Below are 55,147 nucleotides of genomic sequence, written 5' to 3'. Positions count from 1 at the left end.
CTGGCGGGCGCGAAGTACCCGTGGGGCGACGCCGAGGTCGACGAGGGCGGATGGCGGGCGAACATCTTCCAGGGCTCGTTCCCCGACCGCAACACGGCGGAGGACGGGTGGGCGACCACGGCCCCCGTGCGCAGCTTCGAGCCGAACGGCTACGGGTTGTGGCAGGCCGTCGGCAACGCGTGGGAGTGGTGCGCCGACTGGTTCAGCCCGCGCACCTACGCGCAATCGCCCACCGATGCACCCACGGGGCCTCGCCTCGGCACCGAGCGCGTGCTCCGCGGAGGCAGCTACCTGTGCCACCTCTCCTACTGCAACCGCTACCGGAACTCCGCGCGCTCGCGCAACACCCCCGACTCCTCCATGGGTAACGCCGGCTTCCGGACGGTCGCACTGTGAGCGCCCGCTTCCCCGACTCCGTCTACACCCAGGGCGGCGAGCCCGACGCGCGCTTCACCCTGGCCAACGAGCGCACGTTCCTCGCCTGGATCCGCACGTCCCTCGCCTTCATCGCCGCCGGGATCGCGCTGGAGCTGCTGGGGGCGGAGCTGCACGCCGCGCTGCGTCTCGCCGCATCCCTGCTCCTGATCCTCGTGGGCACGGCGACGCCGCCGCTGGCGTGGTTCGGGTGGGCGAAGACCGAGCGCGCGCTGCGCCGGCAGGAGCCGCTGCCGGCCGCTCCGCTGGGCGCGGTCCTCGCGCTCACCGCGAGCGTGGCCGGCGCTTTGCTCGTCCTCGCGATCCTGCTTCGATGACGCTGTTCGACCCGGGGCTCCAGCCCGAGCGGACGGAGCTGGCCTGGCGGCGCACCGCACTGGCGATCGGCATCGGGTCGCTGCTCGCGGTGCGACTCCTGCCCGCTGCGATGGGCAGCCCGTGGTGGGCGCTTCCCGGCTTCGCGGGGATCCTGCTCACCGCGGCGCTGTGGCTCGGTGCGCGCCGTCGCCACCGGGCCGTCGCGCGGGCGTTGGCCGCCTACGGCGACCGCGCCGCGCTCCCCGGCGGCGCGCTGCCGGCGATGCTCGCGACGCTCGTGGCGCTCATCGGAGCGGGCGGGGCCGCCACCGTCGTGGCGCACGCCGTCTCCGCCGCCGGCTGAGGCGGAGGGTCAGCGCTGTTCTGCCACCGCCCGCAGCAGGTGGAGGTTGCGCTGCGCGATGAGACGCCGGAGGTAGGGCACCAGCACGAGCCGTTCGGCGAGCCGACCGAAGACGGGCGAGCCCACCGTGATGGTGTCGGTCATGCGGGTGCCGCCGTCCAGCTCCACGAAGGCGTGCTCGTGGCGGAAGATCCGGAACGGACCGCGCACCTGCTCGTCCACGAACCGGTGCGGCCGGTCGCACTCGGTGATGCGCGAGGTGAGGGTGAACCACACCCCGAAGTGCCGGGCCCGCCAGGTCACCGTCTCGCCGAGCGCGATGGAACCACTCGTGACCCCGGCGATCGCCCGCTCCCGGGAACCGGACATGGATGCCACGTGGGCGTCGATGTCCAGGGAGATGTCGAAGAGCCGCTCGGCCGGCGCATCCGAATCGGTCACGAGCGTGAAAGTGGAGGGCACCCGCTGATCATCTCAGCCGGCGGCTGAGGCTGCGGCGCCTACTTCTCGGTGTCGTCGCCGGCGTCTACGACGGGCGCGTCGGGGGCGTCCTTGGCCGGACCCACGCCCACCGGCACGCCGGCTTCGGGGTGGTTCAGGTCGAACGCGGGACGCTCGCTGCGGATCCGCGGGATCGACGTGAAGTTGTGGCGCGGCGGCGGGCACGACGTGGCCCACTCCAGCGACCCGCCATAGCCCCACGGATCGTTCACGGTGATCCGTGGGGCCTTACGGGCGGTGATCCACACGTTCAGCAGGAACGGGATCATGGACGCGCCGAGCAGGAGGGCGCCGGCCGTGGAGACCTGGTTCTCCCACGTCCACCGGTCCTCGGGGGCGTAATCGGCGTACCGGCGGGGCATGCCGTCCATCCCCAGCCAGTGCTGGATGAGGAACGTCACGTGAAACCCGATGAACAGCATCCAGAAGTGGATGTAGCCCAGGCGCTCGTTCAGCATCCGGCCCGTCCACTTTGGCCACCAGAAATAGAACCCGGCGAACATCGCGAACACGACGGTGCCGAACACGACGTAGTGGAAGTGCGCCACGACGAAGTACGTGTCGGAGACGTGGAAATCCAGCGGCGGCGAGGCGAGAATGACGCCGGTCAGACCGCCGAACACGAACGACACGAGGAAGCCGAGCGCGAAGACCATGGGTGTCTCGAAGGTCACCGATCCGCGCCACATGGTGCCGATCCAGTTGAAGATCTTCACGCCCGTGGGCACCGCGATGAGCATCGTCATCAAGGCGAAGAACGGCAGCAGCACCGCCCCCGTGACGAACATGTGATGCGCCCACACCGCCATCGACAGAGCGGCGATCGCGATGGTCGCGTACACGAGGGTCTTGTAGCCGAAGATCGGCTTGCGGCTGAAGACCGGGAAGACTTCCGAGACGATGCCGAAGAACGGCAGCGCGATGATATAGACCTCTGGGTGCCCGAAGAACCAGAACAGGTGCTGCCACATCAGCACGCCACCGGCGGCCGGATCGTAGATGTGCGCGCCCAGAACACGATCCGCCGCCGCCGCAAGCAGGGCAGCCGCCAGTACCGGGAAGGCCAGCAGGATCAGGATGCTGGTCACGAGCGTGTTCCACGTGAAGATCGGCATGCGCCACATCGTCATGCCCGGAGCGCGGAGGGTGATGATCGTGGTGATGAAGTTCACCGCGCCCAGGATCGTGCCGAACCCGCTCATGCCTAGGCCGAGGAACCAGAGGTTGCCGCCCACGCCTGGTGAGAAGCTGGCGTTCGCGAGTGGCTGATAGGCCGTCCACCCGAACCCGGCGGGCCCCTCAGCGGTCAGATACCCCGCGACGGCGATGAGCGACCCGAACAGGAACAGCCAGAACGACAGGGCGTTCAGGCGCGGGAAGGCCACGTCGGGTGCGCCGATCTGCAACGGCATGATGGCGTTGGCGAAGCCGGCGAACAGCGGCGTCGCGAACATCAGCAGCATGATCGTGCCGTGCATCGTGAACAGCTGGTTGTACTGCTGCTTGGTCGGCACGATCTGCATGCCGGGCTCGAACAGCTCCGTACGGATGATGAGCGCCAGCAGACCGCCGAACAGGAAGAACATCAGCGACGCGATCAGGTAGAGGTACCCGATCGTCTTGTGGTCGGTGGAGGTGATCCATCGAACGAGGATGTTGCCCTTCTGCTCCACGCGCGAGGCGCTGAGCAGGGCTGCCTGCCGCGGCGGAATCGGCGCGGCTGCCGGTGCCTCGGCGTCGACTTGAGTCATGCGCACGCTCCCTCCGCCACTGGTGGCGTCGCGGCGAGAGTAGGCATCCCTCCCTCGCGCGGACTACGGGGTTGCGGCCAACCGGACGCGGGGGTACAAGCAGGCGCCGCTGGGCTCAGGCCGGCGGGACGATGACGTCGCGGACGAGCGCGTCCAGCTGCGCGTCGGCCTCGAGGAACTGGCGGAGCGTGTTGCGGGCGGCGCCGAAGTCGGCGAACTCCGACGGCGCCATCCCGTCGACCTCGTACGCGCGGCGGAACTCGCTCAGCCGCTGCAACTCTTCGAGTACCTCTGAGGCCACCGGCACATCGATGCGGTTCTCGGCGGGGATCGCGTTCTCGTTGATGCGGGCCTGCCAGTCGAACGGCGGCGAGACGACGAGGTCGCCGCCCACCAGCTCCGCCCACTGCAGGTGGTTGCGGAACGCGGCCGAGAGGATGCGGCTGCGGTAGCCCCGCTGGGTGAACACGGCGTGCGCGTGCTTGAGCGCGGCGACGCCGGCCCAGTCCAAGACGCCGGGCGTCACGAGGATGCGGTTGTCCGCCGCCCACTTCTTCAGCCAGTCGTCCAGGCGTCCGCCCATGATCGTGACGACGTGGCCGAACTCCTGCTCGGGCAGCCCGTCGGCGGCGCGACGGTCGAGGGCGCGCTCGAGGGCGGCGCCGACGGCGACGGCCTGGGGCACCGTGAAGCTCAGGGTCGCGTTGATGCTGACCCCGCGGTAGGCGGCCTCCTCCATCGCGGCGATGCCGGTGGCGGTGGCGGGGATCTTCACGATGATGTTCTCGGCCAGCTGCGCGAACTCCACCGCCTGGGCGACGAGGGCATCGGCGTCGCGGTGCAGGCGCGGATCGGTCTGGATCGACAGGCGCCCGTTCCGCCCGCCGCTCTCCGCGAACGCCGGTTCGAGCTGGCGCGCGGCGGCGATCGAGAGCTCCTTGACGGCCTGCCAGCCGAGCTCGGACTCGCCCCACGTGGGGTGCTCGGCGGCGAGCTCGCGCAGTCGCGGCACCCACACGTCGGGGTTCTTCTTGATCGCGGCGAACGCGATGACGGGGTTGCACGTCGCACCGACGGCACCGAACTCGATCGAGCGGCGGAGCTCAGCGGGGTCGGCGGAGTCGTTCCACAGCACGGTGGGCGTGGTCGCGGCGGCGCGGGCGAGGGAGGCGAGGTCGTTCTCGAGGATCGTGGACATGGCGGTCATTCCCTTCCGGAAGCGGGTGCGGGGACGGCGAGTTCGCCGGTGACGTACTGCGCGCGGCCGAAGCCGAACGACCAGTCCTGCGGGCCGTTCTCGACGTAGCCGATGAAGATGTCCTGGCCCGCGACCCCGACCGGCTCGAGCCGCGCGGCGATCGCGGCGTACAGGCGCTGCTTGGCCTCATCCGTGCGCCCGCGCTGCGTGAAGATCTGGATGACGACGGGGTCGGTGCGGTCGAAGCCGAGACCGGCGTCCTCCGCGATGATCGTCGCGGCCGGACGCGCGGTGATCACCTGAAAGCGGTCGCGCTCGGGGATGCCGTAGACCTCGACGATCGCGTCGTGGATCGCCGTGGCGATCTCACGCGGATTGGTGCGGGCGTCGCTGTGGTCGATGCGGACGAGGGGCATGGGATCTCCCTTGCTTCAGGCTTTGTCCTATCATATGCACATTGACCCTCATGTCAACACTCCCCGCCGCCCCCGGCCGTTGCCCGCGAGAGCGCACCCCACCGGCGAGACCGCGGCCTTATGTCGGGGTTTCGCCGGTGGCGTGCAGTCTCGCGGAGGAGGGCTTCAGCCGAGCGACGCCGTCGTGCCCCGGACGACGAGCGAGGGCTCGAGCGTGCGGCGGACATCGACCGGATCCTCGCCCGCGAGGCGCGCGCGCAGGAGCTTGCCCGCCTCGCGGCCCACGCCCACGCTGTCGTCGTCGACGGTGGTGAGGTCGATGAGGCGCGTCTGGGCGAGGGCGGTGTTGTCGTAACCGACGATCGAGAGGTCGCGCGGCACGTCGCGTCCGAGCTCACGGGCGGCGCCGAGCGCACCGATGGCCATGACGTCGTTCGCGGCGAAGATCGCCGTGACGCCCGGGTGCTCCCGCAGCAGGGCGAGCGAGGTGTCGTATCCGGCACGCTCGGTGGCGGGCCCGCGGTACGCCGTCGCCCGCGCGAGGGCCTCGGCATCCTGCATCGTGGCCAGGAAGCTCTCCCGCCGGGTCTGTCCGGCGCCGCCCACGACGGAGAGGTGGCCGATCTCGCGATGCCCGAGCGCGAGCAGATGCTCGGTGGCCAGGCGCGCGCCAAGCACGTCGTCGTTGCCGACCGCGTCGACGCCGTCGGGGACGTCGGCCCTCGTGCCGGCGATGACGAACGGGGGCGCGGTGTCACCCAGGAGCACGTGGGGGACGTCGCGCGCGACGATGATGCCGTCGGCGCGCATCGACAGCAGGCCCTCGACGGGATCCTCGACGCCGGCGGCCGTCGCGGTGTCCACGACGCTCAGCCGGTAGCCGCCGGGGCTGAGCACCTCGTCGAGCCCGCGCAGCAGGTCGACGAACCACGGGTTGGCGTAGTCGTCGATCAGCACGCCGACCAGGCGCGTGCGCCCCGCCGCGAGCGCGGCCGCCGCGCGGCTCGGCCGGTAGTCCAGGTCGCGGATGGCGCGCTCGACGGCCTCCCGCGAGGCCGCGCTCACGCCGCCCGCGCCGCGCAGGACGAGCGAGACGAGGGATTTGGACACGCCGGCAGCCTTCGCGACGTCGTAGATCGTCGGCCGGCTCGTCGCCATCTCAACTCCTCCGAACGGACGTTTGACAGGACATATGCACAAGAGTAGCCTCCCCGTATGGAGCGCTCCACTGGAGTCTCCCACCGCGCCGGCGCGATCGGAGCGGACCCACCGCACTCCCCGGGAGAAACCATGAGCACGACCGACATCGGCGTCGCCGTCATCGGCGCCGGCATGGCCGGCAAGGCCCACGCCGCCGGCTACCGCACCGCCCCCACCGTGTACGACAGCACGCTGCCGCCCGTGCGGCTCGTATCGATCGCCGACGCGTACGCCCCTCTCGCCGAATCCGCCGCCCGGCGCTTCGGGTTCGAGCGGTTCGACACGTCGTGGCAGGCCGTGGCCGAGGCCGACGACATCGACGTCGTGAGCGTCGTGGTGGCCAACGCGCTGCACCGCGAGATCGTCGAGGCGCTGCTGGCTGCCGGCAAGCACGTCCTGTGCGAGAAGCCGCTCTCCGACACCCTCCCCGACGCGCGCGCGATGGTCGCCGCCGCGGATGCTGCATCCACCGTCGCCCGCATCGGCCTCACCTACCGCCGCTCCCCCGCCGTCGCCCACATCCGCGACCTCGTCCGCTCGGGCCGGCTCGGGCGCGTGCTCAACGTCAGCGGCCACTACTGGACGGACTACGGGTGCAACCCCGACTCCCCCATCGGCTGGCGTTACAAGGGCCCGAACGGATCCGGCGCTCTCGCCGACGTGGGCAGCCACCTGACCTACCTCGCCGAGTTCGTCGCCGGGTCGGAGTTCGCCTCCGTCCGCGGCGGCACGCTCAGCACCGTCATCCCCACCCGCCCCAAGCCCCTCGGCGCGGTCGTCGGGCACGAGGGCGGCGCCGTCTCGGCCGAGCGCGAGGATGTCGAGAACGACGACGTCGCGGCGTTCTCCGGCGAGTTCGCCGGTGGCGGCACCGCGACCCTGCAGGTCTCGCGCGTGGCGGCCGGCCACGCCAACACCCTCGTCTTCGAGGTGTTCGGCGACAAGGGCTCGGCGCGGTTCGACTTCCGCCACCCCGGCCAGTTCGAGCTCTTCCTCCCCGAAGCCGACGACGCCGGCTACCGCACCGTGACGCTCGGCCCCGCGCACCCGTACTGGCGGGGCGGCCTCGCGATGGATGCGCCGGGCGTGGGCGTCGGGCAGAACGAGGGTTTCGTGTTCCAGGCGCGGGCGTTCCTCGAAGAGGTCGCCGGCATCCCCGAGTCCGCGTCACTGCCGCGCAACGCCGGCTTCGACGACGGCCTGCACAACATGCTGCTGATCGACGCCGTGGCCCGCTCCGCCGCGCTCGGCGGCGGCTCCGTTCCCGTTCCCGCGACGACCCCCGTCGCCATCTGAAAGGCCCGACATGCGACTCGGTCTGTACAACGCGATCCTGCACGATCGCACCCTCCCCGAGGCCCTCGAGGTCATCACCGACGCGGGGCTCACCGGCATCGAGCTGAACACCGGCGGGTTCCTCCCCGCCGTGCACGTGCCGACCTTCGACGACATCCTCGTCAGCGACGCCGCCCGCGACGATTTCCTCGCCGTCTTCGAGGGGACGGGCGTGGAGATCGCCGGCCTGAACGCCAACGGCAACCCGCTGCATCCCACCGCCGCGATCGGGGACACGCACGCCGACGACGTGCGCCGCTCGATCCGGTTGGCCGAGCGCCTCGGTCAGCACCGCGTCGTGACGATGTCGGGCCTGCCCGGCGGCGAGCCGGGCGCCACGCGCGTGAACTGGATCGTCAACGCGTGGAATTCCGCCGCGCTCGACGTCCTGGACTACCAATGGGACATCGCCGCGCCCTTCTGGCGGGAGATGGACCGCTTCGCCGCCGACCACGACGTCAAGGTCGCCCTCGAGCTGCACCCGCAGAACCTCGTGTTCAACTCCGCCGACGTGCACAAGCTTCTCGAGCTCACCGGCGCCACGCACTTGGGCGTCGAACTCGACGCGTCGCACCTGTTCTGGCAGCATATGGACCCCGTCGCCGTCGCACGTCACCTCGGCCCGCTCGTGCTGCACGCCGCCGCGAAGGATGTGCGCATCAATCCGCAGTGGGCGAAGCTGAACGGCGTGCTGGACAACTCCTTCCGGCGCCTGTCGCCCGAGGAGCCGCGCACGAACCTCGGCGGCGACGAGTGGGCCAACGAGTGGCCGACCGAATCCGCGTGGGACTTCGTCGCCCTCGGGCGCGGGCACGACGTGGCGTACTGGACGGAGTTCCTGCGCGCCCTGCACGAGATCGACCCCGACATGTTCGTCAACATCGAGCACGAAGACGTCTCCCTCGGCCGCGTCGAAGGCGTGCGCGAAGCCGCCGAGGTGCTGAAGGCTGCGGATGCCGCGCTGCTGGACTCCCTCGTCCGATGACCAGGCCCCTGAACATCGGCCTCATCTCCGTCGGCTGGATGGGGCGGCTGCACTCGCGCGCCTACCTCGCGACCGCGCACCATTTCCCCGAGCTGCCCGTGCGTGCGGTGCTGCGCACGGCCGCCGACCCCGACGAGGGCGGTCGGCGCCACGCCGTCGACGCGCTGGGGTACGAGCGCGCCGTCGCGGACTACCGCGACCTGCTCGCCGACCCCGAGGTCGACGCCGTGTCGATCTGCTCGCCCAACTTCCTCCACCGCGAGATCGCGGTGGCGGCAGCGCACGCGGGCAAGCCCTTCTGGATCGAGAAGCCCATGGGCCGCAGCGCCGCGGAGTCGCGCGAGATCGCCGAGGCCGCCGCATCCGCGGGTGTCGTGACGTCGGTGGGGTTCAACTACCGCCACGTCCCAGCGATCGCGGAGGCACGCCGGCTCGTCAGATCCGGAGCCCTGGGGACCGTCACGAACGTGCGTGCGAGTTTCCTCGCCGACTACTCCGCCGATCCCGGCGGCGCCCTGACGTGGCGCTTCCTGCAGGACCGGGCGGGGTCGGGCGTCGTGGGCGATCTCCTCTCCCACGGCATCGACCTGGCGCAGTTCCTGGTCGGGCGGATCGCGAGCGTGACCGCCGCGGACGGCACCTTCATCGCCGAGCGCCCGCTCCCCTCCGCCGGCGCGGCCGGCCACTTCTCCCGCGGTGATGCCGGCGGGCCGATGGGCGCCGTCGAGAACGAGGATTACGCCGCCGTCATCGGCCGCTTCGACTCCGGCGCGATCGGCGTCTTCGAGTCCAGCCGCATCGCGGTGGGCCCGCACGCCGAGTACGTCGTGGAGGTCTACGGCACGAAGGGGTCGCTGCGGTGGGACTTCCAGCGGCTCAACGAGCTGCGCCTGGCCGATGACCGCGCCGGCTACCGCACGATCATGGCGCATCCCGGGTATGGCGAGTTCTCGCGGTTCCAGCCGGGACCTGGTACGAGCATGGGCTTCGACGACCTCAAGACGATCGAGGCGTCGCTGTTCCTGCGCTCGATCGCCGAGGGGCGCCAGCTCGCCCCCTCCGCCGCCGACGGGTGGGCCGCCGCCGAGGTCGCCGACGCGGCGATGGCCAGCGCCCGCCACGGCGCGTGGGTGCCCGTGCCCGCCGTCACCGGCAGCACCACCTTCGACACCGTCTGAGCGGCAACGACAGAACCGCCCGCACCCCGAGGGGCGCGGGCGGTTCTGTCCTGTGCGCGGGGTCAGGCGCGGACGCGGCCCTTGACCGTGTAGATGGCACCGGTCGTCACGTCCTCCTCGAGGGCCTCGAGCGTGCGCCCGCGGGTCTCGGGGATGAACCGCCACACGAACAGGAGAGCCAGCGCGCCCACCACGGCGAACAGGAAGAAGGTGCCGGTGATGCCCACCGCATCCACGAGGGAGAGGAAGTACAGCGACAGGAACCCGTTGGTGATCCACAGCATGAACACCGAGACGCCCATGCCGAGGCCCCGCATGTGCAGCGGGAAGATCTCCGACAGGTAGACCCACACCGCGACGTTCAGGAAGGTCTGCATCGAGCCGACGAACACGATGACCAGGAACAGGATCACGAACGGGCGGATGGGGTTCCCCACCTGCAGGGTCATCGAGGCGATGCCGATCAGCAGGTGGCTGACGGTGGTCAGCGAGAACCCGATGATGAAGGTCTTGCGGCGGTCCAGGCGGTCCATCATGGCCAGCGCGATGAAGGCACCGACGACCGCGATGACGCCGGGGGCGACGTTGGCGATGAGGGCGGCGCTCTCGTCGAAGCCCGACTCGATGAGCACCGTCTGACCGAAGTACATGATCGAGTTGATGCCGGTGAGCTGCTGAGCGATGCCCAGGCCGATGCCGATGAGGAGGATGCGCAGGAGGTTCCGGTTGCTGAACACCGCACGCCAGCCGAGCTGGCCGGCTTCCTTCTCCTCTTCGGTGACCTTCGTCAGGTCGCCGAGCTCGGCGATCGCGCGGTCTTCCGAGCGCACGGTCTTCAGGACGGCGAGCGCCTCGTCGTTGCGCCCCTTCTCCACGAGCCAGCGCGGCGACTCGGGCACCCGCAGCATCCCGATGAACAGGGCGACGGCCGGCAGCGCGCAGATGGCGAACATGATGCGCCACACGCCTTCGATGTGGTCGAGGGTGTTGCCGATGATGGCGTTGATGACGAAGGCGGCCAGCTGCCCGACGACGATCATGAGCTCGTTGCGTCCCGCGAGCGAGCCGCGGATCTCGTACGGCGCGATCTCGGCGAGGAAGACCGGCACGACGGTGGATGCGCCGCCCACGGCGAGTCCCAGGAGCACGCGGCCGAGGACCAGGACCCCCAGGTTCGGGGCGACGACGACGAACACGGTGCCGACGAAGAACAGCACGGCCAGGAGGATGATCGTCTTGCGCCGGCCCCATCCGTCCGACAGACGCCCGCACGTGACGGCGCCGATCGCGGCGGCGAAGATGAGCGAGGACGTCGCGACCCCCTCCGTGAAGGGGTTCAGGCCGAGCTCTTCCGCCATCGGCCGCAGCGCGCCGTTGATCACGCCGGTGTCGTAGCCGAACAGCAGACCGCCGAACGTGGCGATCAGCGCGACGACACCGAGGCGCTTCCGGTGGGGACCGGACCCCAGCGGGGGGAGTTTCGACTCCGACAGACCGCCGGCGGTATGGGAAGTAGCCATCAGGGACTCCTTTGTCGGGTTCGCGGGCGGGGGCCCGCTGTTCACCATTGGGGGTATCGTGCCAGATGTCAGTATGTCCTGTCAAACATACATTATGAGTTCCCGCAGCCGCGACAGCTGGAAATGCGCGGATTCGTCGGCGTTCTCGTCCTCGGCGAACACGTTCGAGACGATGAGCGCGTCCTCGCGGTCGAGGTAGCCGATCGCGCGGAGCGTGCCGAACAGCTCGTCCCAGTCGACGTCGCCGTCGCCGATGTTGAGGTGCTGGTGCACGCGGGCGGTGTTGCCGGGCGGGTTGGAGATGTAGCGCAGGCCGTGCGAGCGGCGGTGGTCGAACGAGTCGGCCGCATACACCGCGCCCAGCCGGTCGCCCACCATCGGCAGGAGCGTGGCCGCGCGGTCGCCGTAGTGGAAGGTGTGCGCCGCGACGTAGACGAATCCGACCCGGTCGCTGTTCAGGCCCCGGAGGATGCGCCAGGCCTCCAGCCCGTCCTCGACGAAGTCGTCGGGGTGCGGGTCGAAGTTGAGCGTCACGCCCTCGCGCTCGAGCACCGGGAGGAGCTGCTCCATCGAGCGGTAGAAGGCGTGCTCCGACTCCTCCGCGCGCTCGGGGCGGCCGGAGAACTCCGTGTTCACGACGGGCGCCTCCAGTTCCGCGGCGATCCGGATGTACCGGGTGGTGTGGAAGACCGCCGCCTGCCACTGGTGGTCTTCCGGCCCGCCGAAGCGCTGCACCGGGAGCACCGAGGTGATCGTCACGCCGGCATCGCGCGCGCGCTTCTTCAGGGCGGCGATCATGGCGGAGTCGACCTTCGGGTGGTGGAAGTGGCGACCGAAGTCGGGGCTCGGGGTGAGCTGGACGTACTCGTAGCCGAGCCGCGCGACCAGGTCGGGGAATTCCAGCAGGGGCACCGTGTCGTTGTACGGCGTCGGATCGAGGGCGATGCGGACCATGGTGACTCTTCCCGGGTCAGGCGTAGAAGGCGGGGCGGGCAGGGGCTTCGACGGGCACGATGCCGCCCTCGAGCGCGCGGACGCCGGCCTCGCACGCGAGCGCGACGAGATACCCGTCCCACGCGTTGGGGCCGTCGACGAGGGCGCCCTCGTGCACGGCGTCCACCCACCGCTGGATCTGTGCGTCGTAGGCGGCGGCGAAACGGGTCGTGAAGCTCATGTGATCGGCGATCGAGAACGACCCTTCGCGCCACGTCTGCAGGCCGGAGGGCTGACCGATGCGGGCGAGGCCCTTCTCGAACACCGCCTCGGTGTCCACCTGGTAGCCGAACTGCACGCTGACGTTCATCTCCACGTCCACGAGCACGCCGTTCTCCAGCTCCATGAGGACGAGGATCGGCTCGCGCAGGTGCTCGGGCGAAAGGCTGTTGCGCCGCGGATGCTTCACCTCGACGCTGCGGATGGGCGAGCCGGCGAGCCACGGCACGACGTCGAACTCGTGCACGACCGAGTCGGTGATGAGCATCGACTGGGTGTAGCTCTCGGGCACCGACGGGTTGCGGTGCGCACAGCGCAGCATCAGAAGTTCGCCGGACTCCCCGGACTGCACGAGCGCGCGGAGGGCCGCGTACTCGGCGTCGAAGCGGCGCATGAAGCCGACCTGGATGTGGGGGCGATCCAGTTGCTGCTCGCGCTCGAGCACCTGCCACGACGACGCGGAGTCGGGCGTGAGCGGCTTCTCGCACAGGATGGGCAGTCGCGCCTCGAGCGCCGGCATGAGCACGGGCTCGTGGAAGGGCCCGGGCACGGCGATGAGCACGGCATCCACGGCGCCCGCGGCGATGGCATCCTCGATGCGGGCGAAGGTCGCCGCGCCCGGCGCGTTCGCCGCGGCCGCCGCGGCGCGCCCCGCATCGGGCTCGACGACGGCGGAGACGACGGCGCCGGAGATGCGGTGGGTGATGCGGGCGATGTGGTCGGCGCCCATCTGGCCGGCGCCGACGACGCCGATGCGGAGATCGTTGGTCATGGAGTTGCCTTCCGGGAGGTCAGTGGACGCGGGCGAAGTGCGTGCAGCCGAAGATGTGCTCGCGCGTGCGCTGGGCGATGGGGAACGGGCGGTCGACGTCGCAGCCGTACATGTCCTGCTCGACGATGGCGAAGATGTCGGAGTCGATGGCGGCGACGGCCTCGATGATGGGGGCGAGATCGGGCACGCCGTACGGCGGCTCGATCATGATCCCCTGGGCCACCGCCTCCGCGAACGGCACATCGTTCTTCAGCACGTCGAACAGCAGCGAGGTGTCCACCTGCTTCAGGTGCAGATAGCCGATGCGGTCCGGCCGCTCCTGGATGAGCTTGACGTTGTCGCCGCCGTAGTACGCGAAGTGGCCGGTGTCCAGGCACAGGTTGGTGTACCGCGGGTCGGTCTCGTCGAGGAACCGCACGACCTCGCGCGTCGTGCCGACGTGGCTGTCGGCGTGGGAGTGGAACTGCTGCGCGACGCCGAACTCCTCCAGGAGGGCCTTCCCGAGCCGGTCGTGGCCGGCGGCGAGCTTGGCCCACTGCTCGTCGGTGAGGGTGCGGGATTCGAGCACCTCGCTCGTCGCGTCGCTGCGCCACAGGTCGGGGATGACCACGAGGTGCTGCGCGCCGAGCTGGGAGGCGAGACCGGCGACGGCGAGGGCCTGGTCCCACGCGCGCTGCCACTGGTCCTCGCCCTTGTGGAATCCGGTGAACACGGTGCCGGCCGAGAGCTTCAGCCCGCGCGCGCCGAGCTCGTCCTCGAGCTGGTGGGGGTCGGTGGGCAGGTACCCGTACGGGCCCAGCTCGATCCACGTGTAGCCCGCGGCGACGACCTCGTCGAGGAACCGCTGCCACGGCACCTGCTTCGGGTCGTCGGGGAACCATACGCCCCAGGAGTCCGGCGCGGTGCCGATGCGCAGGCCTGCGCCGGAGTTCACGACGATGTCGGCGTCGGCGGGGATGGTGTCGGTCATGGTGTTCTCCGGTGCAAGGGGGTGGTCGGGGTGATCAGCCGAGGAGGGGCTTCTGGGCGGCCTGCTGCGCGACGTATTCCTCGCGCGCGTGCCGGGTGGATTCGAGCGTGGACACTTCGGCCACGGGCACGTCCCACCAGCCCTCGCCCTCGGGGGCGTAGACGAGCGGGTCGCTGTTGATGTGGATGAGGGTCGCGCGCTCGGAGGCCTTCGCCGTCGCCATCGCGGCCTTGAGGTCGTCGAGAGCCGAGGCGCCGGGCTCGATCTCGAGAACGTCCATGCCGTAGCTGCGGGCGTTCATCGCGAGGTCAACGGGGAGGATGTCCTCGCCCTGGAAGTTCTTGGCCGCCGGGTCGTACTCGCGGTACAGCGTGCCGAACCGCTCGGAGCCGACCGTCTCGGAGAGGTGCCCGATGGAGGCGTAGCCGTGGTTCTGGATGAGGACGACGATGAGCTTGATCCCCTCGGCGACGGCGGTGACCAGCTCGGTGTTGAGCATGAGGTACGAGCCGTCGCCGACCATCACGATGACGTCCCGGTCATCGCCGTCGGCCAGCAGCCCGCGCTTGGCACCGAGACCGCCGGCGATCTCGTAGCCCATGCACGAGAACGCGTACTCCACGTGGTAACCGAGCGGATCGCGCACGCGCCACAGCTTGTGCAGGTCGCCGGGGAGCGAGCCGGCCGCCTGCACGACGACGTCCTCCGGGGCGCTGGCGGACTGCACGGCGCCGATGATCTCGGGCTGACCCGGCAGCGGGCGACCGGTCGGGGCGAACGCCTCGTCCACGAGCGCGTCCCATCCGGCCTTCTCCCGGGCGACGCGCTCGGCGTGCTCGGCGGGGACGGCGTAGCCCCCGAGGGCCGCGGCGAGGGCTGTCAGCGCCTCGCGCGCGTCGGCGATGACGGGCAGCTGTGTGCCGTGCTTGTACGCGTCGAAGCTGGCGACGTTGATGTTGACGAAGACGACGTCGGGGTTCTGGAACGCCGTGCGCGAGGCCGTCGTGAAGTCGCTGTAGCGCGTGCCGATGCCGATCACGACGTCGGCGCCCGCGGCGAGGCGGTTGGCGGCGAGCGTGCCCGTCGCGCCCACGCCGCCGAGGTTCTGCGGGTGGTCCCACGCGAGGGAGCCTCCGCCGGCCTGCGAGGTGCCGACCGGGATGCCGGTGGCCTCGACGAGCGCGCGGAGCTGCTCCTCGGCGCCGGAGTAGAGCACGCCCCCGCCGGCGACGATGATGGGTGCGCGGGCAGCGCGGATCGCGGCCGCGGCACGGGCCAGCGGTGCGCGCTCGGGGAGCGGGCGGCGGATGTGCCATTCCCGATCCTGCAGGAACTCCACCGGCACATCGATCGCCTCGGCCTGGACGTCTTCGGGGAGGGCGATCGTGACGGCGCCGGTCTCCACCGGGTCGGTGAGGACCCGCAGAGCGGCCAGCGCGATGGAGTAGAGCTGCTCGGGCCGCTGCACGCGGTCGAAGAACCGCGACAGCGGCCGGAAGGCGTCGTTGACGGTCAGGCCGATGTCCCACGGCTGCTCGAGCTGCTGCAGCACGGGGTCGGCCACGCGCGTGGCGAACGTGTCGCTGGGCAGCAGGAGTGCGGGGAGGCGGTTGGTCGTGGCCAGCGCCGCGGCGGTGAGCATGTTGGCGGCACCGGGGCCCACGGATGCCGCCGAGGCGAGCGTCGCGCGACGCCGGTGCATGCGCGCGTAGCCGACGGCCTGGTGCACCATGGCCTGCTCGTTGCGGGCCTGGTAGTACGGCATCAGGTCGGGCTCGTCGACGTTGGCCTGTTTGAGCGCCTGGCCGATGCCGGCCACGTTGCCGTGGCCGAAGATCCCGATCATGCCGGGGATGGTGCGTTCCCGGATGTCGCCGTCGACGGTCCATTGGTGACCCAGGAACTCCACGAGCGCCTGGCTGACCGTCATCCGCTTCGTCGCCGCCATCAGTGCTGGCCTTCCGTGTCGTGTCCGAGGGGCAGCCGGGGGTCCATCCTCTGCCCGTTCCAGGTGTCGCGCACCCACGCGTGCGCCGGGTCGTCGCTGATCAGCCACTCCCGCTCCGGATCGGGCCCGGCCATCACGTTGAGGTAGTACAGGTCGTACCCCGGGGCGGCCACGGCGGGGCCGTGATACCCGAAGGGCACGAGCGCGATGTCGCCCGTGCGCACCATCGCGTTGATGTCGATCTCCCCCGCCGGGGAGGAGTAGGTGCTGAACATCCCGAACGCCGCGTCACGGGGAGCCGCCGCATCCGCCACCGGCGCCGCCTCGAAGTAGTAGATCTCCTCCAGGCGCGACTCGGAGCCGGGAACGTGCTCGTCGTGCTTGTGGGGCGGGTAGGACGACCAGTTCTCCGCCGGGGTGAGAACCTCGCACACGATCAGGCGTGCGGCGTCGAGGGCCGGGGGCGTGCCGAAGTTGTGCACCTGGCGGCTGGACGCGCCCGCCCCGCGCAGTTCGACCGGCGTGGACGCGGCGGGGATGTACTGCCAGGGGCGCGTCTCCGAGGTCGGCGCCTCGGCCACCGCGACACGGCCGGTGCCGGTGATCTCGGCGGTCGTGCCCGTCGGCAGGTACAGCACGTCGGTGGGGCCGGCGAACACCGACGGGCGTCCGTGCAGCCGGGTCTCCTCCTCGCCGGGGTGGTGGTGGTGCGTCACGCGGAACTCGCCCGAGAGGGGGACGATGATGCGCTCGACGCCGCGCTCGGCCAGCGCGACGGCGTCGCCCTCTGCGAGGTCGGCGACGCGGATGCCGGTGTGCTGCCACCCGGGGGTCGCCGCGTCGACGACCGATTCCCAGTCGCCCTGCGCGAGGGAGCCGCGGCGGTGGAACCAGCGCTGGTCCGTCGGGGTCATGTCGTGCTCTCCGTGGGGGTCAGTCGTTCTGGGGGAAGCCGAGGTTGATGCCGCCGTGGTCGGTGTCGTGGCGGGTGGCGGGGTCGATCCAGCGGGCGGTGACCGCCTTCTCCCGCGTGAAGAAGTCGAACCCGTGCACGCCGTACGCCTTCGCGTCGCCGAACAGCGACTGCTTCCATCCGCCGAACGAGTGATACGCGACCGGGACCGGGATGGGCACGTTGATGCCGATCATCCCGACCTGGACCTCGTTCTGGAATCGGCGGGCCGCTCCCCCGTCGTTGGTGAAGATCGCGGTGCCGTTGCCGAATTGACCGGAGTTGATCAGGGCCACGCCCTCGTCGTAGGACTGCACGCGCACGACCGAGAGCACCGGCCCGAAGATCTCCTCGGTGTACGCACGGGAGGAGGTCGGGATGTCGTCGATCAGGGTCGGGCCGAAGAAGAACCCGTCCTCGTGACCTGCCACGCTCAGGCCCCGGCCGTCCACGACGATCTTCGCGCCGTCGGCCTCCGCGATGTCGACGTAGGAGGCCACCTTGTCGCGGTGCACGTCGGTGATGAGCGGCCCCATGTCCGGCTCGACCCCGTCCACGCCCGCACCGTTGCCGATGCGCAGCGTGCCGATCCGCTCGCTGATCTTCGCGATCAGATCATCGGCGATCGGCTCGACCGCCAGCACGACGCTGATCGCCATGCACCGCTCCCCTGCCGCCCCGTAGCCCGCGTTGACGGCCTGGTCGGCGACGAGGTCGAGGTCGGCGTCGGGGAGGACGAGCATGTGGTTCTTCGCGCCGCCCAGGGCCTGCACGCGCTTGCCGTGCCGGGAGGCGGTCTCGTAGATGTACTGCGCGATCGGGGTCGACCCCACGAACGAGATCGACTGCACCACCAGAGACTCCAGCAGTCCGTCCACGGCGAGCTTGTCGCCCTGCAGCACCGTGAACACGCCGTCGGGGAGGCCGGCCTCCTGCCACAGCTTCGCCAGCCAGAGGGCGGCCGACGGGTCCTTCTCGCTGGGCTTGAGCACGACGGCGTTCCCGGCGGCGATCGCGACGGGGAAGAACCACATCGGCACCATCGCGGGGAAGTTGAACGGGCTGATGATGCCCACGACGCCCAGCGGCTGCTTCAGGGAGTACACGTCGATCCCGGTCGAGGCGTTCTCGCTGAAGGCGCCCTTGATCAGGTGCGGGAACCCGGTCGCCAGCTCCACGACCTCCTGGCCGCGCAGGATCTCGCCCATCGCATCCGAGACGACCTTGCCGTGCTCGGCCGTGATGATCTGCGCCAGCTCACCCTTGCGGGCGTTCAGCAGCTCACGGAACGCGAACATCACCGCCTGCCGCTTCGCGATCGAATACCCGCTCCACAGCTCGTATCCGCGCTGCGCCGACGCCAGCGCCGCATCGATCTCGGTCTGGTCGGCCAGCGCCACCTCGGCCTGCACGGCGCCGGTGGCGGGGTTGTAGACGGGAGCCGTGCGACCGGAGGTCGAGGGGCGCTCGGCGCCGTCGATCCAGTGCGAGAGAACGCGGACGGCGGACTCCACGTCGTTCGCGGGGGCGGTCTGTGTCGTGCTCATGGGGCTCTTCCTTCGGTGTCAGAGGCTGGGGTGGACGAGGCCGGCGGCGATGTCGACGGCGGCGGCGACGTTCCCGTCGGGCGGATAGAGGAGCGTGCGGCCGACGGTGAGGCCGCGGACGCCGGGGAGGCTCAGCGCGTCCTCCCACGCGGCGAAGGTCTCGTCGGGGTCGACGCCGGAGTCGCCGCCGAGGAGGAGGGTGGGCATGGTCGTGGCGGCCATGACGCGCTCCATGTCGTCGACGACCGGCAGCTTCATCCACGTGTACGCGCTGGATGCGCCCAGGCCCGACGCGATCGCGATGGAGAGGATGACGGCCTCGGGCGACAGGTCGTTCACGATTCGCCCGTCCACCCACCGGCTCAGGAACGGCTCGAGCATGATGGGCAGCTCCGCCGCGGCGGCCTGCGTGACGGCGTCGGCCATCGCGGCGAGGGTGGCGGCGGTGCCGGCGTCGTCGAGGTTGACGCGGATGAGGGTCTTGGCGACGTCGATGCCGGCCTCGACCATGCGCGGCACGTCGTACGCGGTCATCCGGTCGTCCATCTCGAACGACGCCCCGCGCAGGCCTCCGCGGTTCATCGAGCCGACGATGATCTTGTCGTCGAGGAGGCCGAGGGCGGCGAGGTCGTCGATGATGTCGGGGGTGCCCAGCACCCCGTCCACGCCGGGGCGGCTGAGGGCGATCGCGAGCCGGTCGAGCAGCTCGTAGCGGTCGGCCATCGCGACGGGGTTCTGCCCGACGGCGAGCGCGCCGCGGGCGGGGTGATCGGCGGCCACGATGAACAGGCGCCCGTCTCCGCGCAGCAGCTCGCGACGGCGGCGGCTCGCGAGCGTGTCGCGGATCGTCCGCGGTGACGACGCGCGCACGTCACGGAGGCGCTCGAACGCCTCGGGTGCCAGGAACCGCGGACCCATCAGCGCTCTCCCCCCTCGATCAGCGCGACGACCTCGTCGTGCGTGGGCATGGCGGTGGAGCACTCCAGCCGGGATGCCACGATGGCACCGGCGACGTTGGCGAAACGCAGCACGCGCTCCAGGTCCCACCCTTCGAGCAGTCCGTGGCACAGGGCTCCGCCGAACGCGTCGCCGGCGCCGAGGCCGTTGACGACGTCGACGGGGTACGGGGGCACCTCGACCGTCTCGCTCCGGGTCTTGGCGAGCACGCCCCGAGGGCCCTGCTTGACGATCGCGAGCTCGACACCTCGGTCCAGAAGGGCGTCGGCCGCGCGCGAGGGCTCGGTCTCGCCCACGGCGATCTCGCACTCCTCGCGGTTGCCGACGGCGACCGTGGCGAATTCGAGCGCGTGCGACACGTGTGCGCGTGCGTCGGGCGGATCGGCCCAGAACATGGGGCGGTAGTCGAGGTCGAAGATCGTGCGTCCCTCGGTGCGCGCCTGCAGCGCGGCCACGTGCGCCGCTCGGCTGGGCTCCTGCGTGAGACCGGTGGCGGTGAACCACAGGATCTTCGCCATCCGCACGGCGTCGAGGTCCAGCTCGGCCGCCTCGAGGGTGAGGTCGGGCGCCTTGGGCTCGCGGTAGAAGTAGAGCGGGAAATCGTCGGGCGGGAAGATCTCGCAGAAGGTCACCGGCGTCTGCAGCGTGGGGTCGACCCGTACGTACCGGTTGTCCACGCCCAGGCGGTCGAGCTCGCGCAGCAGATAGCGGCCGAACGGATCATCGCCGACGCCCGAGACGAGCGCGGTGCGGTGGCCGTACCGCGCCGAGGCGACGGAGACGTTGGCGGCACTGCCGCCGAGGTACTTGCCGAAGGTCTCGACGTCCTCGAGGCCCACGCCGGACTGCAGCGGGTACACGTCGACGCCGAGCCGGCCGAAGGCGAGCACATCGAAGGGGGCAGGGGTTTCGGTCATACTCCGCTGTACAACTCTCCGCGGGCCGGCAACCGGATCCGCATCGTCGGAATGTTTGTCCTGACAATAGCACAAGGGAGCGCCATCGCAACCCACATCGCCGCCGGGGAGGACATGGACGCGCCCATGTACGATTGTCGCGTCAATAGACGGAGCATGGGGGTTCTGTATGGCCGACGACGTGGTGCAGTTGGACGAGCTGCTGGCGACCCTGGACCGCACGGGCCCTGTGCCCCTCTACTTCCAGGTCTCCTCGGCGATCGAGCGCGCCATCCGCTCGGGCGACATCGCCCCCGGTGCGCGCCTGGAGAACGAGATCGCGATCGCCCAGCGGCTGGGCCTGTCCCGTCCGACCATCCGGCGCGCGATGGAGGAACTGGTCGACAAGGGCCTGCTCGTGCGCCGCCGCGGCATCGGGACGCAGGTCGTGCAGGGCCAGGTCACCCGCCAGGTGGAGCTGACGAGCCTGTACGAAGACCTGCAGAGCTCGCACCATGCGCCCGGGACGCGCGTGCTCGAGCACGAGATCCGCCCCGCCGACGCGGCCACCGCCGCCGCCCTGAGCGTGCCCGCCGGCTCCGACGTCGTGTATCTCCGCCGTCAGCGCTCCACCGACGGGGTGCCCGTGGCGGTCCTGGTGAACTATCTGCCGCCCGATTTCGCCGACATCACGACCGAACAGCTCGAGGCCAAGGGCCTCTACCAGATCATGCGCGCCCGCGGCGTGACCATCCGCGTCGCCAACCAGCGCATCGGCGCCCGGCGCGCCCAGGGCGACGAGGGCGAGCTCCTCGACATCGACAAGGGCGGGCCTGTGCTGACGATGGAGCGTGTCGCGTACGACGCCTCCGGGCGCGCCGTGGAGTTCGGACACCACTGCTACCGGCCCGACATGTACAGCTTCGAGACCACCCTCGTCGCCAAGTAGCGGCCGATCGGCGGCAGCCGCCATAGCGGCACGACGTCCACCCGTCCAGTGTGCGGACTCATCCAGGTGCGACGGCTAGCGTGACCCCATGCCCGACACCTTCCGCCGCACCCGATGACCTCCGAGCGCACGACCTGGCGCGCGGATCAGGGCCGCCTCGCCTTCCGCGTCCACGCGAACCCCGCGCAGGCGACGAACCGCCCGCCCGTGGTGCTCGTGCACGGCATCGGGATGTCGCACCGCTACTTCTCGCGACTGCAGGACGTGCTCGGCGAAGGCCACGCGGTGTTCAGCGTCGATCTGCCCGGGTTCGGGGGCCTGCCCAAACCGGGCACCGACGTCGACATCCCGACCATGGCCGCCGCGCTGGCCGGCGTCGTCGCCGGGCTGGGGGTGGGCCCGTGCGTGCTCGTCGGTCACTCGATGGGCGCCCAGTGGGTCGTCGAGCTGGCGGCGCAGCGGCCCGACCTGGTCTCGCACGCCGTGGTCATCGGGCCGGTCTCCGACTCCGAGCACCGCTCGGTGGCGGCGCAGTCGCTCGCGCTCGGGCTGGACTGCCTGGGCGAGCCGCCCCTGGCCAACGCGATCGTGTTCACCGACTACGTGCGGTGCGGCATCCCGTGGTACCTGACTCAGGTGCGCCACATGATCGCCTACCCGATCGAGGAGCGCGTGGCCGATCTGCGCGTGCCGCTGCTCGTGCTCCGCGGAGAGCGCGATCCGATCGCCGGGATGCGGTGGTGCCGGATGCTGCGCGACCGGGCCGGCGAGGGCGACTTGGCCGTCATCCCCGGCAGCCGCCACGTCGCGCAGTTCTCCCGTCCCCGCGCCGTCGCCGACGCGATCACGACCTACGCGGGCGCCGTGGCGGGTCTCAGCCGGTGATCGGGCGCGCCGCCCGCGACGCGGCATGGTGGGTCGCCGACTATGCGTACGCCGCGACGTGGCAGGCGCGCGCCTTCCTCAATCGCACCGATCCCGCGACGTTCCGCTCCGGATCCGAGGTGGCACTGGTGCTCCTGCCCGGCGTCTACGAGACGTGGAAATTCCTGCAGCCCCTCGCCTCCGCTCTGCACGAGCGCGGGCACCCGATCCACATCGTCGACCTGCTGCAGCGCAATCGCCGGCCCGTCACCGAGATGGCCGTGCACGTGACCCGGTACCTCGACGATCACGATCTGACCGACGTGGTGCTCGTCGCCCACAGCAAGGGCGGCCTCGTCGGCAAACAGGTCATGATCGGCGAGGCCGGCTCCCGCGTGCGCGGGATGGTCGCGGTGGCGACCCCCTTCGGTGGATCGCGCTATGCGCGCATGATGCTCTCGCCCACGCTGCGCAGCTTCTCCCCCCGCGATCGCACGATCGTCGCGCTCGCGCAGCAGCTCGAGGTGAATGCGCGGATCACGTCGGTCTACGGGGCGTTCGACCCGCACATCCCGGAGGGGAGCAAGCTGCCGGGCGGGCGCAACGTGCAGCTGGAGACCGGCGGCCACTTCCGCATCCTCGCGCACCCGCGCGTGATCGCCGAGGTGGAACGGATGTCAGCTGCTGCCTGACGGACGCCGCTCGCTCTCGGCCTCGCGGTCGTGCTGCGCCGACTTCTCCTGCAGGAACCGGCACAGGTCGGCCGCGCGCTGCAACTCAGCGCTGAGCTCGTCGAGCTGGTCGGGGGCGATGACGCTGTCGTGCGGACGCGCCTGCAGCGTGATCTCCCAGTGGTAGTCGCCCGGAGCGATCGGCTGCATGAACATCTCCGTGGTGGCGTTGACGAGCCGGACGATGACGAGCCCCGTGTCCCGGCCGTCGCTGCCGTCCTGCAACGCCACGTGAGCGTGGATCTCGTGTCCCTCGGCGCGGAACTCGTCCAACCAGTCCTGCAGCACTGCCTGTGTGCGGTAGGGCATGTCGTGTGGCCTTTCTCAACGGCTCGCCAGACCCCGTAAGGCGATGTCCGATGTGATTTTCGCACGTCCGCACCCGTGCTCGAGACCACGCCCGATCGCGCACCTCAGCCGCCGAGACACCGCCTGCAGCGCGGCGGCGCGGGGCGTCAGCGACGGACGAAGACGCGCCGCAGCATGCGCACCACGATCCAGCCGCCCAGCACCCACGGACCGGCCACGAGGATCGGGTCGATCCACGCGTGCCGCAGGTCGACGCGTCCGCGTCGCGACGCGATGGGGCGCAGGCGCGGCTCGGCGAGGATGCCGGTCTCGGTGATCGGGTTGTCCGGACGCAGCGTGAACAGCGACCGAACGTGCGCGCCGAAGGCCTCCACGCGGTCGCCGAGGACGAGGAGCAGCCAGTGCGCGGCGCGGCCCTCGCTGTAGCGCGCGTAGGCGTACCGTCGGATCGCGCCGGAGACGCCGTGCAGGGGCTGCGCCGTTCCGTACACCGCGGTCAGGTGCGCGTGCTCGATCGACCGTTCCCGCCGGGGGTCATCCCCCTGCCGCTCGGGCTCGGTCCAGTGGGCGCCGGTAGCGCCGGGATCGAAACACTCCTTGGGAAAAGACGGCCGGTCGGCGGGGTCGAGGTCGGCGCCCCATCCCGGGATGCGCGCACGCAGTTCGTCGGCGCTGGGAGGGGTGATGGGTTTGTCAGGTGTGTAGGGCATGAATCCTCCGTCGCGGTTCTCACGCGCCCGGCACGATGACCGGCTTGATGCAGTCATCGAGCTTGGACGAGAACATGTGGTATCCCTCGGCGATCGCGTCGAGGGGGATGCGGTGGGTGATCATGTCGCCGGGCGTGATCCGCCCGGCCTGGATGTGCTCGAACAGACGCGGCCACTGTCGCTTCACCGGTGCCTGGTTCATCCTCAGGGTCAGCCCCTTGTTCAGAGCGTCGCCGAACTTCACCGCACTGAACAGCGGCCCATAGGCGCCCATCACGGAGATGTTGCCGCCCTTGCGCACGGAGTCGATCGCCCAGTTCAGGGCGACGGGCGACCCGCCCTGGAGCTTCAGCTTGGCCGAGGTGATGTGCTGCGTGAGGTGGCCGTCGGCCTCCGCGCCGACCGCGTCGATCGCGACATCGGCCCCCAGGTGGCCGGTGAGCTTCTTCAGCAGCACCACGACGTCGTCATGGCGGGCGAAGTTGTGGGTCTCGGCGAACGCGAACTCGCGCGCCTTCGCCAGGCGGTAGTCGAGGTGGTCGATCACGATGACGCGCCCCGCACCCATGAGCCACGACGACCGCGCTGCCGCGAGCCCCACGGGACCGGCGCCGAACACCACGACGGTGTCGCCCTCGGCGATGTCGCCCAGCTGCGCACCGAAGTACCCCGTCGTGAAGGCGTCGGTGAGCATGAGCGCGTCGTCATCGCTCATCCACTCCGGGATGATGGTCGGCCCGACGTCGGCGAAGGGCACGCGCACCAGTTCGGCCTGACCTCCGTCGAAACCGCCGGCGGTGTGGGAGTACCCGTAGATACCGCCGAGGGCGGTGGCGTTGGCGTTGACGTTGTGACAGTTGGAGTAGAGCCCTCGCGCGCAGAAGAAGCACGTGCCGCAGAAGATGTTGAACGGCACCATGACGCGGTCGCCGGGCTGGAGCGTCTGCACCGACGAGCCGACCGCCTCGACGCGTCCGATGAACTCGTGTCCGAAGGTGTGGCCGATCCGGGTGTCGGGGATCATGCCGTGGTACAGGTGCAGATCCGATCCGCAGATCGCCGCCAGTTCCACGCGCACGATGGCGTCATTGGGGTGCTCGATCCGCGGATCGGGCTTCTCTTCGACCCGCACTTTGTACGGGCCGCGGTACACCATCGCCTTCACAGGCTCCTCCTCCTGCCCGCCGGAACGGTCGGGCGCGGTACGTCAGGGACGATCGTCGGCAGCGGTGTCGTCGCCGTCGTCATGCGCGTCGAGCTCGCCGGACTTCTCCGTGATCTCGTCGTCGCCGACGTCGCCTTCGGCCTGGCTGGGCTTGTCGGGCAGGGAATCGCTCATGTCGCTCTCCTCCGTTCGCGGCACCGCCGATGCGGCGCCACCACTCCACCTCATCGCGTCGGCCACGATCACCGAAGGGGGTTGACCCGGACGACTCGGATGAAGAGGATGCTCTGCTGGTCAGCCGGTGGCCTCGTCGATGAGCGCCTCGAGGAGGGTGGCCAGCCGCTCGGCCTCACCTGCGCCCGACGCGGCGAGCGCCCGCTCGAACGCGGCGTCGAACCGCGTGAGCGAGGACCAGGGCTCGGCGGACAGGTCGACGGTCACGGTGAGCCGGTTGACGCGACGGTCATGGGGGTCCACCTCACGACGCACCGCCCCGCGCTGCTCGAGGCGGTCGACGAGAGCCGTGACGCCGGCGGAGGTGATCCCGAGGTACTGCCGCAACGAGGTGGGCCTGGCCCGGGGGTGGCTGGCGATGAACAGCAGCGCCCGCGCGTCGAGCTCGTTGACGCCCAGCTCCTGACGTGCCTGGGTCAGCGACGCCTGGCGCGCCTCGACATAGCGAAGCAGGGCCCGACCCAGGGCCGACGGCTCGCCGACGCCGGCATCACCCGCTCCATCGTCGTGGTCGCTGTCCGAAGCCATGCGGGAAGACTACCGAGGTAGGCCCACTATTACGAAATGCTATCTAAATATTCTAGATATCTATACACTGATGGGTGGGGAACAACCGAAGGAGCTCGCAATGGGCCATCTGTACTACGGCGGCTCATTCGAGCCCATCGACATGTCCGACCGCCTGCTCGCGCACGTCAAGGTCGTCATCGCGACGAAGTTGCGCCGGGGGGAGAGCTTCACCGTGTCGTGGCGCCACCCCGAGCAGGGGCGCTCCACGATCTGGCTCCACCCCGCCATCGAGCTGCGGTTCGTGTTCGCCTCACCCGAGCCCGAGATGCTCGACAGCGCGCTTCTGCAGCGCTTCGCGAACGAGGCGGCCACGGCCGCGGGACTCGTGCTCGACCTGTCCGACGCATCCCTGTCCTCTCCCGTTCCCGAGGGCGGCTGACACCCTCTCCCGCCCAGCGCAACCCTCTCCGCCGGTTCGGCGGGTCCGGATAGCGTGACGACACGGAGAAGGGGGACGGATGTCTCGGAACACACGAGTACTGCGCTGCAGCCCGGAGGACGTCTTCCGGGTGCTCGAAGACGGCTGGCTCTTCCCCGCATGGGTCGTGGGAGCCTCGCGCATGCGTGAGGTCGGCGAAGACTGGCCGCACAAGGGCAGCCGCCTGCATCACTCCTTCGGCACGTGGCCGATGCTGCTGGACGACGCCACCGAGGTGCTCGACTACGACCCGCCGCGCCGGTTCGTGCTCAAGGCCCGCGGATGGCCGATCGGCGAAGCCCGCGTGACGATCCACGTGAAGCCGCACCCCGACGGCGCGCTCGTGCGCATCCAGGAGGAGGCGGTGGCCGGTCCGGGCGCGCTCATCCCCGCACCGATCCTCGACGTGCCTCTGCAGCTGCGCAATCACGAGACGCTGCACCGGCTGGCCTACCTGGCCGAGGGGATGGCGGAGCGGACCGCGGACACCACCGCCCACGAGGAGGACTCGTCCACGCGCGAGGACTCCGACGCGCGATGACCGCCCTCGACGCGGTCGTCGTCGGCTCCGGCCCCAACGGGCTCGCCGCCGCCGTGACGCTCGCCCGCGCGGGGCTGTCGGTGCGCGTCTACGAGCGGGCCGATCACATCGGTGGGGGCTCCGCGTCGGCGGAGTTGACCCTGCCGGGGTTCGTCCACGACATCTGCTCGGCGGTGCATCCGCTGGCCTTCGAGTCGCGCTTCTTCCGCGAGTTCGGGCTGACCCGCCGCGTGGACTTCGTCGTGCCCGACGCCTCGTACGCGCAGCCGCTGGACGGCGGCACGGCGGCGGTGGCCTACCGCGACCTCGAACGCACCGCGCAGACCCTCGGCCGCGACGGCGACGCCTATGTGCGCCTCATGCGCCCGCTCGCCGAACGCGCGAGCGAGGTCGCGGACTTCACCGGCGGGGCGCTGCTGCGCGTGCCGCGGCATCCGCTGGCTGCCATCGTCCTCGGCCTCCGCGCGCTCGAGCAGGGCACGCCCGCGTGGAACGCGCGCTTCGCCGAGGACGCCGCGCCCGCGCTCATCACCGGCGTCGCCGCGCACACGATCCTGTCGCAGCCCAGCCTGGCCGCCGCAGCGGCGGGGATGGTGCTGGCCACCTACGGGCACGCCCTCGGGTGGCCGATCCCGGTGGGCGGCAGCCAGGCGATCGTCGATGCGCTCGCAGCGGACCTGCGTGCCTTCGGCGGCGAGATCGTGACCGGCCACGAGGTGCGCTCGCTCGCCGAGCTCCCGCCGGCACGCGCCGTGATCCTGGACGTCACCCCCGACGCACTGCTCCGCATCGGGGGCGACAGGCTGCCGGGGCGCTATCGCGCTGCGCTGGCGTCGTTCCGCTTCGGCGGAGCCGTCGCGAAGGTGGACTTCGCGCTGTCGGAGCCCGTGCCGTGGGCCGACCCGGCCGTCCGCACCGCCGGGACCGTGCACGTCGGGGGCACCCGCGCCGAGATGGCGACAGCGGAGAACCTCGTCAGTCGCGGGCGGCTGAGCGACCGGCCGTACGTGCTCGTCTCCCAGCCGTCGGTGTTCGATGAGACGCGGGCACCCGCCGGCGCCCACACGCTGTGGACCTACACGCACGTGCCGGCCGGGAGCGACGCCGACCGCGAGGAGGCGGTGATCGGTCAGATCGAGCGCTTCGCACCCGGCTTCCGCGACACCATCCTCGCCAGCCATTCGCGCACCGCGGTGGAGGTGGCGGCGGCCAACCCCAACTATCCCGGCGGTGACATCGCCGCGGGGGCGCCCACCATGTGGCAGCTGCTGCGGCGCCCGACCCTCTCCCCCGATCCGTGGCGCACGCCCGCCCGCGGGGTGTACCTGTGCTCGGCGTCGACCAGTCCCGGGCCCGGCGTGCACGGGCTCGCGGGCTGGCGAGCGGCCCTCAGCGCCCTGCGCCACGAGTTCGGCACCCGTGCGATGCCGGACCTGTCGCCGCGGTGACGGAGTCCGACTTCTCCCGCGCTGTCAAGCCCCTCAGGAGTGTCGGAGGCCGATCGTACGGTGACATCACACCCAGAAAGGACTGTTCGATGACGATCGCAGACAACTGCAGCGCCCCGGCCCACGGCGCTTCGGAGGGTCGAGTCGTGCTGGTCCCGATCGGCGCCGAGGACTGGCTCATCCACGACACCCACTACCCCGAGAACGACGCACGCCGGCTCGTCGCGTGCGTGCGCGAACGCGGCCTCGACCACATCGACGTGCTGTGGCTGCAGGGCAAGGGGCTGCCGTCGCGCTTCCCGCGCATCCAGGACGCCCTGGATGCCGCCACCCGCGCCGTCACGAGCCGTTCGTCGCGGCTGTGGTCGCGCGCGGAGGCCGGGCGGAGCTGACGCCGCCGCCCTCAGGCGATGCGCGTGCCCGGTGGCAGCGTGCGCGCCGGCGTTCGCGTCCGCTGCCAGCCCCACGCGAGGAGACCCGCGGTGATCGCGAGCTGGACGGCGAGCCCCACGAACCAGCTCGGCGCCGTGCCCGCCATCTGCTCGCTGGGCAGCGGCCCGCCCTGCTGCCACATCGCCGTATCGCAGTAATCGGTGCGCACGTCGGTCTCCGGGGCGATCTGGGCCGAGCGCACGGCCCAGGAGATCTGGCCGAACAGGTCCTGCGGGTACCCGTCCGGTGACAGGTTGGTCGGCGTCGCATCCGCCAGCACGACGAAGGGGTTCGCCGCGAGGATCCACCACACGTGGTCGGTGCGCGGCACTTCGCGCGTGTAGGACTGCCATGAGGAGCATCCGCTGAGCGGCTCCTCCACGCAGCCGTACTCCTGCGGGTCCTCTCCCGGCCCGCACGGCGGGCCGGCGTCGGCGTAGTAGCGCTCCGTCACGGTCACCTCCACGGAGGAGGTGACCGCGCCCAGGCCGAACGCGATGAGCGTGCCCACCGTGAGGGCCGCGACCACGAGGTAGGTGGTGGCGACCGAGAACAGCGGGCGGGCGATGACCGCGCTCAGCCCCACGCCGATGCCCGCCACGACACCCACTTCCAGGACGAGGATCGCCAGGGACGTACCGATGGTCGCCGGCTCCATATCGCCGGCGAGGGTGGCGACGACGAGGAACGGCAGGGCCACGGCGAGGAACGCCAGCCCAGCGATCCACGCCGCCAGGAACTTCCCCAGCACGATCTCCCCCGTCGTGGCGAGGGTCACCTGCATCGGCGCGAGCGTCGCGGCATCCCGGTCCCCGTTGACGCTGTTGCCGCTGAGGGTGGGCGAGACCAGCAGGACCAGCAGCAGCACGAGGAAGATCTGCAGCGAGAAGAGCCATCCGCCGCTGCCGGCCGTCAGCGCGGCGGCCGCGACGGCCAGGCCCGTCACGATCAGCAGGATGAGCGCGAACACGCCCAGGAGCACGTACCACGCGACCGAGCGGAGGCGCTGCGTCAGCTCGAGGCGGATGAGGGCGCCCAGCCGCGACAGGTTCATTCGGCGCCTCCCCGCAGGTCGAGGAACGTATGCTCCAGGTCGCCGGTGGCCGGCGCGAACTCGGTGACGTCCAACCCCGCGCCGATGAGGGCCTGCAGTGCCCGAGCCGCCTCGGTGTCGGAGGCGAACGGGGCCAGCACGTCGCGCCGGTCGACCGAGAGGTCTTCGGGCGCGCGCCCGAGCGCCGCCGCCACGCGCGCGCGGTCGTCGGCATCGGGCGGGGACTCCGGCGCAGCATCCGCCGGCGGAAGGAGCCGGATGCGCCATGCCCGGCCGCGCCCGGCGGCCTGCGCCACCCGGTCCGCGGCCACCGTCCGGCCCTCGACGAGGAACACCGCATCATCGACGACTTCCTCCAGCTCCGACAGCACGTGGCTGGAGAGCAGGATCGTCCGGCCGTCCGCGGCCAGGCGGCGCAGGAGCAGGCGCAGTTCGATGCGCGCCTGCGGATCCAGGCCCGATGCGGGTTCGTCCAGCAGCAGGATGCGCGGGTCGTGGACGAGGGCGCGCGCGAGGGCGAGGCGCTGCTTCTGTCCGCGCGAGAGCACCCGGGCCGGCGAATCGGCGAGGTGCTCGAGGCCGACGTCGCCCAGCAGCACCTCGGCCCGCTCCTGGGCGGCCGTGCTCGGCAGGTCGTACAGGCGGCCGGTGACCACGAGCGTCTCCCGGACGGTCAGGGTCGGCCACGCGCCGAGCGTGTCGGGCATCCACCCCAGGAGTGCGCGGGCCCGCGCCGGTTCGGTCACCGGGTCCACGCCGTCGAGGCGGATGCTGCCGGCGTCGGGGGCCAGGAGGGAGGCGAGCAGGAGCAGCAGCGTGGTCTTGCCCGAGCCGTTGGGTCCGACCAGCCCCGTGACGCGGCCCGGCTCCGCACGGAGCGTGACATCGCGCACCGCCTCGACGCGGCCGAACGACCGCCGGACGTTGTCGACGGCGATCCCCCCGGACGCTGACATGGGCACAGCATAGGGGGCACGCGCGGCCGACGACGCGCGCACCGCGCTCACGTGTCGAAGAATCGCCGCCCGAGGTCGGGGTGGTCAACGAACGCGCCGTCGACGCCGGAGTCGCGGATGAGCGCCCACTCCGCCTCGTAGTCCCCGAACGCGGCCGCACCGCCGCGCCGCCGGAACTGCGGGAGGAGGAACGCGTTCTCGGGCCGGCACGTCCACGTGTACACCAGCAGACCGCGGTCCTTCGCGTCGCCGACGACGCCGCCGCCGGGCGCATGGGGGCGCCGGCGAGGGGCGAGGATCATGCTCTTGTCCACGCTGATCCCGTCCACGCGCCCGATCAGTTCGTCGAGGCCCGCCGGCGCCGCCTGAGCCGCGTAGGTGGGCGCTGCCGTGCCGTGCTGCGCGATGAGGTCGTACGGGCTTCCGGCCGCCTCCAGGAGGTATACGTAGGTTCCGGGCAGGCCACGCTCCCGGAGCCGCGTGAGCACGGTGGATTCGAAGGCCTCGAACACGATCGGCAGTTCGCCGCGCGACCAGCCCGCCGCATCCAGTTCCGCCGCGATGAGGCCCACGACGTCGAAACCGAGCGTCTCGAAGTAGGTCGCGTGCTTGATCTCCAGCACGACGCCGATCTCCCGGCCCTGCTCGAGGGAGGCCGCGCGCACGAGATCGAGCACGTCGCGCAGGCGAAGGACCGGCTGCGTCCCGTCGAAGGACGCGCTGGCCGGCCGGATCTTCGGCAGGCGCTCGCGGCAGCGGAGCGTCGCCAGCTCCTCCCATGTGAAGTCCTCGGTGAACCACCCCGTCAGGCGCTCGCCGTCGATCGTCTTGGTCGTACGGCGCGAGGCGAACTCCGGATGCTGCGCCACATCCGTCGTCGAGCCGATCTCGTTCTCGTGCCGCACCACCAGCACGCCGTCGCGGGAGACGACGATGTCGGGCTCGACCGCATCCGCCCCCATCGCCAGCGCGAGGTCGTACGAGGAGCGGCTGTGCTCGGGGCGATATCCCGGCGCACCGCGGTGACCGATCACGAGCGGGGAGGACCGGGTCACGCCTCCAGGCTACGCGCGGGGCCGCCTGAGGGACCTCATGTCGCGCTCATAGCGAACCCTCAGCGCACCACTGCCGGAGCCGACACGCCGTCGGCTATCGTTGATCCACAGCACAGTGCTGTGATCCCGAAGATTCTTTGGAGTGTGAGAGCAAGTGGCCCTCAACAACCCGGCCTTCAACAACCCGGCGTTCCAGGACTCCCGCGGCGCTTCGACGTACCCCGGCGGCCCTGCCGCGACGCAGTACGCGCCGCCGCCGGCCGCCGAAGCCGCGCAGCTGGACGGCATGTACGCCTCGCCGCCCGCCGGCGCGCGCGAGACCGGTCGCATGACGGTGGAGGACACCGTCCACAAGACCCTCGCCCTGTTCGGCGTGCTCGTGGTCACCGCCGTCGTCGGCTGGCTGTGGACGATGGCCGGCGTCACGCCCACCAACCCGAACCCCTCGATCGCCCCGTGGCTGATCGGCGCGCTCGGCGGTTTCGTGCTCGCGATGGTCAACATCTTCAAGAAGCAGCCGTCGGTGCCGCTCATCGTCGCGTACGCGGCGTTCGAGGGTCTGTTCGTCGGTGGCATCTCGGCCTTCTTCGAGTTCATCTACCCGGGCATCGTCTTCCAGGCGACCCTTGCGACCCTCTCGGTCGTGGGTGTGACGCTCGCCCTGTTCGCCAGCGGCAAGATCCGCGCGTCGGCCAAGGCGACGAAGATCTTCCTCATCGCGATGGTCGGCTACCTCGTGTTCAGCCTCATCAACGTGGGTCTGATGCTCTTCAACGTCCCGATCGCCGGCGGCGCCTTCGGCCTCCGCTCGATCGAGGTCATGGGCATCCCGCTGGGCGTCATCATCGGCCTGCTCGTGGTCGTCATGGCCGCCTACTCGCTGGTGCTCGACTTCGACCAGATCCAGCGCGGCGTGCGTGCCGGCGCTCCCCGCAAGTACGCGTGGGTCGGGGCCTTCGGCATCATGGTCACCGTCGTGTGGCTGTACGTCGAGATCCTCCGCATCCTCGCGATCCTGCGCGGCAACGACTGATCCACCTCTTCCCGTAGGGGGTCGCCCATCCGGGCGGCCCCCTACGTCGTTTCCGCACGGGTGCTTCTGCTGTGGGCGGAATGGATGGCGACGCCGACGGAGCCCGCTCTAGCCTGACGGCATGGCCGAGCTGCTCCCTCTCCCCCGCACCCCGCGAGACCCCGAGCCACTGTGGCGCGAGGCCCTCGGCGACCTCCTCCGCCGCATCCGCCACGCGCGCGGAGAGCGTCTGGCCGACACCGCCGCCCGCGCCGGCGTCTCCCCGCAGTACCTCTCCGAGGTCGAGCGGGGACTCAAGGAGCCCTCCAGCGAGATGATCGCCGCGATCGCCGGCGCCCTGGACCTGACGCTCGTGGAACTGACCGCGACGATCGCCGGCGAGCTGCGGGCCACCGCATCCGTCTCCGTCGGCGCGCCGGGCGCCTTCGTCCTCGTCGCCTGACCTTCCGCGCCGCGGCCCGGGCGGGTGCAACCCCTGGCCGGAGCATCCGCCGCGCGGCTAACCTCGCGGCATGAGTCCGTCGAAGACGCCCGCCGAGACCCTCGAGGTGGATGGCCACGAGGTGCGCATCACGAGCCCCGACCGCGTCGTGTTCCCGGGGCCGGGACTGACGAAGCTCGACATCGTCCGCTACTACCTCGCCGTCGCCGACGGCGCCCTGCGCGGCGCGGGCGGGCGGCCCATGGTGCTCAAGCGCTTCGTGAAGGGCATCGACCAGGAGGCGTTCTTCCAGAAGCGCGTGCCCGAGAACCACCCCGGCTTCATCGGCACCGCGACGCTGCACTACGCCCGCGGCACCGAGGCTGAGGAGACGGTGGTGCGGGATGCGGCGGGCCTGGCGTGGGTCGCGAACCTCGGGTGCCTCGATCTGAACCCGCACCCCGTGCGCGCCGAGGACCTCGATCATCCCGACGAACTGCGCGTGGACCTCGACCCCATGCCGGGCGTGGACTGGTCGCAGATCGTCGACGTCGCCTTCATCGCGCGCGACGTGCTCGAGGAGTACGGCCTGACGGGGTGGCCGAAGACCAGCGGATCGCGCGGCCTCCACATCCTCGTCCGGATCGCGCCGCACTGGGACTTCCGCCAGGTGCGCCTGGCGGCCGAGACCCTTGCGCGCGAAGTCGAGAACCGCGCTCCGGGCCTGGCCACCGCGCGATGGTGGAAGGAGGAGCGAGGCGAGAGCGTGTTCGTCGACTTCAACCAGAACGCCAAGGACCGCACGGTCGCATCGGCGTACTCCATCCGTCCACTCCCGGATGCACGGGTGTCGACGCCGCTCGCGTGGGACGAGGTCCGCACCCGGCGCCCGGAGGAGTTCACCGTGGCCACGGTGCTCGAGCGCTTCGCCGACATCGGCGACCCCCATCGCGGCATCGACGACGCCCCCGGCACGCTCGATGGACTCCTGCGCCTGGCCGACGAGCTCGGGCCGGCGGAGAAGCCGCCGCGCGGAACGGATGGCTCGGGCCGCCGTGCCTCGACGATGCCGCTCATCGAGATCGCCCGCACGAAGACCAAGCCCGAGGCGCTCGAGCTGCTGGAGCGGTGGAAGGCGGAGCATCCGGAGGTCGCGGGGATGCTGCATCCGGCCGATGTGCTCGTCGACGGCATGCGCGGCTCGAGCTCGCTGTGGTACCGCGTGCGCGTCAACCTGCAGCACGTGCCCGAGGCAGAGCGGCCCGAGCAGGGCGCGCTGCTGGCCGACTACGACCCCTGGGCCTGATCCGGCACCGTCCCCAGGCCGGCGAGGATCCGGTCGAGGCCATACGCGAATGCGGCGTCGAGGTCTCCGCCCATGCGGAATGCGCCGGCCAGCTCCATCGTCAGGAATCCGGTCGCCCATGCCGTGACGAGCCGCGCCGCCTCCAGTGCGTGCTGCTCGCCCACGGCACCGGCCGCCGCCCGCACGACCGCCTCGCCCACCGCGTCGACCGCCGGGCCGGCGGCCATCGGCGTGAGGAAGAGGCGGAACCCCTCCGGATGCTCCGTCGCGAACGCCCGGTACGCCAGCGCCAGGGCGTGCAGGGACCTGTCGGATGCGGTGAGCCGCCGGCTGAGGTCGTCGGCCGAGGCGCTCGCCACCAGCGTCAGCAGCGCGTCACGATCCCGCACGCGCTTGTACAGGGAGGGTGCGCGCACGCCCACGCGCGCCGCCACGGCCTGCATCGTCACGCGCGTAGGGCCGCCCGTCTCCAGCAGTTCGCGGGCGGCGGCGACGATCTCCTCGAGCGATGTGCGTTCCGGTGTCGGCATCGGCCCCTCCTCATGGCTATGGATATAAGCTATCATGGCTACACCGCATAGCCATCAAACCCCGGATCGGACGGATCATGCGACTCGCGCCCCACCTCTCCCGCATCGGCAACGACATCGTCGCCGTGCATCTGATCGACACCCCCGACGGCGTCACCGTCATCGACGCCGGCCTGCCCGGGCACCGGCGCGACCTCCAGCACGAGCTGCGCGCACTCGGGCGCACCGTCGCCGACGTGCGCGGGGTGGTCCTCACCCACGGCGACAGCGACCACCTCGGCTTCGCCGAGCGGCTGCGGCGCGACTCCGGCGTCCCGGTGTACGTGCACGCCGCCGATGCCGAGCGCGCGCGGGGCGGCGACAAGCCGAAGCTCACCCTCGGCCCGCTCCGCCTCGGGCCGACCCTGGGCTTCTTCGCCTACAGCCTGCGCAAGGGCGGGATGCGGACCCGGTACGTGCGCGAGGTGGTCGAGGTCGGCGACGGCGACGTGCTGGATCTTCCCGGGGCGCCCCGCATCGTCGCGCTGCCCGGACACTCCCTCGGCAGCATCGCCGTGCACTCCGACATCGCGGATGCGGTCTTCGTCGGCGATGCGCTCACGACCCGCAGTGTGCTCACCGGACGCACCGGCCCGCAACCGGCGCCGTTCACGGATGACCCGGCGACGGCCCTCGCCTCCCTCGACCGGCTCGCCGCGCTGAACGCGTCGTGGGTGATCCCCGGCCACGGTGCGCCGTTCCGTGGCTCGCCCGCCGAGGCGGCGGCCGCCGTGCGCGCCGCGGCCCAGCCGCCGCGCGCCGCGGCCTAACGCGACAGCACGATGTCGGCGAGGCCGTAGGCGACCGCATCCGCCGCCGTGAGGATGCGATCGCGGTCGGTGTCGGCGCGGAGGCGCGCGGGATCCTTGCCGGTGTGCCGCGAGAGGATCTGCTCGACGTCGCCGCGCACGCGCACGAGCTCGTCGGCCTGGAGGATGAGGTCGGGGATGGCCCCGCGGCCCTGCCCGGCCGGCTGGTGCAGCACGACGCGGGCGTGCGGGAGCACGGCCCGCTTGCCGGCCGCACCGGTGGCCAGCAGCACCGCGCCCACCCCGACCGCCTGCCCCACGCACGTGGTGGCGACATCGGGCCGGACGTGCTGCATCGTGTCGTACACCGCGAGCATCGCCGCCGGGTCGCCGCCTTCGCAGTTGATGTAGAGCTGGATGTCGCGCTCGGGGCTGTCGGCGTCCAGGTGCAGCAGCTGGGCGATGAGGGCGTTGGCCACCCCCGCGTCCACGCCGGTGCCGAGGTAGACGACGCGTTCGGCGAGGAGGTGGGAGTAGACGTCCATGATGCGCTCGCCGCGCGGGTGCTGCGCCACCACGTTGGGGATCGTGTAGCTGCTCATGCCGCCACCTCCGCCCCGAGCCCGGGGACGCGACGGCGCCCGGGGACGACCTGCGTGAAGTCGGACACGACCCCGTCGATGAAGCCGTACGCGACGGCTTCGGATGCGGTGTACCAGCGGTCGTGCAGGGAGTCCTCGAAGATGCGCTCGGGGCTCTGGCCGGTGTCGTCGGCGATGAGACCCAGGACGGTGTCGCGCATGTGCCGGAGGTCGTCGGCCTGCACCTCGACCTCCACGGCGGACCCGCCGATGCCGGCCGAGCCCTGGTGCATGAGGATGCGCGCGTGCGGGAGCGCGCGACGCTTGCCCGGCGTGCCGGCCGAGAGCAGGAACTGGCCGGCACTGCAGGCGAGACCCAGGGCGAGCGTCGCGACGTCGTTGGGGACGAGGCGCATGACGTCGCGGATCGCGAGCATCGACGGCACCGAGCCGCCCGGGGAGTGGATCCACAGGGCGATGTCGGTCGCCGCGTCGTCGGCGGCGAGGGCGAGCATCTGGGTCGCCAGGAGCGTGCCGTTGTCGTCGTCGAGGGGCCCGTCCAGGACGAGCACCCGTTGGGCGTACAGGTCGCGGCGCGCTTCCGCGCCGAACAGCGGGATCTTCGCATCGTTGGTCATGTCCGACAGCCTCACCCCGCGGGCGCCCCCTGTCGCCCACATCCGCCCCGGGCGGATCCGCCACCGGCGGCGTGGGGCGGGCAGGACTCAGGCGCGGCGCGAGGGGCGGGCGAGCACGTCCGTGACGGCGGCGGCGAGCGCGGCCATCGCGTGGGCGGGGTCCACGGCGCGGGAGGAGGCGACCGCCTCGGCGGCGAGCCGCTCGCGCAGCGCCGCATCCGTCAGCATCCGCACGAGGGCATCGACCAGGGCGTCCTCGTCGCCGTCGGGCACGAGGATGCCGCCGCCGGAGGCGAGCAGGTCGCGGGGGCCGTACCGCACGTCGTACACGACGGCGGGGCACCCGTGCACGAGCGCTTCGGTGAGGGCCAGCCCCTGCCCCTCGAACGCCGAGGTCTGCAGGTACACGGATGCCTCGTCCAGCACGCGGCCGGGGTCCTCCGTGACTCCGCGCAGCACGACGTGCGCCGTCAGTCCGAGGTCGTCGATGACGCGCTGCAGCCGCTCGCGCTCCGCCCCCTCGCCGTACACGTCCAGGCGCGCGTGCGGCACCGCCGCGACGACCCGGGCGAACGCGCGGATGGCACTGTCCACGCGCTTTCCGGGCGCGAGGCGCCCGAGCATCACGACGCGGCCGACCTCCCGCTGCGCCGGCGGGACCACGGATGCCGCGGCCGCGACGCCGTGCGGGGCGACCACGTGCACGTCGGAGAGCCCGAAGCGCGCCTGCACGTCGTCCCGCTGCGACGCGGTGAGCCACAGGACGGCGTCGAAGCGCTCTGCGAGCGTGAACCATCGCGACCACAGCGGGTTCAGCGGAGCATCCGCGTCGAACGGCGGCTCGAGGTGGATCGTATGGATCCCGTGCACGAGGCGCACGCCGGGGTCGTCCCATCCGACGAGCAGCTCGCCGAGCTGCCGTGATTCGCACACGACGACGACCGGCTTGTCCGCCGCGGCGCGCAGGCCGGCGGCGACGTGTGTCAGCCATGCGCGGTACAGCGCCCCGAAGCCGTCGATCACGCCCGCGATCGATCCGTCGCGCTCCCGCACCACGACCGGCGCCGTGCTGATGTGCCAGTCGGGGTCGCCCGCCACCACCGGCAGCTCCAGGACCGCGGTCCCGTCCGCTCCGGCCACGACGCGGTAGGCCAGCGCGGGGTCGGCCTCGCCCGGATGCGCCGCGGCCCGCAGCCACTGCGCCGCGCCGCCGGCGGGGCCGGATGCCTCGTCGAACAGGTTGCGCAGCCGCGCGGGGTCGTCCAGCAGCCCTCTCCGCGCGAACTCCGCACGATGCGCGTCGTGATCGGAGCGCGTGCCCGGGTCGACAGTGAGCAGCACGGGACCCTGCCCCCCGTCCACGCCGGCGTCGGCCATGTGCCGAGCACGCTGGAGCGCTGCGATCGTGTAGCCGCCGTCGAGGCCGGGGATCAGCCGGCTCGACAGGCTCACGTACCACGCGTCGGGGAACTCGCTCACGTCCCTATCCTCTCCCAGGGGGCGGGTCGGGGTCGCCCACGCCTCTGTCAATCGCGGCGTGACCGCGCGGTCCGCACCGATACGCTCGGGGGAAGCACCGCGGGCACGGACGCCGCGGCGATGACAGGGGGACAGCAGGATGGGCACGGCACAACGATCGGTATTCGGCGCGGCGCTGGCACTGGCACTCGTGCTCACCGGATGCACCGCGGCGCCCGCCCCCGACCCCGGCCCCACCGACGCGCCGGCCGCGACCGACGAGGTCGTCGAAACGATCACCGTGACCGGTTCCGGCGGAGAGATCGAGGTCGCGCTCCATCCCCTCGTCCGGATCGATGACCACCTCGTCCTCACCGCCGACCTCACCGCGGTCGAGCTTCCCGAAGGGAAGGAGTCCATCTCCCCCAGTGCATGGTTCGACCTGGAGACGGTTCCCGGCGTACCGGTGGCCGGCGGCGCCCTGCGGTTGATCGACCCGGCCGCGGGCAGCATCCATCTTCCCGCCGTCGATGCGGCCGGCGCCCCGATCGGCAGCGTGGTCACGCGGTCGCTGAGCGTGAGGGCCGAGCCGGTCCGGCTGCAGCGGGTCTTCGCCGCTCCCGAAGAGGCGGATGCCGCGGTGGGGCTCGTGCTCCCCGGCGCCTACCTCGATGCGTTCCCGGTCGTCGACGGCGAGCCACCGGAGACCGAGGACGACCTGGCCCTGGACGACATCGACCAGGCCCCGATCGTGCCGCTGGAGAGCACCACGCGCGAGCTGGACGGGGCGGTGCAGGTCACGCAGTCGAGTGAGACGCTGCAGATCAGCCTCAGCGGCGATGTGCTGTTCGCCTTCGGTTCGGCCGAGCTCAGCGCGGATGCCGCGACGATCCTGGGCAGCGTCGTCGAGACCCTCGGCACCCGCGAAGCCGGCGTGGTCGACATCGTGGGTCACACCGATGATGTCGGCGACGATGCGTCGAACCAGGCGCTGTCGGAGGCGCGCGCCGCGGCGGTCGCCGGCGCCCTCGGCAGCCTCCTGGAGACGGGCGACTTCGAGCTGCGCCCCTCGGGCCGGGGTGAGAGCGAGCCGGTGGCCGCCAACGACTCCGACGCGAACCGGCAGCTGAACCGACGCGTGTCCCTCACCCTCACCACCACGCAGGTGAGCGAGACCGAGGTCGCGGCCGACGGGCAGCTGCCGCCGTTCGAAGACGGGCCGGTCGCCCCCGGCCCCGACGGCGTGGCGCTGGACATGGGCGCCGCCGGTACCTTCCAGATCGCGGTGCCTTCGGCGCGAAGGGTGGACGGGATGCTGGCGGTCGTGGTCGAGGCCACGCGCACCGACGACGGCGCGTACCGCCTGGGCACGGTCGCCAACCTCTCCCCCGGGCCGTGGAGCTACCGCGGAGCGGGTACCGACGCGCGGCTCTACCCGTTCGCACCCCGGCTCGTGGTCGGGACGAGCGCGGTGTATCCGCTGGACTACCCGATCGGCGCGGAGGAATCAGACATCCAGTGGCGCCTGGCCGGCCAGACCGATGCGCGCGACGGTGCGTCGAGCGGGCAGACGCTGCGCTTCCTCGCCCTGTTCCCCGACGTCCCGGATGCCGACGCCCTGACGCTGGAGACCGACGGCGGGGCGGCGTGGGGGACGATCTATCGACTCACCGACATCCCGATCGAATGAGCGGGGGTCACTCCCACTCGATGGTTCCCGGCGGCTTGGACGTGACGTCCAGCACGACGCGGTTGACCTCGCGCACTTCGTTGGTGATGCGGTTGGAGATGCGCGAGAGCACGTCGTAGGGCAGGCGCGTCCAGTCGGCGGTCATGGCATCTTCGCTGGAGACCGGGCGCAGCACGATGGGGTGCCCGTACGTGCGGCCGTCGCCCTGCACGCCCACCGAGCGCACGTCGGCGAGGAGCACGACAGGGCACTGCCAGATCTCGCCGTCCAGGCCCGCCTTCGTCAGCTCCGCGCGGGCGATGGCGTCGGCGTCACGCAGGATCTCGAGGCGGTCAGCGGTGACCTCACCCACGATCCGGATGCCGAGGCCGGGGCCCGGAAAGGGCTGGCGACCGACGATCGCCTCGGGAAGGCCGAGCTCGCGGCCGATCGCGCGCACCTCGTCCTTGAAGAGGGTGCGCAGCGGCTCGACGAGCTCGAACTGCATGTCCTCGGGAAGGCCGCCGACGTTGTGGTGGCTCTTGATGTTGGCCGTGCCCGAGCCGCCGCCGGATTCCACGACGTCGGGGTACAGCGTCCCCTGGACCAGGAAGCGGATGGGGTCGCCCTCGGCGGCCGCCTCGGCGAGCAGGTCGGTCTGCACGTTCTCGAACGCCCGGATGAACTCGCGCCCGATGATCTTGCGCTTCTGCTCGGGGTCGCTCACCCCGGCGAGGGCGCTGAGGAACGTCTCGCGCGCGTCGACGGTGATCAGGCGCACGCCGGTGGAGGCGACGTAGTCGTTCTCGACCTGCTCGCGCTCACCCTTGCGGAGGAGGCCGTGGTCGATGAACACGGCGGTCAGCTGGTCGCCGACGGCCTTGTGCACGAGCGCCGTGGAGACCGCGGAGTCCACCCCGCCCGACAGCGCCGACAGCACACGGCCGGTGCCGACCTGGGCGCGGATCTTGTCGACCTGCTCGGCGATGACGTTGCCGCTGTTCCAGTCGGCGGGGAGGCCGGCGGCGCGGTGGAGGAAGTTCTCCAGCACCGCCTGGCCGTGATCGGTGTGCTTGACCTCGGGGTGCCATTGCACGCCGTAGAGCTTGCGGGTGTCGTTTGCGAAGGCGGCCACAGGCGTCGCGGCGGTGCGCGCGAGCACGTCGAAGCCCTCGGGTGCGCGGGCGACCTGGTCGCCGTGGCTCATCCACACGTTCTGCTCAGGCGGCTGCCCCTGCAGGAGCGTCCCCTCGGTCACGACCGTCGCATCCGTCGCACCGTATTCGCGCAGGCCGGTGTGGGCGACCTCGCCGCCCAGCGCCTGCGCCATGACCTGGAAGCCGTAGCAGATGCCGAGGGTGGGGACGCCGAGGTCGAACACGCCCGCATCCAGCGACGGCGCACCCTCCTCGTACACGGACGACGGGCCGCCGGAGAGGATGATGCCGACCGGGCTCTTGGCGGCGATCTCCTCCGCCGTGGCGGTGTGCGGGACGATCTCGCTGTAGACGCCGGCTTCGCGCACGCGCCGCGCGATCAGCTGCGCGTACTGCGCGCCGAAGTCGACGACGAGGACGGGACGCTGGGAGGTCTCGGTCTGTTCGGTCACCGGGTGCCTTTCGGGGCGGGTTCGGCGGATGCCGGGATGGATGCGGCGGCTGCGGCCGCCTCGCGCTCATCGAGGTAGGTGCGCACCTGCTTCGCGGTCCTGCCCTCGAGGATGAAGGACAGCAGCGGCACGACGCCGCCGAGGGCCAGGAGGAGGAACCGGCGCAGCGGCCAGCGCATGAGGCTCCACAGCCGGAAGCACGCGAAGAGGTACACGACGTAGAACCAGCCGTGCGCGACGAGGATGAACAGCGAGATGTTCGCGCCGTCGCCGGTGGAGATCATCTCGCACGTGTTGGTCTGCGGCAGGAACAGCGACCACCACTCGCACGTGGGCCCGGCGATGACGGTCGCGAGCCACAGCGGGCCGCCCGAACCGCCCGCGAACAGTTCGAGGTGCAGCGGCGTGTACTTCAGGATCATCTCGGCCAGGAGCAGGAGCAGTCCGATACCGGTGATGATCGAGCAGATCTGGTAGAACTTCAGCGCTCCGCGGATCGCCGGAAACGTGGCGAGTTTGGGGGCTGCGGGCATGGCGGCATTCTACCCGGGCGACCTGTGTGCCCCCGACGAGCGCACGTGCGGCACAGCGCTCGGGCGCGCGTCAGGGGGCGGCGGCATCCTCGAGGTCTTCGACCTCTTTCTCCCACGCGTCACGAGCGAGCCGGTACCACATGTAGAAGGCGAACCCGGCGAACACCGCCCACTCGGCGGCGTAGAACAGGTTGAGCCAGTTCACCGCGCCGCCCTCCTCGGGGGCGGGAGAGGAGATCTCCTCCAGGCCCCCCAGCGCCTCCCACGAGGTGACGTACGGACGATAGACCGACAGACCCTCGATGTCGTGCCACCGCGAGAGCAGCGCCGGCGGCGACATCCGCGTGATCTCCTCCGGATCGGCGCCGGGCGGCGGGAGCGCCGGGCCCTCGTCGGAGATGAGGCGCCCGCTGATCTCCACCAGCGCCTCGGGGTCTGCGGCGGCTTGCTCCGACAGCGCGGATGCGGCGGCTTCGGCACTCGCGCGGTCGGCGGCCCATCCCACCGCGACGGCGACCGACGTCGGCTCGGGGGTGTCGGCCAGGCGCAGCTGCCCGGTCACCCAGTACCCCTCCACGCCGTCGTTCACGCGGGCGGAGACGACGAGGAAGTCGCCGGGGATCCACCGCCCGACCGTCTCCACGCGCTGACCCACGAGCGGCTCCGGCAGGTACTCGCCGGGCTGGGCGACGTCGGCGAGCGGCCGCACCTCCTCGGTCATCCCCGGCGGCGGCGGGGAGGTGTCGATGGCGTTGCCCAGCTGCCACTGCCCGAGCCACGCGAACACCCCCGCCACGACGAGCGACAGCGCCAGCATGCCGAGCCACTGCGGGCGCAGCATGACTTCGCGCAGCGTGGGCGGGAACGCGTCGACGGGCTCGGCGGCCGGGTCGGCGCGGACCGGCTCGTCGCGGGGCGGGACCTCGGACATCAGGAGCCGTATGGGGCGACGACCACCTCGACGCGCTGGAACTCCTTGAGGTCGGAGTACCCGGTGGTCGCCATCGACTTGCGCAGCGCCCCGATGAGGTTGGCCGTGCCGTCGGAGACGGGGGCCGGCCCGTACAGGATCTCCTCGAGCGCGCCGATCTGGTCCACGCGCACGCGGCGTCCGCGCGGCAGCTGCGGGTGGTGCGCCTCGGGGCCCCAGTGATAGCCGCGGCCCGGCGCATCCGTCGCCCGCGCCAGCGCGACACCGAGCATGACGGCGTCGGCGCCCATGGCGAGCGCCTTCACGATGTCGCCGGAGGTGCCCACGCCGCCGTCGGCGATGACGTGGACGTAGCGTCCGCCCGACTCGTCGAGGTAGTCGCGGCGGGCACCGGCGACATCGGCCACGGCGGTGGCCATGGGCGCGTGGATGCCGAGGGTCGCCCGCGTGGTGGACGCCGCTCCCCCGCCGAATCCGACCAGCACGCCCGCGGCCCCCGTGCGCATGAGGTGCAGGGCGGCGGTGTAGGTGCCGGCGCCGCCGACGATGACGGGCACGTCGAGGTCGTAGATGAACTTCTTCAGGTTCAGCGGCGCGCTGCCGCTGGAGACGTGCTCAGCCGACACCGTCGTGCCGCGGATGACGAACAGGTCGACGCCGGCGGCGACGACGGTCTCATACAGCTCCTGCGTCCGCTGGGGCGTGAGCGCACCGGCGACGGTGACCCCGGCTGCGCGGATCTCGGCGAGGCGGTCACGGACGAGCTCGGGCTTGATCGGCTCCGAGTACAGCTCCTGCATACGCCGGGTCGCGAGCGCGTCGTCCAGGGCCGCGATCTCGGCCAGGTGCGGCTCGGGGTCTTCGTAGCGGGTCCACAGGCCCTCGAGGTCGAGCACGCCCAGGCCACCGAGCTGTCCGAGCATGATGGCCGTGCGGGGGCTGACCACCGAGTCCATCGGGGCGCCGAGCACCGGGATCTCGAAGGGGAACGCGTCGATCGTCCACCCCGTCGAGACGTCCTCGGGGTTACGGGTGCGCCGTGACGGCACGACGGCGATGTCGTCGAACGTGTACGCGCGGCGGGCGCGCTTGGCGCGGCCCAGATCGATCTCCATGGTCACCGCTCCAGCCTACCCGCCAGCCGTTTCCGCCCCGCCGGCGCGGGCAGGCACGCGCGCCGGGCCTACTTGCGGCTGTAGTTGGGCGCCTCGACGACGATCTGCACGTCGTGCGGGTGCGATTCCTTGAGCCCTGCCGCGGTGATGCGGACGAAGCGTCCCTTGGCCTTGAGCTCCTCGATCGTGCGGGCACCGACGTAGAACATCGACTGACGCAGTCCGCCGACGAGCTGATAGGCGACGGCCGAGAGTGGCCCGCGGTAGGCGACCTGCCCCTCGATACCCTCGGGGATGAGCTTGTCGTCGGTGGGCACGTCGGCCTGGAAGTAGCGGTCCTTGGAGTACGACGTCTTCTTCCCGCGCGTCTGCAGCGCGCCGAGCGACCCCATGCCGCGGTACTGCTTGAACTGCTTGCCGCCCTGGAAGACGATCTCGCCCGGCGACTCGTCCGTGCCGGCCAGCAACGAGCCGAGCATGACGGTGTCGGCCCCGGCGACCAGCGCCTTGGCGATGTCGCCGGAGTACTGCAGCCCGCCGTCGGCGATGACGGGGATGCCCGCCTCCCGCGTGGCCTGGAACGCCTCCCAGATCGCCGTGACCTGCGGCACGCCGACGCCGGCGACGATCCGCGTCGTGCAGATGGATCCCGGACCCACGCCGACCTTGACCGCATCCGCGCCGGCGTCCACGAGCGCCTGCGCGCCCTCGCGCGTGGCGACGTTGCCGCCGATGACGTCGATGTGCGCGAAGGACGGGTCGGACTTCAGGCGTCGCACCATGTCGATGACACCCGCGGACTGACCGTTGGCCGTGTCCACGACGAGGACGTCGACGCCGACGTCGCGGAGGGCCTCGGCCCGCTCCCACGCGTCGCCGAAGAATCCGATCGCCGCGCCCACGCGGAGGCGCCCGTGCTCGTCCTTGGTCGCGAGGGGATACTTCTCGCTCTTGTCGAAGTCCTTGATCGTGATGAGGCCGGCGAGCTTGCCGTCGTCGTCGATGAGGGGCAGCTTCTCCACGCGGTGCTGCGCGAAGAGGGCGATGACCTCGTTGGCGCCGATCCCGACGCGGCCGGTGATGAGACCCTCGCGCGTCATGACGTCGCGCACCTTCGTCGTGCGCCGCTCGAAACCGGAGACGAACCGCATGTCGCGGTTGGTGATGATGCCCAGGAGCCGCCCGTCGTCATCGACGACGGGGAGACCCGAGATGCGGTACTGCGCGCACAGCGCGTCCACTTCCTCGATCGAGGCATCCGGCGTCGTCGTGATCGGGTCGGTGATCATGCCCGATTCGCTGCGCTTGACCCGGTCGACCATCGAGGCCTGCTCCTGGATGGAGGCATTGCGGTGCAGGATGCCCAGGCCGCCCTCACGCGCGATCGCGATCGCCAGGCGCGCCTCGGTGACGGTGTCCATCGCCGCCGACAGCAGCGGCGTCGCCACGGTGATCCGACGCGTCACCCGCGAGGAGGTGTCGGCCTCGCTGGGGATGACATCCGTGTGCCCGGGAAGGAGGAGGACGTCGTCGTAGGTGAGGCCGACGAAGCCGAAGGGGTCGTGGTTCTCCATGGTTCTCCTGCGCGCGCGGCGCGTTGCTCGAGGGACGACGACGGCCGGCGCGAAAGTCCGCGCTCTACAGATTCTAAGGCGACGCGGGGAAGGAAAATTCCCCCGGATGACTCCGATCGCCCGTGTAGTGCGTAGTATTCCAGACCGGTCACGCGTCATTGCCGTGAGGTAGGTGAAACACGGCCGACACATTACGCTCGTAGCGTCGTTCATCACTGCCGATACGACCCGAACATCGGCTTTGTCGCCGACTGGAGGATCTGTGAGTCCCACGACCACTGCGGCGCGCCGAAAGCGCGCGGGAGCGCTCCCCGCCTTGTTCGCGCTTCTCCTGACGTTGCTCGGAGTGTTCGCCGGCTCGGCGCCCGCCGTCGCGGCCGAGGACGACCCCTATCGCATCAGCGGCAACGTCCAGCTCGACGGCGAACCGCTCGAAGGCGTCATCCTGGTCATCGACGGGCCGGGGGGTGATCAGGAGGCGGAGACGGATGCCGCGGGCCAGTGGCGCGTCGGCGTCCCCGAGCGCGGCGAGGAGTACACCGTCACCCTCGACGAGGACACGCTCCCCGAGGGCATCGCCGTGGTCGACCCCGAGGACGACAGCCCCAACGTGAAAGAGGTCGAGGTCGGCGCCGGCGGCCGCGTCACCGTGAACTTCTTCATCGGCGAGGGCGAGCGCAACGTCACGAGCTTCTTCGACCAGCTCATCCAGCGGACCGTGCAGGGCCTGAACTTCGGCCTCACGCTGGCCCTGGCCGCCGTCGGGCTCTCGCTCGTGTTCGGCACCACCGGCATCTCCAACTTCGCCCACGGCGAGATGGTCACGTTCGGCGCCGTCGCGGCCCTGTTCCTCGTCGGGCTGTCGCTGCCGTGGTGGCTCGGGTTCCCCCTGGCGGTGATCCTGGGGGCGGTGTTCGGGCTCGTGATGGACATGGTGCTGTGGCGGCCGCTCCGACGCCGACGCGTCGCGGTCGTCCAGCTGATGATCGTGAGCATCGGGCTGTCGCTCACGCTGCGGTACATCTACCAGTTCTTCATCGGCGGCGGCACGAGCCAGCTGCCGTTCTCCTCGGCACCGAAGATCAACCTGTTCGGGTCGGTGCAGATGAGCGTCATCGACATGGTCTCCATCGGCATCTCCCTCGTCGTGATCGTCGCCTTCGCCCTGTGGCTGACCCGGTCGCGGCTGGGCAAGGCCACGCGAGCCATCTCCGACAACCCGTCGCTTGCCTCCGCATCCGGCATCGACGTCGACTTCGTCGTCCGGGTGGTGTGGATCGTGGCCGGCGCGATGGCCGCCCTGGCCGGCATCCTCTATGCGTACTACCGCCCCGGCATCAAGTGGGACATGGGGGCGCAGGTGCTGCTGCTGATGTTCGCCGCCGTCACCCTGGGCGGCCTGGGCACGGCGTTCGGCGCCCTCATCGGCGCGATCGTCGTGGGCCTGCTCGTGGAGGTGTCGACCCTGTTCGGCATCCCGTCCGACCTCAAGTACGCCACCGCACTTCTGATCCTGATCGTCATCCTGCTGTTCCGACCGCAGGGTATCCTCGGCCGCCGCGAGAGAATAGGTTAGGCGCGAACCATGGACTGGCTTCCCATCCTCTCGAACACCGCATCCTCGATCCTCAGTCCCGCCACGATCGGCTACGCGCTGGCGGCCCTGGGCCTGGCGGTGCACTTCGGCTACGCGGGCCTCATCAACATGGGCATCGCCGGCTTCATGGCGATCGGCGCCTACGGCTACGCCATCTCGATCCTCTCCTTCGGGCTGCCCTGGTGGGCCGGAGCGCTGGTCGGCCTGGGGGCTGCGGCGGTGTTCGCCCTGATCCTCGGCATCCCGACGCTGCGGCTGCGAGGCGACTACCTCGCGATCGTCACGATCGCCGCCGCCGAGGTGGTGCGCCTGCTGTTCCTCACGACGGCCTTCGACGAGTTCACCGGCTCCGCCGACGGGCTCAGCGGCTACCACACGAGCTTCCGCGCCTCGAATCCGCTGCCCGACGGCACCTATGGCCTCGGGCCGTGGACGTACAACGAGAACGGGTGGTGGGTCCGCATCATGGGCCTGGTCACCCTCGGCATCGCCGTGCTCGTGGTGTGGATGCTCATGCGCAGCCCGTGGGGCCGCGTGCTCAAGGGCATCCGCGAAGACGAGGACGCCGTGCGCTCGCTCGGCAAGAACGTCTTCTCCTACAAGATGCAGTCGCTCGTGCTGGGCGGCATGCTCGCCGCGGCCGGTGGGATCGTGTACGCCCTCCCCTCGGCGGTGAGCCCCGGCGTCTACGTCACGTCGCTGACCTTCTTCGTGTGGACCGCGCTCCTCCTGGGCGGTGCGGCCACGGTGTTCGGACCGCTCCTGGGCTCGCTCATCTTCTGGGTGCTGCAGACGTTCCTCTCCAACGTGCTGCCGGCGCTCGTGCAGGCGGGCTTCCTGCCCTTCATGAACCAGATCCAGGCCGGCACGCTGCGCTTCATCCTCGTCGGCGTCGCGCTGATGCTGCTGGTGATCTTCATGCCGCAGGGCATCCTCGGCAACAAGAAGGAGCTGACCTTTGTCAAATAACGCACCTTCCCCCGGCGGGGACATCCCCGTCGAGCCGACGCCGACCTCCCCCACGCCGCGCGCGAAGGCCACCGGCCTGCACGTGGGCACCCCCGGCCCCGGGGTGAAGAAGGTCGACCCGATCATCGTCGCCGACGACATCACGCGCTCGTTCGGCGGCATCAACGCCGTCGACGTCGAGCACCTGGAGATCCCGCGCGGCGCGATCACCGCCCTCATCGGCCCCAACGGCGCGGGCAAGACGACGCTCTTCAATCTGCTCACGGGCTTCGACAAGCCCAACAGCGGATCCTGGACCTTCGACGGCAAGTCCCTGTCGGGGGTGCCGGCGTACAAGGTCGCCCGTATGGGGCTCGTGCGCACGTTCCAGCTGACCAAGGCCCTGGGCCTGCTCACGGTCATGGAGAACATGAAGCTGGGCGCGACCGGTCAGCGCGGCGAGCGGTTCTTCCAGAGCCTCATCCCCGCGATGTGGCGCCCGCAGGACGCCGGGATCGAAGAGCGCGCGGAGGGCCTGCTGCGCAAGTTCAAACTCGACGCGAAGGCCGACGACTTCGCCGCTTCCCTCTCCGGAGGCCAGCGCAAGCTCCTGGAGATGGCGCGCTCGCTCATGACCGAGCCCACGCTCGTCATGCTCGACGAGCCGATGGCCGGGGTGAACCCCGCGCTGACGCAGTCGCTGCTGGACCACATCCTCGACCTCAAAGACCTCGGCATGACCGTGCTGTTCGTCGAGCACGACATGCACATGGTGCGCCACATCGCCGACTGGGTGATCGTGATGGCCGAGGGCCGCGTGGTCGCCGAGGGCGATCCGGAGTCGGTCATGAAGAATCCCGCCGTGATCGACGCCTACCTGGGCGCGCACCAGGAGCTCGACCTGGGCGTGGTCACCGGCCGCATCCCGGTCATCCTGGCCGATCCGACGACGGATGCCGCCGCATCCGAGAGCGCCAGCGCCGCGATCCTCGTGGACGAGGGCGTCGCCGAAGACGAGGAGAACCGCCGATGAGCACGGTCGCCACCGACACCGCCGTCGTCGTCATCGACGACGTCCACGCCGGCTACCTCCCCGGCGTGAACATCCTCAACGGCTGTTCGCTGACCGCCTCCCAGGGGGAGCTGGTCGGGATCATCGGCCCGAACGGCGCGGGCAAGTCCACGCTGCTGAAGGCGATCTTCGGGCAGGTCAACGTGCGCTCGGGGAAGATCCTGCTCGAGGGCGAGGACATCACCGGCCTGAAGGCGAACAAGCTCGTCGGGCGCGGGGTGGGCTTCATCCCGCAGAGCAACAACGTCTTCCCCAGCCTCACGATCGAGGAGAACCTCCAGATGGGGCTGTACCAGCGCCCCAAGGCCTACAAGGAGCGCCTGGAGTTCGTCACCGGCATCTTCGCGGAGCTCGGCAAGCGGCTGAAGCAGCGCGCAGGGTCGCTCTCCGGCGGCGAGCGGCAGATGGTCGCCATGAGCCGCGCGCTCATGATGGACCCGAAGGTGCTGCTCCTGGACGAGCCGTCGGCCGGTCTCTCGCCGGTGCGGCAGGATGAGGCGTTCATCCGGGTCTCGGAGATCAACAAGGCCGGCGTCACGTGCATCATGGTCGAGCAGAACGCGCGCCGCTGCCTGCAGATCTGCGACCGCGGCTACGTGCTGGACCAGGGCCGGGACGCCTACACCGGCACCGGCCGCGAGCTCCTGAACGACCCCAAGGTCACCGAGCTGTACCTCGGCACCCTCGGCCAGTAGCCCGCTCGCCCCGCCCCGCCGCCCCGCGGCCATCCGCGCGCCCGCGCCGCCCGCGCCGCCCGCGCCGCCCAGTGCTCCGCGAGACTGCACGCACGTGACGAGACCGCGACATCATGTCGCGGTCTCGCCGGTGGCGTGCAGTCTCGCGGATCTGGGGTGGGCCGGGCGGGCACGGGGAAGGGCCCCGGTCGAAGACCGGGGCCCTTCCGTGTGGATGCTGCGATCAGCCCTCGTAGGCGGAGTAGTTGTTGTCCTCGCCGTACTGGTAGATGCCGATCGACGCCTCGGTCGGGTCGCCGACCTCGTCGAACGTGATCGGACCCGAGATGCCCTCGTAGTCGGCCGTGCCGCCGTCCAGGATGATCTGGGCGCAGTCGGCGTACGTGGAGCACGTCTCCCCGTCACCCGAACCACCCGAGACCTCGATGAGCTTCTCCGCGATATCCGCGGAGTCGGTCGACCCGGCCGCGAGGGCCGCGAGGGAGAGCAGGATCGTGGCGTCGTAGGACTCGGCCGCGTAGCTGTAGTCCTCCAGCGCCGGCAGACCCTCCGCCTCGACGAACGCGTCGAGCTCGCCGGTGAAGTCCGCGATCGAGTCGATCGACAGACCGGGCAGCGTGCCCTTGGCGCCCGTGAGGGAGCCGGCCGGGAACGCGTCGGCGAAGTTCTTCAGGTTGCCGTCGACGAAGTACAGGTCTTCGGCCGGGTACGACCCGAACAGGCTCGGCAGGATCGTGGCGACCTCGTCGAACGTGATCAGCGCGATCGCGTCGGGGTCGGCCGCGAGAACCTCGCTGATCTGCGTGTCGAACGTGGTGTCACCGGTGTTGTACGTGGTCTCGGCGACCACCTCGCCACCGGCGGCCTCGAAGGCCTCGGAGACGTACTTGGCCAGGCCCGTACCGTACGAGTCGTTGAGCACGATCAGGCCGAGGGTCTGGTTGCCGTCCTCTGCGATGAGGTTGCCGAGCACCTCGCCCTGCAACACGTCGGAGGGTGCGGTGCGGAAGTACAGGCCGTTGTCCTCGTACGTCGTGAACTCGTCGGAGGTGTTCGCCGGCGAGAACTGGATGACGCCGGCACCGGTCACCTGGTCGATGAACTGCAGCGAGACGCCCGAGGACGCGGCGCCGATGACGGCGGAGACGTCCTCGGCCAGCAGGCGGGGGATCTCGGTCTCGTAGGCCTTGTTGTCGGTGTCGCCTGAGTCGCCGAAGACGACCTCGAGCGACAGACCCGTCTCGTCGGAGATCTCGTTGATCTGCGCCGCGGCGTAGCCGACGCCGGCCTCTTCCGGCGGGCCCAGGAAGGCCAGGGTCCCCGTCTGGGGAAGCGCCGTGCCGATCTTGAGGTCGAGCTCGCCGCCGACTTCGGAGGAGTTACCGCCGCCGGTCTCGGCGGCCTCTCCGCCGCCACCGCCGCACCCGGCCAGGAAGAGCGCGCTGACACCGGCCACGGCGATGGCGCCGAAGACCTTGCCCGCACGCGAACGTGTGAAGACGCTCATGATGCTCCTTGCTGTGTATGAACGCTGGCCGACTCGGGCGCCGACCCAGTGCCCCAAACCTAGTCCGCGGGCCATCTCGCCGGTATTGCCGTTCGTTAACGATGTGTAACGGCGCCCAAATCGTTATGTGCGGATGCTGCGGCCTGACTCAGGCCGGTTCGGCGACGTCCGCGCCCGCCCGCCGGCCGCGACGCGCGGCCGCGACGGAGTCGGCGGTCAGCACGATGAGGGCGACCCACACGAGGGCGAACCCGATCCACCGCTCCACCGGCATCGGCTCGCCGAACACCCACACCCCGATCGCGAACTGCAGGATGGGCGCCACGAACTGCAGCATCCCCATGACCGTCAGCGGCGTGCGCCGCGCGCCGGCGGCGAAGAACAGCAGCGGGGTGGCGGTGACCACGCCCGCGAGCAGGAGCAGCACGGCGTGAACAGGGCCGGCCGTGAACAGGGTGAGCCCGGAGATCGCGGCCACGACGGCGAGCTGCACGAGCGCTATGGGGGTGAGCCACGCCGATTCCAGCGTGAGCCCGCTGACGGCGTCGACGGCCGGGCCGATGCGCTTTTTCACCAGGCCGTACAGGCCGAAGGAGAACGCCAGGCTCAGGGCGATCCAGGGGAACGCGCCGTAGCCGACGACGATGACGACGACCGCGACGGCGGCCAGCCCGAGGGCGAGCCACTGGGTGAGGCGCAGGCGCTCGCGCAGCACGAGAACGCCCAGCACGACCGTCACGAGAGGGTTGATGAAGTAGCCCAGGCTCGTCTCCACGACGTGGCCGCTGAGGGTGGCCAGGACGTAGACCATCCAGTTGATATAGATGAGTCCGCCGGCCAGGGCCGTCCAGCCGAGCAGTCTCGGCTGCCGGAGAATCGCCCGCAGCGGCCGCCACGCACGGGTGACCGCGAGCAGGACCACGCAGAACACCAACGACAGCACGATCCGCCACGCCACGAGCTCCCACGCCCCGGTGGGCAGGAGCGAGACGAAGTACAGCGGCAGGATGCCCCACAGCAGGTACGCGGTGAAGGCGTACGCCCCGCCGGTCAGTCGCTCGCGGGCCTCCGACGGTGCAGGTGCGACGGGGGCGGGGGGCGTCGTCCGATCCACTCCCCCAGCCTATGGGCGTGCGCCGACGCCGGGCCGGACATCACGCCGCGCGCACGAGCGCGTGACCGCGGAATCCTGCCACGCACGCGAAAGCCCCGGATGCCGAGGCATCCGGGGCTTTCGGAGAACTGGTGTCAGCGGACGACGACCGCGAGGACGTCGCGAGCCGAGAGCACGAGGTACTCGTCGGCGCCGAACTTGACCTCGGTGCCGCCGTACTTGCTGTAGATCACGCGGTCGCCGACGGCGACGTCGAGCGGAACGCGGTTGCCGTTGTCGTCGATGCGGCCGGGTCCGACGGCGACGACCTCGCCCTCCTGCGGCTTCTCCTTGGCGGTGTCGGGGATGACGAGACCACTGGAGGTGGTCTGCTCAGCCTCGACCTGCTGGATGACGATGCGGTCCTCGAGCGGCTTGATGGAAACCGACACGGTCTACCTCTTCTTTCTTCACGCTTCGGTACAGAAGACTCGTTAGCACCCGCGCGGGGTGAGTGCTAACGCCAGTGTACGGAAAGAGCTGGCACTCACGCAACGCGAGTGCCAGCCCGGCGACGGATGCGGCACCTGCTGCCGAGCCCCGGGCGCCGGCCACCCTTCCCATCCATGCGGGCGTGTGCCACAATCCAACACACGTCGATGCGCTGGGGGCACGCATCGGCCATTGGGACATCAGTGGGGATGAGCCTGGGCTTTCCCTTGCTGGCGTACGGAACGAGCGCGGGGGCCCCTCGGGGCAGCTTCGTCCGGGGGGAAGAAATGAATGGTCCGTACTATTTGGCGATCGATGTCGGCACCAGCCGGACATCTGCGGCGATCGCGAGGTTCGCGCCGGACGGCAGTCTGCTGGCCACGCCGTTCCCGCTCGGGCGCAGCGGCGACAACGCACCCACGGTGGTGTTCGCCGCCGACGGCGAGCTGCTGTTCGGCGACGCGGCCGAGCGGCGGGGGCATACGCAGCCGGATCGCCTGATCCGGGAGTACAAGCGCCGGATCGGCGACGACGTGCCGATCCTCGCCGCCGACCGCGCCTTCGCGCCGGAGGAGCTGTACGCCCGCACGGTGGACTGGGCAGCGCGCGCCGTCGTGGAGCGCGAGGGCGGATCCCCCGCGCTGCTGGCGATCACGGTGCCCGCCGCGTGGGGCGAGTACCGCAGCGACATCGTGCGGACGGCGCTGTCGGAGCAGGGTTGGCGCGGCGTCGTGGTCATCACCGAGCCGGAGGCCGCCGCCCGCCACTACGAGTCGACCAATCCGCTGCCCGAGGGCCGCGTTCTCGCCGTCTACGACTTCGGCGGCGGCACCTTCGACGCCGTCGCCCTCCGCAAGGACGCGGATGGGGCCGTGCGCATCGTCGGTGCACCCGCCGGCATCCCCGACCTCGGCGGCGCCGACTTCGACGATGCCCTCGTGCGCCACGTCGTGCGCACGGCGCGCCTGGACACCATGGCGCTGGCCGGCGACACGTCGGGGCGGATGGCGCTGGCGGCGCTGCGGCGGGAGTGCGTGGATGCCAAGGAGTCGCTGTCGTTCGACTCCGAGGCCGTCGTGCCGGTGCTGCTGTCGGGCGACCAGCGCAGCGTCCGCCTGAGCCGCGACGAGTTCGAGGTCATGATCGCCGACGACCTGGACCGCACCGTCGACGCGTTCGAGGACGCCCTCGAACGCGCCGGGGTGGACCTCGACGATGTCGACGCGATCCTGCTGACCGGCGGGACCTCCCGCATCCCGCGCGTGGCGCAGGTGCTCTCGGAGCGGTTCGACCGCCCGATCGCCCTGGACGCCGACCCGAAGGCGATCATCGCCCTGGGCGCTGCCCGCGCGGCCGCCGACGCCGCCCGCGCCGCAGCCGAGCCCGCCGACGATGTGCCGGCGCTCGTCGTCGAGGACGACGCTCCCGCGCTCCGGCCCGAGCCCGCCGCAGGTGCCGCGCGGCGCAGCTGGTTCCGGCGCGCACCGGTGGCGGCGTACCTCACGGTGGGGGCGGCGGTCGTGCTGGCGAGTCTCGGCGTCGCCGGCGCCCCGACACTGGGCACCGCCATCGTGGGAGCCTCCGACCGTGCCGATATGACCGCGGCGCCCGAGGCCGCGGCCGCGGATGCGGGCCCCGGTGACCACAGCGCCGCCCAGCCCGCCGAGTCGGCGGTGGAGCCCGTCGC

At 71.0% G+C, this 55,147-nt stretch carries 57 protein-coding genes (2 of these 57 only partly in view); 23 read left to right on the top strand and 34 right to left on the bottom strand.

Translation table 11 applies throughout. The features are described 5' to 3' along the window. The 3 genes in view from E4K62_RS03740 to E4K62_RS03730 are tightly spaced (each overlapping or abutting the next) and all read left to right on the top strand, a layout consistent with a single transcriptional unit that may run on beyond the window. Window positions 1-396, top strand: partial view of a formylglycine-generating enzyme family protein gene (locus E4K62_RS03740; protein WP_374108162.1) — the end only. The gene continues 588 nt to the left of window position 1, outside the view; the window shows 396 of its 984 coding nt (coding positions 589-984); its start codon lies off the left edge, out of view; it ends in the stop codon at window positions 394-396. Further along, window positions 393-752 (top strand): YidH family protein, encoded by a 360-nt coding sequence (locus tag E4K62_RS03735; RefSeq protein ID WP_135063673.1) that lies wholly within the window; start codon window positions 393-395, stop codon window positions 750-752. Before E4K62_RS03740 ends, E4K62_RS03735 begins: the two co-directional genes overlap by 4 nt. Beyond that, window positions 749-1,096 (top strand): DUF202 domain-containing protein, encoded by a 348-nt coding sequence (locus E4K62_RS03730; protein ID WP_167747730.1) that lies wholly within the window; start codon window positions 749-751, stop codon window positions 1,094-1,096. Before E4K62_RS03735 ends, E4K62_RS03730 begins: the two co-directional genes overlap by 4 nt. 9 nt (window positions 1,097-1,105) lie before the next feature. Here the strand turns inward: E4K62_RS03730 and E4K62_RS03725 are convergent, their stop codons facing one another. The 5 genes from E4K62_RS03725 to E4K62_RS03705 all read right to left on the bottom strand — a co-directional run bounded on the left by E4K62_RS03725 (window position 1,106) and on the right by E4K62_RS03705 (window position 6,120). Next, window positions 1,106-1,558, bottom strand: coding sequence for an SRPBCC family protein (locus tag E4K62_RS03725; protein ID WP_135063667.1), 453 nt, complete (start codon window positions 1,556-1,558; stop codon window positions 1,106-1,108). Between the two features lie 38 nt (window positions 1,559-1,596). Continuing rightward, entirely contained in the window at window positions 1,597-3,348 is a 1,752-nt protein-coding gene (gene ctaD, locus E4K62_RS03720) for an aa3-type cytochrome oxidase subunit I (RefSeq protein WP_135063665.1), read from the bottom strand. Window positions 3,349-3,463: 115 nt separating this feature from the next. Next, window positions 3,464-4,546 (bottom strand): transaldolase family protein, encoded by a 1,083-nt coding sequence (locus E4K62_RS03715; RefSeq protein WP_135063663.1) that lies wholly within the window; start codon window positions 4,544-4,546, stop codon window positions 3,464-3,466. Between the two features lie 5 nt (window positions 4,547-4,551). Continuing rightward, window positions 4,552-4,962, bottom strand: a complete 411-nt coding sequence (locus E4K62_RS03710; RefSeq protein WP_135063661.1) for a tautomerase family protein — start codon at window positions 4,960-4,962, stop codon at window positions 4,552-4,554. 165 nt (window positions 4,963-5,127) lie between these two features. Next, the gene (locus E4K62_RS03705) at window positions 5,128-6,120 is read right to left on the bottom strand and encodes a LacI family DNA-binding transcriptional regulator (protein WP_135063659.1); all 993 of its coding nucleotides are present in this window, start codon (window positions 6,118-6,120) and stop codon (window positions 5,128-5,130) included. 132 nt (window positions 6,121-6,252) lie between these two features. Between E4K62_RS03705 and E4K62_RS03700 the strand changes: the two genes are divergently transcribed. Genes E4K62_RS03700 through E4K62_RS03690 form a run of 3 tightly spaced genes read left to right on the top strand, consistent with a single transcriptional unit; the run spans window position 6,253 to window position 9,660 of the window. Then, complete coding sequence (locus E4K62_RS03700) at window positions 6,253-7,458, top strand: Gfo/Idh/MocA family protein (protein WP_135063657.1); 1,206 nt, start codon at window positions 6,253-6,255, stop codon at window positions 7,456-7,458. Window positions 7,459-7,468: 10 nt separating this feature from the next. Beyond that, window positions 7,469-8,482, top strand: a complete 1,014-nt coding sequence (locus E4K62_RS03695) for a sugar phosphate isomerase/epimerase family protein (protein WP_135063655.1) — start codon at window positions 7,469-7,471, stop codon at window positions 8,480-8,482. After that, the gene (locus tag E4K62_RS03690) at window positions 8,479-9,660 is read left to right on the top strand and encodes a Gfo/Idh/MocA family protein (protein WP_135063653.1); all 1,182 of its coding nucleotides are present in this window, start codon (window positions 8,479-8,481) and stop codon (window positions 9,658-9,660) included. Before E4K62_RS03695 ends, E4K62_RS03690 begins: the two co-directional genes overlap by 4 nt. 62 nt (window positions 9,661-9,722) lie before the next feature. Here the strand turns inward: E4K62_RS03690 and E4K62_RS03685 are convergent, their stop codons facing one another. The 9 genes from E4K62_RS03685 to iolC all read right to left on the bottom strand — a co-directional run bounded on the left by E4K62_RS03685 (window position 9,723) and on the right by iolC (window position 20,455). Continuing rightward, entirely contained in the window at window positions 9,723-11,180 is a 1,458-nt protein-coding gene (locus tag E4K62_RS03685; RefSeq protein WP_135063651.1) for a sugar porter family MFS transporter, read from the bottom strand. Window positions 11,181-11,261: 81 nt separating this feature from the next. Beyond that, the gene (locus tag E4K62_RS03680; RefSeq protein WP_135063649.1) at window positions 11,262-12,134 is read right to left on the bottom strand and encodes a sugar phosphate isomerase/epimerase family protein; all 873 of its coding nucleotides are present in this window, start codon (window positions 12,132-12,134) and stop codon (window positions 11,262-11,264) included. Window positions 12,135-12,150: 16 nt separating this feature from the next. Beyond that, entirely contained in the window at window positions 12,151-13,164 is a 1,014-nt protein-coding gene (locus E4K62_RS03675; RefSeq protein WP_135063647.1) for a Gfo/Idh/MocA family protein, read from the bottom strand. Window positions 13,165-13,183: 19 nt separating this feature from the next. Further along, complete coding sequence (locus tag E4K62_RS03670) at window positions 13,184-14,134, bottom strand: sugar phosphate isomerase/epimerase family protein (RefSeq protein ID WP_135063645.1); 951 nt, start codon at window positions 14,132-14,134, stop codon at window positions 13,184-13,186. 34 nt (window positions 14,135-14,168) lie between these two features. After that, a complete protein-coding gene (gene iolD, locus E4K62_RS03665; protein WP_135063643.1) occupies window positions 14,169-16,082 on the bottom strand; it encodes a 3D-(3,5/4)-trihydroxycyclohexane-1,2-dione acylhydrolase (decyclizing) in 1,914 nt (637 codons plus the stop codon). Then, window positions 16,082-16,996, bottom strand: a complete 915-nt coding sequence (gene iolB, locus E4K62_RS03660) for a 5-deoxy-glucuronate isomerase (protein WP_135063642.1) — start codon at window positions 16,994-16,996, stop codon at window positions 16,082-16,084. The genes iolD and iolB overlap by 1 nt, the downstream gene beginning before the upstream one ends. A gap of 19 nt (window positions 16,997-17,015) precedes the next feature. Continuing rightward, a complete protein-coding gene (locus tag E4K62_RS03655) occupies window positions 17,016-18,581 on the bottom strand; it encodes a CoA-acylating methylmalonate-semialdehyde dehydrogenase (protein WP_135063641.1) in 1,566 nt (521 codons plus the stop codon). An 18-nt stretch (window positions 18,582-18,599) separates the two neighbouring features. Then, the gene (locus E4K62_RS03650; RefSeq protein ID WP_135063639.1) at window positions 18,600-19,499 is read right to left on the bottom strand and encodes a class I fructose-bisphosphate aldolase; all 900 of its coding nucleotides are present in this window, start codon (window positions 19,497-19,499) and stop codon (window positions 18,600-18,602) included. After that, entirely contained in the window at window positions 19,499-20,455 is a 957-nt protein-coding gene (gene iolC / locus E4K62_RS03645; protein WP_135063637.1) for a 5-dehydro-2-deoxygluconokinase, read from the bottom strand. Before iolC ends, E4K62_RS03650 begins: the two co-directional genes overlap by 1 nt. Before the next feature lie 169 nt (window positions 20,456-20,624). On the opposite strand from iolC, the gene E4K62_RS03640 reads away from it, so the two are divergent. From E4K62_RS03640 to E4K62_RS03630, 3 genes are all read left to right on the top strand, one after another. Then, window positions 20,625-21,383 carry a GntR family transcriptional regulator gene (locus E4K62_RS03640; protein WP_135063635.1) on the top strand — a complete coding sequence of 253 codons (759 nt, stop codon included), beginning with the start codon at window positions 20,625-20,627 and terminating at the stop codon, window positions 21,381-21,383. A 114-nt stretch (window positions 21,384-21,497) separates the two neighbouring features. After that, complete coding sequence (locus tag E4K62_RS03635; protein ID WP_135063633.1) at window positions 21,498-22,268, top strand: alpha/beta fold hydrolase; 771 nt, start codon at window positions 21,498-21,500, stop codon at window positions 22,266-22,268. Next, window positions 22,268-22,939 carry an esterase/lipase family protein gene (locus E4K62_RS03630; protein WP_135070860.1) on the top strand — a complete coding sequence of 224 codons (672 nt, stop codon included), beginning with the start codon at window positions 22,268-22,270 and terminating at the stop codon, window positions 22,937-22,939. Before E4K62_RS03635 ends, E4K62_RS03630 begins: the two co-directional genes overlap by 1 nt. Here the strand turns inward: E4K62_RS03630 and E4K62_RS03625 are convergent. The 5 genes from E4K62_RS03625 to E4K62_RS03610 form a co-directional block, all read right to left on the bottom strand. After that, on the bottom strand, window positions 22,925-23,287 hold the full coding sequence (locus tag E4K62_RS03625; protein ID WP_135063631.1) for a hypothetical protein: 363 nt from the start codon (window positions 23,285-23,287) through the stop codon (window positions 22,925-22,927). The two genes, E4K62_RS03630 and E4K62_RS03625, sit on opposite strands and share 15 nt — an antisense overlap. A gap of 146 nt (window positions 23,288-23,433) precedes the next feature. Further along, on the bottom strand, window positions 23,434-23,997 hold the full coding sequence (locus E4K62_RS03620; RefSeq protein ID WP_135063629.1) for a hypothetical protein: 564 nt from the start codon (window positions 23,995-23,997) through the stop codon (window positions 23,434-23,436). Window positions 23,998-24,016: 19 nt separating this feature from the next. Further along, on the bottom strand, window positions 24,017-25,162 hold the full coding sequence (locus E4K62_RS03615) for a zinc-dependent alcohol dehydrogenase (RefSeq protein ID WP_135063627.1): 1,146 nt from the start codon (window positions 25,160-25,162) through the stop codon (window positions 24,017-24,019). Window positions 25,163-25,204: 42 nt separating this feature from the next. Then, entirely contained in the window at window positions 25,205-25,336 is a 132-nt protein-coding gene (locus E4K62_RS18970) for a hypothetical protein (RefSeq protein ID WP_261799192.1), read from the bottom strand. Window positions 25,337-25,456: 120 nt separating this feature from the next. Further along, complete coding sequence (locus tag E4K62_RS03610; protein WP_135063625.1) at window positions 25,457-25,924, bottom strand: MarR family winged helix-turn-helix transcriptional regulator; 468 nt, start codon at window positions 25,922-25,924, stop codon at window positions 25,457-25,459. Window positions 25,925-26,024: 100 nt separating this feature from the next. Between E4K62_RS03610 and E4K62_RS03605 the strand changes: the two genes are divergently transcribed. The 4 genes from E4K62_RS03605 (at window position 26,025) to E4K62_RS03590 (ending at window position 28,765) form a co-directional block, all read left to right on the top strand. Further along, window positions 26,025-26,345, top strand: coding sequence for a DUF7882 family protein (locus E4K62_RS03605; protein ID WP_135063623.1), 321 nt, complete (start codon window positions 26,025-26,027; stop codon window positions 26,343-26,345). Window positions 26,346-26,424: 79 nt separating this feature from the next. Then, complete coding sequence (locus tag E4K62_RS03600; protein WP_135063621.1) at window positions 26,425-26,925, top strand: SRPBCC family protein; 501 nt, start codon at window positions 26,425-26,427, stop codon at window positions 26,923-26,925. Then, window positions 26,922-28,373 carry a phytoene desaturase family protein gene (locus E4K62_RS03595; protein WP_135063619.1) on the top strand — a complete coding sequence of 484 codons (1,452 nt, stop codon included), beginning with the start codon at window positions 26,922-26,924 and terminating at the stop codon, window positions 28,371-28,373. The genes E4K62_RS03600 and E4K62_RS03595 overlap by 4 nt, the downstream gene beginning before the upstream one ends. An 89-nt stretch (window positions 28,374-28,462) precedes the next feature. Next, window positions 28,463-28,765, top strand: coding sequence for a hypothetical protein (locus tag E4K62_RS03590; RefSeq protein WP_135063617.1), 303 nt, complete (start codon window positions 28,463-28,465; stop codon window positions 28,763-28,765). 11 nt (window positions 28,766-28,776) lie between these two features. Here E4K62_RS03590 and E4K62_RS03585 read toward each other — a convergent pair whose 3' ends face one another. Genes E4K62_RS03585 through E4K62_RS03575 form a run of 3 tightly spaced genes read right to left on the bottom strand, consistent with a single transcriptional unit; the run spans window position 28,777 to window position 31,870 of the window. After that, the gene (locus E4K62_RS03585) at window positions 28,777-29,859 is read right to left on the bottom strand and encodes an ABC transporter permease (RefSeq protein WP_135063615.1); all 1,083 of its coding nucleotides are present in this window, start codon (window positions 29,857-29,859) and stop codon (window positions 28,777-28,779) included. After that, the gene (locus E4K62_RS03580) at window positions 29,856-30,815 is read right to left on the bottom strand and encodes an ABC transporter ATP-binding protein (protein WP_135063613.1); all 960 of its coding nucleotides are present in this window, start codon (window positions 30,813-30,815) and stop codon (window positions 29,856-29,858) included. The genes E4K62_RS03585 and E4K62_RS03580 overlap by 4 nt, the downstream gene beginning before the upstream one ends. Window positions 30,816-30,862: 47 nt before the next feature. Beyond that, window positions 30,863-31,870 (bottom strand): glycerophosphodiester phosphodiesterase family protein, encoded by a 1,008-nt coding sequence (locus E4K62_RS03575; RefSeq protein WP_135063611.1) that lies wholly within the window; start codon window positions 31,868-31,870, stop codon window positions 30,863-30,865. A gap of 154 nt (window positions 31,871-32,024) precedes the next feature. Here E4K62_RS03575 and E4K62_RS03570 point away from each other — a divergent pair, with 154 nt between their 5' ends. The 3 genes from E4K62_RS03570 to E4K62_RS03560 all read left to right on the top strand — a co-directional run bounded on the left by E4K62_RS03570 (window position 32,025) and on the right by E4K62_RS03560 (window position 34,630). Then, window positions 32,025-32,903, top strand: coding sequence for a Bax inhibitor-1/YccA family protein (locus E4K62_RS03570; protein ID WP_135063609.1), 879 nt, complete (start codon window positions 32,025-32,027; stop codon window positions 32,901-32,903). A gap of 121 nt (window positions 32,904-33,024) precedes the next feature. Then, window positions 33,025-33,345, top strand: a complete 321-nt coding sequence (locus tag E4K62_RS03565; RefSeq protein ID WP_135063607.1) for a helix-turn-helix domain-containing protein — start codon at window positions 33,025-33,027, stop codon at window positions 33,343-33,345. A 70-nt stretch (window positions 33,346-33,415) separates the two neighbouring features. Next, on the top strand, window positions 33,416-34,630 hold the full coding sequence (locus E4K62_RS03560; RefSeq protein ID WP_135063605.1) for a DNA polymerase domain-containing protein: 1,215 nt from the start codon (window positions 33,416-33,418) through the stop codon (window positions 34,628-34,630). Here E4K62_RS03560 and E4K62_RS03555 read toward each other — a convergent pair. Beyond that, window positions 34,612-35,160: a TetR/AcrR family transcriptional regulator gene (locus tag E4K62_RS03555; protein WP_135063603.1), complete on the bottom strand. Its 549-nt coding sequence runs from the start codon at window positions 35,158-35,160 to the stop codon at window positions 34,612-34,614. The two genes, E4K62_RS03560 and E4K62_RS03555, sit on opposite strands and share 19 nt — an antisense overlap. 77 nt (window positions 35,161-35,237) lie before the next feature. Between E4K62_RS03555 and E4K62_RS03550 the strand changes: the two genes are divergently transcribed. Then, complete coding sequence (locus E4K62_RS03550) at window positions 35,238-35,969, top strand: MBL fold metallo-hydrolase (RefSeq protein WP_135063601.1); 732 nt, start codon at window positions 35,238-35,240, stop codon at window positions 35,967-35,969. Here E4K62_RS03550 and E4K62_RS03545 read toward each other — a convergent pair. The 3 genes from E4K62_RS03545 to E4K62_RS03535 form a co-directional block, all read right to left on the bottom strand. Then, window positions 35,966-36,550, bottom strand: coding sequence for a ClpP family protease (locus E4K62_RS03545; protein WP_135063599.1), 585 nt, complete (start codon window positions 36,548-36,550; stop codon window positions 35,966-35,968). The genes E4K62_RS03550 and E4K62_RS03545 overlap by 4 nt on opposite strands. Then, entirely contained in the window at window positions 36,547-37,167 is a 621-nt protein-coding gene (locus E4K62_RS03540; protein WP_135063597.1) for a ClpP family protease, read from the bottom strand. The genes E4K62_RS03545 and E4K62_RS03540 overlap by 4 nt, the downstream gene beginning before the upstream one ends. Before the next feature lie 87 nt (window positions 37,168-37,254). After that, on the bottom strand, window positions 37,255-38,646 hold the full coding sequence (locus tag E4K62_RS03535; RefSeq protein ID WP_135063596.1) for a glycosyltransferase: 1,392 nt from the start codon (window positions 38,644-38,646) through the stop codon (window positions 37,255-37,257). A gap of 139 nt (window positions 38,647-38,785) precedes the next feature. Between E4K62_RS03535 and E4K62_RS03530 the strand changes: the two genes are divergently transcribed. Beyond that, window positions 38,786-40,315 (top strand): OmpA family protein, encoded by a 1,530-nt coding sequence (locus E4K62_RS03530; RefSeq protein ID WP_135063594.1) that lies wholly within the window; start codon window positions 38,786-38,788, stop codon window positions 40,313-40,315. A 7-nt stretch (window positions 40,316-40,322) separates the two neighbouring features. On the opposite strand, the gene guaA is transcribed toward E4K62_RS03530, so the two are convergent. From guaA to guaB, 5 genes are all read right to left on the bottom strand, one after another. After that, window positions 40,323-41,903, bottom strand: a complete 1,581-nt coding sequence (gene guaA, locus E4K62_RS03525) for a glutamine-hydrolyzing GMP synthase (RefSeq protein WP_135063592.1) — start codon at window positions 41,901-41,903, stop codon at window positions 40,323-40,325. Continuing rightward, window positions 41,900-42,436 carry a DUF3817 domain-containing protein gene (locus E4K62_RS03520; protein WP_135063590.1) on the bottom strand — a complete coding sequence of 179 codons (537 nt, stop codon included), beginning with the start codon at window positions 42,434-42,436 and terminating at the stop codon, window positions 41,900-41,902. Before E4K62_RS03520 ends, guaA begins: the two co-directional genes overlap by 4 nt. Before the next feature lie 70 nt (window positions 42,437-42,506). Further along, complete coding sequence (locus E4K62_RS03515; RefSeq protein ID WP_135070857.1) at window positions 42,507-43,277, bottom strand: SURF1 family protein; 771 nt, start codon at window positions 43,275-43,277, stop codon at window positions 42,507-42,509. A gap of 89 nt (window positions 43,278-43,366) precedes the next feature. Then, window positions 43,367-44,482: a GuaB3 family IMP dehydrogenase-related protein gene (locus E4K62_RS03510; protein ID WP_135070854.1), complete on the bottom strand. Its 1,116-nt coding sequence runs from the start codon at window positions 44,480-44,482 to the stop codon at window positions 43,367-43,369. Window positions 44,483-44,550: 68 nt separating this feature from the next. Next, window positions 44,551-46,056 carry an IMP dehydrogenase gene (gene guaB / locus E4K62_RS03505; protein WP_135063588.1) on the bottom strand — a complete coding sequence of 502 codons (1,506 nt, stop codon included), beginning with the start codon at window positions 46,054-46,056 and terminating at the stop codon, window positions 44,551-44,553. 262 nt (window positions 46,057-46,318) lie between these two features. Between guaB and E4K62_RS03500 the strand changes: the two genes are divergently transcribed. The 4 genes from E4K62_RS03500 (at window position 46,319) to E4K62_RS03485 (ending at window position 50,368) form a co-directional block, all read left to right on the top strand. After that, window positions 46,319-47,632 (top strand): branched-chain amino acid ABC transporter permease, encoded by a 1,314-nt coding sequence (locus E4K62_RS03500; protein WP_240742804.1) that lies wholly within the window; start codon window positions 46,319-46,321, stop codon window positions 47,630-47,632. Between the two features lie 9 nt (window positions 47,633-47,641). After that, entirely contained in the window at window positions 47,642-48,622 is a 981-nt protein-coding gene (locus E4K62_RS03495) for a branched-chain amino acid ABC transporter permease (protein ID WP_135063586.1), read from the top strand. Window positions 48,623-48,698: 76 nt separating this feature from the next. Continuing rightward, window positions 48,699-49,634 (top strand): ABC transporter ATP-binding protein, encoded by a 936-nt coding sequence (locus tag E4K62_RS03490; RefSeq protein WP_240742927.1) that lies wholly within the window; start codon window positions 48,699-48,701, stop codon window positions 49,632-49,634. Further along, the gene (locus E4K62_RS03485; RefSeq protein WP_135063584.1) at window positions 49,631-50,368 is read left to right on the top strand and encodes an ABC transporter ATP-binding protein; all 738 of its coding nucleotides are present in this window, start codon (window positions 49,631-49,633) and stop codon (window positions 50,366-50,368) included. The genes E4K62_RS03490 and E4K62_RS03485 overlap by 4 nt, the downstream gene beginning before the upstream one ends. A 223-nt stretch (window positions 50,369-50,591) precedes the next feature. On the opposite strand, the gene E4K62_RS03480 is transcribed toward E4K62_RS03485, so the two are convergent. From E4K62_RS03480 to groES, 3 genes are all read right to left on the bottom strand, one after another. Continuing rightward, a complete protein-coding gene (locus E4K62_RS03480; RefSeq protein WP_135063582.1) occupies window positions 50,592-51,875 on the bottom strand; it encodes an ABC transporter substrate-binding protein in 1,284 nt (427 codons plus the stop codon). Between the two features lie 148 nt (window positions 51,876-52,023). Beyond that, entirely contained in the window at window positions 52,024-52,989 is a 966-nt protein-coding gene (gene rarD / locus E4K62_RS03475) for an EamA family transporter RarD (protein ID WP_135063580.1), read from the bottom strand. Window positions 52,990-53,123: 134 nt separating this feature from the next. Further along, window positions 53,124-53,420: a co-chaperone GroES gene (gene groES, locus E4K62_RS03470; RefSeq protein WP_135063578.1), complete on the bottom strand. Its 297-nt coding sequence runs from the start codon at window positions 53,418-53,420 to the stop codon at window positions 53,124-53,126. Window positions 53,421-53,747: 327 nt separating this feature from the next. On the opposite strand from groES, the gene E4K62_RS18965 reads away from it, so the two are divergent. Beyond that, window positions 53,748-55,147: the 5' portion of an Hsp70 family protein gene (locus E4K62_RS18965; RefSeq protein WP_167747729.1), read on the top strand. The gene runs 514 nt beyond the window's last position; the window shows 1,400 of its 1,914 coding nt (coding positions 1-1,400); it begins with the start codon at window positions 53,748-53,750; its stop codon lies off the right edge, out of view.

The sequence above is a fragment of the Microbacterium wangchenii genome (genome assembly GCF_004564355.1).
Taxonomy (GTDB): Bacteria; Actinomycetota; Actinomycetes; order Actinomycetales; family Microbacteriaceae; genus Microbacterium; species Microbacterium wangchenii.
Note: the sequence above shows the minus strand (reverse complement) of the source record. Positions and strands in the feature narration are given on the sequence as shown.

Bases quoted from the DNA above. Each gene is read 5' to 3' on its own strand.
- E4K62_RS03610 (WP_135063625.1), bottom strand. From the start codon at position 25,924: ATGGCTTCGGACAGCGACCACGACGATGGAGCGGGTGATGCCGGCGTC.
- E4K62_RS03590 (WP_135063617.1), top strand. From the start codon at position 28,463: ATGACGATCGCAGACAACTGCAGCGCCCCGGCCCACGGCGCTTCGGAG.
- E4K62_RS03730 (WP_167747730.1), top strand. From the start codon at position 749: ATGACGCTGTTCGACCCGGGGCTCCAGCCCGAGCGGACGGAGCTGGCC.
- guaB (WP_135063588.1), bottom strand. From the start codon at position 46,056: ATGGAGAACCACGACCCCTTCGGCTTCGTCGGCCTCACCTACGACGAC.
- E4K62_RS03510 (WP_135070854.1), bottom strand. From the start codon at position 44,482: ATGGAGATCGATCTGGGCCGCGCCAAGCGCGCCCGCCGCGCGTACACG.
- E4K62_RS03705 (WP_135063659.1), bottom strand. From the start codon at position 6,120: ATGGCGACGAGCCGGCCGACGATCTACGACGTCGCGAAGGCTGCCGGC.
- E4K62_RS03530 (WP_135063594.1), top strand. From the start codon at position 38,786: ATGGGCACGGCACAACGATCGGTATTCGGCGCGGCGCTGGCACTGGCA.
- E4K62_RS03555 (WP_135063603.1), bottom strand. From the start codon at position 35,160: ATGCCGACACCGGAACGCACATCGCTCGAGGAGATCGTCGCCGCCGCC.
- E4K62_RS03695 (WP_135063655.1), top strand. From the start codon at position 7,469: ATGCGACTCGGTCTGTACAACGCGATCCTGCACGATCGCACCCTCCCC.
- E4K62_RS18970 (WP_261799192.1), bottom strand. From the start codon at position 25,336: ATGAGCGATTCCCTGCCCGACAAGCCCAGCCAGGCCGAAGGCGACGTC.
- E4K62_RS03655 (WP_135063641.1), bottom strand. From the start codon at position 18,581: ATGAGCACGACACAGACCGCCCCCGCGAACGACGTGGAGTCCGCCGTC.
- iolB (WP_135063642.1), bottom strand. From the start codon at position 16,996: ATGACCCCGACGGACCAGCGCTGGTTCCACCGCCGCGGCTCCCTCGCG.
- E4K62_RS03700 (WP_135063657.1), top strand. From the start codon at position 6,253: ATGAGCACGACCGACATCGGCGTCGCCGTCATCGGCGCCGGCATGGCC.
- E4K62_RS03650 (WP_135063639.1), bottom strand. From the start codon at position 19,499: ATGGGTCCGCGGTTCCTGGCACCCGAGGCGTTCGAGCGCCTCCGTGAC.
- E4K62_RS03520 (WP_135063590.1), bottom strand. From the start codon at position 42,436: ATGCCCGCAGCCCCCAAACTCGCCACGTTTCCGGCGATCCGCGGAGCG.
- ctaD (WP_135063665.1), bottom strand. From the start codon at position 3,348: ATGACTCAAGTCGACGCCGAGGCACCGGCAGCCGCGCCGATTCCGCCG.
- E4K62_RS03480 (WP_135063582.1), bottom strand. From the start codon at position 51,875: ATGAGCGTCTTCACACGTTCGCGTGCGGGCAAGGTCTTCGGCGCCATC.
- E4K62_RS03515 (WP_135070857.1), bottom strand. From the start codon at position 43,277: ATGCTGCGCCCGCAGTGGCTCGGCATGCTGGCGCTGTCGCTCGTCGTG.
- E4K62_RS03620 (WP_135063629.1), bottom strand. From the start codon at position 23,997: ATGCCCTACACACCTGACAAACCCATCACCCCTCCCAGCGCCGACGAA.
- E4K62_RS03710 (WP_135063661.1), bottom strand. From the start codon at position 4,962: ATGCCCCTCGTCCGCATCGACCACAGCGACGCCCGCACCAATCCGCGT.
- E4K62_RS03595 (WP_135063619.1), top strand. From the start codon at position 26,922: ATGACCGCCCTCGACGCGGTCGTCGTCGGCTCCGGCCCCAACGGGCTC.
- E4K62_RS03625 (WP_135063631.1), bottom strand. From the start codon at position 23,287: ATGCCCTACCGCACACAGGCAGTGCTGCAGGACTGGTTGGACGAGTTC.
- E4K62_RS03540 (WP_135063597.1), bottom strand. From the start codon at position 37,167: ATGACCAACGATGCGAAGATCCCGCTGTTCGGCGCGGAAGCGCGCCGC.
- E4K62_RS03715 (WP_135063663.1), bottom strand. From the start codon at position 4,546: ATGTCCACGATCCTCGAGAACGACCTCGCCTCCCTCGCCCGCGCCGCC.
- E4K62_RS03635 (WP_135063633.1), top strand. From the start codon at position 21,498: ATGACCTCCGAGCGCACGACCTGGCGCGCGGATCAGGGCCGCCTCGCC.
- E4K62_RS03670 (WP_135063645.1), bottom strand. From the start codon at position 14,134: ATGACCGACACCATCCCCGCCGACGCCGACATCGTCGTGAACTCCGGC.
- E4K62_RS03585 (WP_135063615.1), bottom strand. From the start codon at position 29,859: ATGAACCTGTCGCGGCTGGGCGCCCTCATCCGCCTCGAGCTGACGCAG.
- E4K62_RS03565 (WP_135063607.1), top strand. From the start codon at position 33,025: ATGGCCGAGCTGCTCCCTCTCCCCCGCACCCCGCGAGACCCCGAGCCA.
- E4K62_RS03640 (WP_135063635.1), top strand. From the start codon at position 20,625: ATGGCCGACGACGTGGTGCAGTTGGACGAGCTGCTGGCGACCCTGGAC.
- E4K62_RS03495 (WP_135063586.1), top strand. From the start codon at position 47,642: ATGGACTGGCTTCCCATCCTCTCGAACACCGCATCCTCGATCCTCAGT.
- E4K62_RS03580 (WP_135063613.1), bottom strand. From the start codon at position 30,815: ATGTCAGCGTCCGGGGGGATCGCCGTCGACAACGTCCGGCGGTCGTTC.
- E4K62_RS03485 (WP_135063584.1), top strand. From the start codon at position 49,631: ATGAGCACGGTCGCCACCGACACCGCCGTCGTCGTCATCGACGACGTC.
- E4K62_RS03690 (WP_135063653.1), top strand. From the start codon at position 8,479: ATGACCAGGCCCCTGAACATCGGCCTCATCTCCGTCGGCTGGATGGGG.
- E4K62_RS03600 (WP_135063621.1), top strand. From the start codon at position 26,425: ATGTCTCGGAACACACGAGTACTGCGCTGCAGCCCGGAGGACGTCTTC.
- E4K62_RS03560 (WP_135063605.1), top strand. From the start codon at position 33,416: ATGAGTCCGTCGAAGACGCCCGCCGAGACCCTCGAGGTGGATGGCCAC.
- E4K62_RS03685 (WP_135063651.1), bottom strand. From the start codon at position 11,180: ATGGCTACTTCCCATACCGCCGGCGGTCTGTCGGAGTCGAAACTCCCC.
- E4K62_RS03545 (WP_135063599.1), bottom strand. From the start codon at position 36,550: ATGAGCAGCTACACGATCCCCAACGTGGTGGCGCAGCACCCGCGCGGC.
- iolD (WP_135063643.1), bottom strand. From the start codon at position 16,082: ATGGCGGCGACGAAGCGGATGACGGTCAGCCAGGCGCTCGTGGAGTTC.
- E4K62_RS03605 (WP_135063623.1), top strand. From the start codon at position 26,025: ATGGGCCATCTGTACTACGGCGGCTCATTCGAGCCCATCGACATGTCC.
- E4K62_RS03550 (WP_135063601.1), top strand. From the start codon at position 35,238: ATGCGACTCGCGCCCCACCTCTCCCGCATCGGCAACGACATCGTCGCC.
- E4K62_RS03675 (WP_135063647.1), bottom strand. From the start codon at position 13,164: ATGACCAACGATCTCCGCATCGGCGTCGTCGGCGCCGGCCAGATGGGC.
- E4K62_RS03680 (WP_135063649.1), bottom strand. From the start codon at position 12,134: ATGGTCCGCATCGCCCTCGATCCGACGCCGTACAACGACACGGTGCCC.
- iolC (WP_135063637.1), bottom strand. From the start codon at position 20,455: ATGACCGAAACCCCTGCCCCCTTCGATGTGCTCGCCTTCGGCCGGCTC.